46 protein-coding genes (1 of these 46 running past the window's edge) are annotated in these 57,671 nt (G+C 57.3%); 21 read left to right on the top strand and 25 right to left on the bottom strand.

What is annotated here, in order from left to right; genetic code table 11:
* The 4 genes from ACYSMN_RS21665 to ACYSMN_RS21650 all read left to right on the top strand — a co-directional run.
* Positions 1 to 2,577, top strand: the 3' portion of a protein-coding gene (locus tag ACYSMN_RS21665) for a beta strand repeat-containing protein (protein WP_488926011.1). Its footprint begins 1,359 nt before the window's first position; the window shows 2,577 of its 3,936 coding nt (coding positions 1,360–3,936); its start codon lies off the left edge, out of view; it ends in the stop codon at positions 2,575 to 2,577.
* A 224-nt stretch (positions 2,578 to 2,801) separates the two neighbouring features.
* Positions 2,802 to 3,488, top strand: coding sequence for a hypothetical protein (locus tag ACYSMN_RS21660; protein ID WP_488926010.1), 687 nt, complete (start codon positions 2,802 to 2,804; stop codon positions 3,486 to 3,488).
* A 127-nt stretch (positions 3,489 to 3,615) separates the two neighbouring features.
* Entirely contained in the window at positions 3,616 to 4,866 is a 1,251-nt protein-coding gene (dctA, locus tag ACYSMN_RS21655) for a C4-dicarboxylate transporter DctA (protein WP_488926009.1), read from the top strand.
* Between the two features lie 161 nt (positions 4,867 to 5,027).
* Positions 5,028 to 5,582, top strand: a complete 555-nt coding sequence (locus tag ACYSMN_RS21650) for a hypothetical protein (RefSeq protein ID WP_488926008.1) — start codon at positions 5,028 to 5,030, stop codon at positions 5,580 to 5,582.
* A 54-nt stretch (positions 5,583 to 5,636) separates the two neighbouring features.
* On the opposite strand, the gene ACYSMN_RS21645 is transcribed toward ACYSMN_RS21650, so the two are convergent.
* Positions 5,637 to 6,128, bottom strand: a complete 492-nt coding sequence (locus tag ACYSMN_RS21645; RefSeq protein ID WP_488926007.1) for an energy transducer TonB — start codon at positions 6,126 to 6,128, stop codon at positions 5,637 to 5,639.
* 172 nt (positions 6,129 to 6,300) lie between these two features.
* Between ACYSMN_RS21645 and ACYSMN_RS21640 the strand changes: the two genes are divergently transcribed.
* Positions 6,301 to 6,630 (top strand): hypothetical protein, encoded by a 330-nt coding sequence (locus ACYSMN_RS21640; protein ID WP_488926006.1) that lies wholly within the window; start codon positions 6,301 to 6,303, stop codon positions 6,628 to 6,630.
* 229 nt (positions 6,631 to 6,859) lie between these two features.
* Here ACYSMN_RS21640 and ACYSMN_RS21635 read toward each other — a convergent pair whose 3' ends face one another.
* From ACYSMN_RS21635 to paaN, 3 genes are all read right to left on the bottom strand, one after another.
* Positions 6,860 to 7,111 carry a hypothetical protein gene (locus ACYSMN_RS21635; protein WP_488926005.1) on the bottom strand — a complete coding sequence of 84 codons (252 nt, stop codon included), beginning with the start codon at positions 7,109 to 7,111 and terminating at the stop codon, positions 6,860 to 6,862.
* 104 nt (positions 7,112 to 7,215) lie between these two features.
* Positions 7,216 to 7,926, bottom strand: a complete 711-nt coding sequence (locus ACYSMN_RS21630) for a hypothetical protein (RefSeq protein ID WP_488926004.1) — start codon at positions 7,924 to 7,926, stop codon at positions 7,216 to 7,218.
* Between the two features lie 411 nt (positions 7,927 to 8,337).
* Positions 8,338 to 10,005: a phenylacetic acid degradation protein PaaN gene (paaN, locus tag ACYSMN_RS21625; RefSeq protein ID WP_488926003.1), complete on the bottom strand. Its 1,668-nt coding sequence runs from the start codon at positions 10,003 to 10,005 to the stop codon at positions 8,338 to 8,340.
* 206 nt (positions 10,006 to 10,211) lie between these two features.
* Between paaN and ACYSMN_RS21620 the strand changes: the two genes are divergently transcribed.
* Entirely contained in the window at positions 10,212 to 13,067 is a 2,856-nt protein-coding gene (locus tag ACYSMN_RS21620) for a S8 family peptidase (protein WP_488926002.1), read from the top strand.
* Between the two features lie 147 nt (positions 13,068 to 13,214).
* Here the strand turns inward: ACYSMN_RS21620 and ACYSMN_RS21615 are convergent, their stop codons facing one another.
* Positions 13,215 to 15,317 (bottom strand): RICIN domain-containing protein, encoded by a 2,103-nt coding sequence (locus tag ACYSMN_RS21615; RefSeq protein WP_488926001.1) that lies wholly within the window; start codon positions 15,315 to 15,317, stop codon positions 13,215 to 13,217.
* Between the two features lie 428 nt (positions 15,318 to 15,745).
* Between ACYSMN_RS21615 and ACYSMN_RS21610 the strand changes: the two genes are divergently transcribed.
* Positions 15,746 to 15,994 (top strand): hypothetical protein, encoded by a 249-nt coding sequence (locus ACYSMN_RS21610; RefSeq protein WP_488926000.1) that lies wholly within the window; start codon positions 15,746 to 15,748, stop codon positions 15,992 to 15,994.
* Positions 15,995 to 16,229: 235 nt separating this feature from the next.
* On the opposite strand, the gene ACYSMN_RS21605 is transcribed toward ACYSMN_RS21610, so the two are convergent.
* Positions 16,230 to 16,916, bottom strand: coding sequence for a TIGR02117 family protein (locus ACYSMN_RS21605; RefSeq protein WP_488925999.1), 687 nt, complete (start codon positions 16,914 to 16,916; stop codon positions 16,230 to 16,232).
* Positions 16,917 to 17,139: 223 nt separating this feature from the next.
* Between ACYSMN_RS21605 and ACYSMN_RS21600 the strand changes: the two genes are divergently transcribed.
* Entirely contained in the window at positions 17,140 to 17,550 is a 411-nt protein-coding gene (locus tag ACYSMN_RS21600; protein WP_488925998.1) for a hypothetical protein, read from the top strand.
* Here ACYSMN_RS21600 and ACYSMN_RS21595 read toward each other — a convergent pair.
* From ACYSMN_RS21595 to ACYSMN_RS21575, 5 genes are all read right to left on the bottom strand, one after another.
* Positions 17,540 to 20,431, bottom strand: coding sequence for an MSEP-CTERM sorting domain-containing protein (locus tag ACYSMN_RS21595; protein ID WP_488925997.1), 2,892 nt, complete (start codon positions 20,429 to 20,431; stop codon positions 17,540 to 17,542). The genes ACYSMN_RS21600 and ACYSMN_RS21595 overlap by 11 nt on opposite strands.
* Entirely contained in the window at positions 20,415 to 20,942 is a 528-nt protein-coding gene (gene xrtK, locus ACYSMN_RS21590; RefSeq protein ID WP_488925996.1) for an exosortase K, read from the bottom strand. The genes ACYSMN_RS21595 and xrtK overlap by 17 nt, the downstream gene beginning before the upstream one ends.
* A 122-nt stretch (positions 20,943 to 21,064) precedes the next feature.
* Positions 21,065 to 21,586: an AAA family ATPase gene (locus tag ACYSMN_RS21585; protein ID WP_488925995.1), complete on the bottom strand. Its 522-nt coding sequence runs from the start codon at positions 21,584 to 21,586 to the stop codon at positions 21,065 to 21,067.
* Positions 21,587 to 21,903: 317 nt separating this feature from the next.
* Positions 21,904 to 23,907: a TonB-dependent receptor gene (locus ACYSMN_RS21580; RefSeq protein ID WP_488925994.1), complete on the bottom strand. Its 2,004-nt coding sequence runs from the start codon at positions 23,905 to 23,907 to the stop codon at positions 21,904 to 21,906.
* 204 nt (positions 23,908 to 24,111) lie between these two features.
* Positions 24,112 to 24,780 carry a membrane-associated protein gene (locus tag ACYSMN_RS21575; RefSeq protein ID WP_488925993.1) on the bottom strand — a complete coding sequence of 223 codons (669 nt, stop codon included), beginning with the start codon at positions 24,778 to 24,780 and terminating at the stop codon, positions 24,112 to 24,114.
* A 382-nt stretch (positions 24,781 to 25,162) separates the two neighbouring features.
* Between ACYSMN_RS21575 and ACYSMN_RS21570 the strand changes: the two genes are divergently transcribed.
* Positions 25,163 to 25,579 (top strand): cupin domain-containing protein, encoded by a 417-nt coding sequence (locus tag ACYSMN_RS21570; RefSeq protein ID WP_488925992.1) that lies wholly within the window; start codon positions 25,163 to 25,165, stop codon positions 25,577 to 25,579.
* Positions 25,580 to 25,624: 45 nt separating this feature from the next.
* On the opposite strand, the gene ACYSMN_RS21565 is transcribed toward ACYSMN_RS21570, so the two are convergent.
* Together ACYSMN_RS21565 and ACYSMN_RS21560 are read right to left on the bottom strand one after the other, a co-directional pair.
* Entirely contained in the window at positions 25,625 to 26,104 is a 480-nt protein-coding gene (locus ACYSMN_RS21565; protein ID WP_488925991.1) for a hypothetical protein, read from the bottom strand.
* A gap of 138 nt (positions 26,105 to 26,242) precedes the next feature.
* Positions 26,243 to 28,537 (bottom strand): aconitate hydratase, encoded by a 2,295-nt coding sequence (locus ACYSMN_RS21560; RefSeq protein WP_488925990.1) that lies wholly within the window; start codon positions 28,535 to 28,537, stop codon positions 26,243 to 26,245.
* Between the two features lie 267 nt (positions 28,538 to 28,804).
* Between ACYSMN_RS21560 and ACYSMN_RS21555 the strand changes: the two genes are divergently transcribed.
* Positions 28,805 to 30,124: a TlpA disulfide reductase family protein gene (locus tag ACYSMN_RS21555; protein ID WP_488925989.1), complete on the top strand. Its 1,320-nt coding sequence runs from the start codon at positions 28,805 to 28,807 to the stop codon at positions 30,122 to 30,124.
* Positions 30,125 to 30,260: 136 nt separating this feature from the next.
* Here ACYSMN_RS21555 and ACYSMN_RS21550 read toward each other — a convergent pair whose 3' ends face one another.
* Positions 30,261 to 31,682, bottom strand: a complete 1,422-nt coding sequence (locus ACYSMN_RS21550) for a cytochrome P450 (protein WP_488925988.1) — start codon at positions 31,680 to 31,682, stop codon at positions 30,261 to 30,263.
* Positions 31,683 to 31,841: 159 nt separating this feature from the next.
* On the opposite strand from ACYSMN_RS21550, the gene ACYSMN_RS21545 reads away from it, so the two are divergent.
* On the top strand, positions 31,842 to 32,141 hold the full coding sequence (locus ACYSMN_RS21545) for a hypothetical protein (RefSeq protein WP_488925987.1): 300 nt from the start codon (positions 31,842 to 31,844) through the stop codon (positions 32,139 to 32,141).
* Positions 32,142 to 32,301: 160 nt separating this feature from the next.
* Here the strand turns inward: ACYSMN_RS21545 and ACYSMN_RS21540 are convergent, their stop codons facing one another.
* A complete protein-coding gene (locus tag ACYSMN_RS21540) occupies positions 32,302 to 33,282 on the bottom strand; it encodes a polyprenyl synthetase family protein (RefSeq protein WP_488925986.1) in 981 nt (326 codons plus the stop codon).
* A gap of 143 nt (positions 33,283 to 33,425) precedes the next feature.
* Between ACYSMN_RS21540 and ACYSMN_RS21535 the strand changes: the two genes are divergently transcribed.
* Together ACYSMN_RS21535 and folK are read left to right on the top strand one after the other, a co-directional pair.
* Entirely contained in the window at positions 33,426 to 34,292 is an 867-nt protein-coding gene (locus tag ACYSMN_RS21535) for an alpha/beta hydrolase family protein (protein WP_488925985.1), read from the top strand.
* 181 nt (positions 34,293 to 34,473) lie between these two features.
* A complete protein-coding gene (folK, locus tag ACYSMN_RS21530; RefSeq protein WP_488925984.1) occupies positions 34,474 to 34,953 on the top strand; it encodes a 2-amino-4-hydroxy-6-hydroxymethyldihydropteridine diphosphokinase in 480 nt (159 codons plus the stop codon).
* Here folK and ACYSMN_RS21525 read toward each other — a convergent pair.
* From ACYSMN_RS21525 to ACYSMN_RS21515, 3 genes are all read right to left on the bottom strand, one after another.
* Positions 34,950 to 36,038: a hypothetical protein gene (locus ACYSMN_RS21525; RefSeq protein ID WP_488925983.1), complete on the bottom strand. Its 1,089-nt coding sequence runs from the start codon at positions 36,036 to 36,038 to the stop codon at positions 34,950 to 34,952. The two genes, folK and ACYSMN_RS21525, sit on opposite strands and share 4 nt — an antisense overlap.
* Before the next feature lie 126 nt (positions 36,039 to 36,164).
* Positions 36,165 to 37,058 (bottom strand): ACP S-malonyltransferase, encoded by an 894-nt coding sequence (gene fabD, locus ACYSMN_RS21520; RefSeq protein WP_488925982.1) that lies wholly within the window; start codon positions 37,056 to 37,058, stop codon positions 36,165 to 36,167.
* A 113-nt stretch (positions 37,059 to 37,171) separates the two neighbouring features.
* Positions 37,172 to 39,169 carry a T9SS type B sorting domain-containing protein gene (locus ACYSMN_RS21515; RefSeq protein ID WP_488925981.1) on the bottom strand — a complete coding sequence of 666 codons (1,998 nt, stop codon included), beginning with the start codon at positions 39,167 to 39,169 and terminating at the stop codon, positions 37,172 to 37,174.
* 588 nt (positions 39,170 to 39,757) lie between these two features.
* Here ACYSMN_RS21515 and ACYSMN_RS21510 point away from each other — a divergent pair.
* From ACYSMN_RS21510 to ACYSMN_RS21475, 8 genes are all read left to right on the top strand, one after another.
* Complete coding sequence (locus ACYSMN_RS21510) at positions 39,758 to 39,976, top strand: hypothetical protein (protein ID WP_488925980.1); 219 nt, start codon at positions 39,758 to 39,760, stop codon at positions 39,974 to 39,976.
* Positions 39,977 to 40,330: 354 nt separating this feature from the next.
* On the top strand, positions 40,331 to 41,098 hold the full coding sequence (locus ACYSMN_RS21505; RefSeq protein ID WP_488925979.1) for a succinate dehydrogenase cytochrome b subunit: 768 nt from the start codon (positions 40,331 to 40,333) through the stop codon (positions 41,096 to 41,098).
* 26 nt (positions 41,099 to 41,124) lie between these two features.
* Complete coding sequence (locus ACYSMN_RS21500; protein WP_488925978.1) at positions 41,125 to 43,059, top strand: fumarate reductase/succinate dehydrogenase flavoprotein subunit; 1,935 nt, start codon at positions 41,125 to 41,127, stop codon at positions 43,057 to 43,059.
* A 142-nt stretch (positions 43,060 to 43,201) separates the two neighbouring features.
* The gene (locus ACYSMN_RS21495; RefSeq protein ID WP_488926033.1) at positions 43,202 to 43,957 is read left to right on the top strand and encodes a succinate dehydrogenase/fumarate reductase iron-sulfur subunit; all 756 of its coding nucleotides are present in this window, start codon (positions 43,202 to 43,204) and stop codon (positions 43,955 to 43,957) included.
* Between the two features lie 162 nt (positions 43,958 to 44,119).
* Positions 44,120 to 44,647 carry an NADPH-dependent FMN reductase gene (locus tag ACYSMN_RS21490; RefSeq protein WP_488925977.1) on the top strand — a complete coding sequence of 176 codons (528 nt, stop codon included), beginning with the start codon at positions 44,120 to 44,122 and terminating at the stop codon, positions 44,645 to 44,647.
* 265 nt (positions 44,648 to 44,912) lie between these two features.
* The gene (locus ACYSMN_RS21485; RefSeq protein ID WP_488925976.1) at positions 44,913 to 45,692 is read left to right on the top strand and encodes an MbnP family protein; all 780 of its coding nucleotides are present in this window, start codon (positions 44,913 to 44,915) and stop codon (positions 45,690 to 45,692) included.
* 23 nt (positions 45,693 to 45,715) lie between these two features.
* A complete protein-coding gene (locus ACYSMN_RS21480) occupies positions 45,716 to 46,774 on the top strand; it encodes a cytochrome-c peroxidase (protein ID WP_488925975.1) in 1,059 nt (352 codons plus the stop codon).
* Positions 46,775 to 46,879: 105 nt separating this feature from the next.
* Positions 46,880 to 48,046, top strand: a complete 1,167-nt coding sequence (locus ACYSMN_RS21475; protein ID WP_488925974.1) for a cytochrome-c peroxidase — start codon at positions 46,880 to 46,882, stop codon at positions 48,044 to 48,046.
* 318 nt (positions 48,047 to 48,364) lie between these two features.
* Here ACYSMN_RS21475 and ftsZ read toward each other — a convergent pair whose 3' ends face one another.
* The 7 genes from ftsZ to murD all read right to left on the bottom strand — a co-directional run.
* On the bottom strand, positions 48,365 to 49,846 hold the full coding sequence (gene ftsZ / locus ACYSMN_RS21470) for a cell division protein FtsZ (protein WP_488925973.1): 1,482 nt from the start codon (positions 49,844 to 49,846) through the stop codon (positions 48,365 to 48,367).
* Positions 49,847 to 49,927: 81 nt separating this feature from the next.
* Positions 49,928 to 51,307: a cell division protein FtsA gene (ftsA, locus tag ACYSMN_RS21465; RefSeq protein WP_488925972.1), complete on the bottom strand. Its 1,380-nt coding sequence runs from the start codon at positions 51,305 to 51,307 to the stop codon at positions 49,928 to 49,930.
* 97 nt (positions 51,308 to 51,404) lie between these two features.
* Positions 51,405 to 52,169 carry a cell division protein FtsQ/DivIB gene (locus tag ACYSMN_RS21460; RefSeq protein ID WP_488925971.1) on the bottom strand — a complete coding sequence of 255 codons (765 nt, stop codon included), beginning with the start codon at positions 52,167 to 52,169 and terminating at the stop codon, positions 51,405 to 51,407.
* Complete coding sequence (locus ACYSMN_RS21455) at positions 52,153 to 53,691, bottom strand: UDP-N-acetylmuramate--L-alanine ligase (protein WP_488925970.1); 1,539 nt, start codon at positions 53,689 to 53,691, stop codon at positions 52,153 to 52,155. Before ACYSMN_RS21455 ends, ACYSMN_RS21460 begins: the two co-directional genes overlap by 17 nt.
* Positions 53,692 to 53,760: 69 nt before the next feature.
* Complete coding sequence (gene murG / locus ACYSMN_RS21450) at positions 53,761 to 54,855, bottom strand: undecaprenyldiphospho-muramoylpentapeptide beta-N-acetylglucosaminyltransferase (RefSeq protein WP_488925969.1); 1,095 nt, start codon at positions 54,853 to 54,855, stop codon at positions 53,761 to 53,763.
* Between the two features lie 100 nt (positions 54,856 to 54,955).
* Positions 54,956 to 56,149: an FtsW/RodA/SpoVE family cell cycle protein gene (locus ACYSMN_RS21445; protein WP_488925968.1), complete on the bottom strand. Its 1,194-nt coding sequence runs from the start codon at positions 56,147 to 56,149 to the stop codon at positions 54,956 to 54,958.
* An 82-nt stretch (positions 56,150 to 56,231) separates the two neighbouring features.
* The coding region (murD, locus tag ACYSMN_RS21440; RefSeq protein ID WP_488925967.1) for a UDP-N-acetylmuramoyl-L-alanine--D-glutamate ligase at positions 56,232 to 57,671 on the bottom strand (1,440 nt) is incomplete at its 5' end.

The following is a 57,671-nucleotide window of genomic DNA, read 5'->3' as shown; positions in this document are numbered from 1 at the left end:
GTATACTACGGCGAAAACGGCGGCGGTAACACGCTAAGGTTTGAGTACAGCAGCACGGCTGGCGCCGGCATCACGCAGCAGGTTGTACCAAACAGTGCCCTTTGCGCCGGACCAAGCCCCTTGCCGCCCGTGGCCAACAACGTGACCAACTCGCCGGCCATGCCCAACACCAACGCTGCCACTGCCATTCAGGCGCTATCCGGCACCGACCCCAATGCCGGCGGCTCCGTAACGAATTTCGTGGTAGCGACGCTGCCCACGGCGGCCAGCGGCATTTTGTATTTGGATGTGGAGCCCGTAACGGTTGGCCAAGTGCTAACGGCCGCGCAAGCTGCCGCCCTCAGCTTCGACCCCGAACCTACGTTCACGGGCAACGCCACGTTCACCTTCTTCGCGGTAAATAACGCTGGCATCCGATCCAATAACCCAGCCACTTACACCATTCCGGTGGTGGGCCCGGTGGCCGACGTAACGACGAGCATAAGCGGCCCAACGACCTTGAACGTAGGTCAGTCGTCGGGTACGTTCACGGTAACGTTTACCAATAATGGTCCGCAGGCCGCTACGCAGGTAACCCAGACCATTCGCCTCCCCAATGGTGCCACCATGACGATGGCCCAGCAGGCGGCGTTGCCTGCCACGGCTTCTTATAATGCGGGCACCAACACCATCAACTTCGGTACGGTACCGGTGCTCAATAGCGGCACTACGAACACTTACACGTTCAGCTTCACTTCGCCCAACACGCAGGGGGCAAACTCGCTAGTGAGCACCGTAGGCACGAACGTCAGCCAAGGCGCCAACGCGGCTCCTGACCAGTTTACCTTCAACGTGAACGTGGCGGCGGGTAACTTCTTCGTCACCAACGACGACAGCAACGAGGTACCAGGCAACTCCACTAAGTCGGGCAACATCATCCTCAACGATGCCAACCCCGCCAACCTGCCCAACAGCGGCTTTTCAGTGCAACTCGTGTCTGCTCCCACTAGAGGCGTTGTCACGCTCAATGCCGATGGTAGCTACAGCTACACCCCCAATAGCGGCTATCTCGGCCCCGACGCCTTCACTTACCGGGTACGAGTACCAGGTGCTTCCCCAGAATTCTCGAACGTGTCGACGGTATCGCTGAATGTGTACAATGCCGCGCAGGTTTGTACCATTGGCACGGGCACCAACCTGCTGGCTAACCCGAGCTTCACGAGCGGCAATACGGGCTTTACCTCCACGTATGGCTATGTTACCGATGACCCCAGTACCATCCAGGAGTTGGTACCAGAAGGACTCTACGCTGTAGGAGTCGATGCTGCCAACTATCACCCACAATTTGCGGGCTTTGGGCGCACTGGAGCCGGCGACCCTTTCATGATGGTGAACGGCGACCAGGACCTTTCCGTGGTATATCAGCAAACGGTAACGGTACGGCCCGACACCTACTACAGCTTCTCAGCCTTCGCCAACAGCATCAACCCCGGCAGCCCGGCCCAGCTTGGCTTCGTTATCAACGGTAAATCCACCTCTACGGTGACCACCCTTGATGGCACAACCAACTACGTGCAGATTTCGGACCTGTGGTTCTCAGGCAGCACCACTTCGGCAGTTATTGAAATTCGCGACGTGAACAAGGCGGAGGGTGGCAACGACTTTGGGCTTGATGACTTGTACTTCGGCACCTGCGCCGTGGGTTTGGTAGCCAACAACGTAATGTCTCCAGGCCTGAGCAACTCGGCGCCTTCAACCAGCATTCCGCCCCTGAGCGCCACCGTAACGGCCGGCCCGGCGGTTGCTTCCTTCACGGTGCGGACTCTGCCCAACGCGGCGAATGGTATTCTCTACCTGAACAACAACCCGGTTATTCCGGGCCAGGTGATTCCACTCTCGCAAGCCAACCAGTTGTTCTTCGACCCGGTTGCGGGCTTCGTGGGTACGGCTACGTTCACGTACACGGCTACCGACGAAAGCGGTGCGGGCAGCAACAATACGGCTACTTATTCTCTGCCCGTCGACAACCGGCCGCTGCCAGTGGAACTTGTTAGCTTCGAGGTGAAGGCTGTGCGTAGCATAGACGCTGAACTGAACTGGCGTACGGCTAGTGAGTTGAACAACGACCACTTCGAAGTACAGCGCAGCCTCACGGGTCGCCAGTTCGAAACGATTGCTCGGGTAGCTGGCCAAGGCACTAGCAACCGTGCCACTTCCTACACGCACACCGACGCTCGTATCGGCAACAGAACCACTGGGCTGGTATACTACCGCCTGCGCCAGGTAGACCGCGACGGCACCACTAGCTACTCGCAGGTGCAGACGGTAAGCTTCGGCAAAGCAGCTGTTCAGAACTCTGGTATAGCCCTGTATCCTAACCCGGCTACCGCTACTACCACACTCGACCTGAGCACACTCTCGGCCGGTTCCTACCAGGTACGCGTGCTCGATAACGTGGGCCGGTTAGTGCTGACCACTACCAGCGAAGGCGGGAGCACCCCGCCACTTGATCTGCGAGCCATGCCTAATGGCACCTACATCGTGTTGGTGCGTGACGCCAACGGCAAGCAGTACACTAAGCGTCTGGTGAAGGAATAACATCAGCGCCGAGTGGCTCGAACGCCAGGCTTTTCCTACTGCGGGAAAAGCCTGGCGTTCTGCTTTAGAAGCGGAGCAGTTTGCAGGCTTGCACACACCTTTGGGAGAAGTGAATCCGTATCTGGCAAATGTTGCCCGGTAGGTAGTCTAGCTCTACTCCTTTGAAAGCAATGAAGACGATGAAGCCGGCGTTGTAATTCGCGCCACCGTCTACTTTACTTGCCATGCTTGCATTGCCTGTTTCAGCTTCTCTGCTTCCGCCCCGGCGCCATCGGCGGCCCCTGCCGTTGCCGTATGGATTAGTGGCATTGGGCTTCTTACTGCTGCTCGGCTGCCGCGTCATCGTCACCGACCCACGGCTTCAGCGGTACAGTGTAATGCAGCTGACTATGCCGGTGGCCTGTGACAAAACCAATAAGTTTGAATACAGCTCATGCGTGCTGACGAAGAAGATAATCCAGCGCTACACCTGGCAGACTAGCCGCTTCAATGGTCAAACTCGTGCCGATAGCCTTAGCTGGCTTCGGATAAAGCAGCGGCTGGATATACTACGTCGGCATCCTACGGCTAATAGCGGTGTAGCCATCCAATTCCTCGCTCATGCCCGCTACGCCAACTTGATTCAGACTCTCGACTACGTAAACGTACTCGACATCAAGAAATACTTTCTCCACATTCATTCGCCGGTCACCACGCTATACGTTCTGCCTAGCATGCAATCTGAAGCAGTATTGCATGACTACCAACCCGAAGAGGTGGCAGAACCAGTTCCTACTTCGGCGCTGGAACGCTGGCTCAATCATATTAGCGGACACATGGCGGGCCTTTCCTGGCGCAATGGCTTACTAGGTGGGCTGCTGGCTATTGTGGTTGCTTTGCTGCTGGCCTGGCTGAAGTTGTGGGAAGAGTGAGAAGGTGCAGCTATGTTGTGAGCTTGGCCCGCTTGGCTCAAATGCTGACGTGGTTGCTGCTGGAGTCTTTACCAAGCATTAGGCTGTGGATGCGCGGCGCCAACCTTTCAGCCTATCTTGCCGGCGCATGAAGAAACTCTCCCGCAACCTCACCTTCCAGGTGCTCACGGCTATTGTGCTGGGCGTGGTGGTTGGTGCTTTGTTTCCGGCCGTTGGCTCGGCGCTGAAGCCACTGGGCCAGGTGTTCATCAACCTCATCAAGATGCTCATCGGGCCCATCATCTTCCTGACGGTGGTGCTGGGCATTGGCAGCATCGGCGACCTGAAAAAAGTGGGCCGCGTGGGCGGCAAGGCGCTGCTGTACTTTGAAATCGTGACCTCGCTGGCGCTGCTTATTGGTGTGGCGGCGGCCAACCTCACGCAGCCCGGCGCGGGCATCGACACGCGCGGCGTGGCCGCCAAGGCTGCCGAAACGCAGCAGTACGCCACCCAGGCCGCTCAACTCGATTGGGTGGCTTTCTTCACCCACATCGTGCCCGAAAGCTTCGTGGGCGCCTTCGCGGCCGGCGACGTACTGCAAGTGCTGCTGGTAGCCGTATTGTTCGGGCTGGCTCTTACGCGCGTGGGTTCTACCGTGAGTGCGCCGCTCATTACCACGCTGGAACGCCTAAGCAAGGTGTTTTTTGGGGTGCTGAGCATGGTGATGAAGCTCGCGCCACTGGGGGCCTTCGGGGGCATGGCTTACACCATCGGCACCTACGGCCTCGACACGCTGCTACCACTAGCTAAGCTCATGGGCACAGTGTACTTAACCATGCTGCTCTTCATTTTTGGAGTGCTGGGCGGCATTGCGCGCTACTACAAGTTCAGTTTGTGGCGGCTGCTGGGCTTCATCAAGGAGGAATTGCTGATTGTGCTGGGTACTTCGTCGTCGGAGTCGGCGCTGCCGCGGCTCATGGACAAGCTCGAAGCCTTTGGGTGCGCACGGCCGGTGGTGGGACTGGTGGTGCCTACGGGCTACTCCTTCAACCTCGACGGTACCACTATCTACCTTTCCATGGCCAGTATTTTCCTGGCGCAGGCGTTTCACGTGCCGCTCACGCTGGGCCAGCAGCTTACCATCATCGGTATTCTGATGATAACGAGCAAGGGTGCGGCGGGCGTTACGGGGTCGGGTTTCGTAGTGCTGGCTTCTACGCTGGCCGCCACCAAGGTAATTCCGGTGGAAGGCCTGGCCCTGCTGCTGGGCGTTGATAGGTTTATGTCGGAGGCTCGCGCCCTCACCAATATCATCGGCAATGCCGTTGCCACGGTGGTTATTGCCAAGAGCGAAGGCGAGTTTGACGAGGCTAAACACCAAGCAGCGCTAGAGCTATAAGTTTTTGGTTGTTGGTTTTTCGTTGTTGGTCTTTGGCACCTTGTTATTCTATTTCAGCAACTAGATCGAGTGGTTTGATGGTGTACTAGTTTCTCGCTGTAGATCCCCACAACCCACAGCACGAACAACGAAAAACCAACAACCAATAACGAAAAACCAAAATGCCCGCCCTCTCTCCTGACCTTCGCAAGGCGCTGCTGGCCCTGCCGCAGAAGGAAAAAGACCAGCTGCTGACGCGCCTCGTCGCGCAGGATGCCGTGCTGACTGAGCAACTCAGCTACCGCCTACTGGAAGGCGATGAGGCGCTGGAAACCCGCCGCCAACGTCTGCGAACCCAGGTAGATGACCCCGTGCGCGGCTACCATCAAACGCCCAACGACCTGCTCCACATAGTACGGCAGCTTCAGGCCCGGCTCAGCTACCACGCCAAAATCACGGGCGACACGCTAGGCGAAATTGAGCTGACCATCCGCTTGCTGACCAACATTTTCCGGCATCAGCCCGAGGCTGTAGCGCGCCTACACGGCCCCACGCAGCCGCTACTCCAACACTTGGCCCGCCGCACCGCCGATGTGCTCAAGCAAGTCGATAAGCTTCATCCCGACTACCTCATCGAATTAGAATTCGTCTTAAACGAGCTGCTAACCTTACTCTACGCCTCCGCCGCTGCCCCTTTAGCCAGGGAGCTGGGAATTCAGGTGAGAATTGGTGAATGAAGAATGCGCTACGCGACCTCCTACTGACCGGGTTGCTTCAATGCCTCATTAAACCTACTCCAACGCGCGGAAGACGATGGGCAACGTGTAGGCGACTCGGACGGGTTGGCCGCCGGTGCGGCCGGGCGTCCACCAGGGCATGATGCGCACGAGGCGCAGGGCTTCCTCGTCGAGGCCGGAACCGAGGCCGCGGACGACTTTGGGTTCGAGGATGCGGCCTTGCTCGTCGATGATGAAGCTGACGTGTACTTTGCCCGAAACGCCTTTGCGCAACGCTTCTTCGGGGTAATTGAGCTTGTCGCGCAGGAATTTCTGGAATGCGGCGGGGCCGCCGGTGAAGGCCGGCATCTCTTCGGCAATGTTGTACACTACCGGTTCCACGGGGGCCTCACTTACCGTACTGGTTCCGGCGGCGTTGTGCGAGCCAGTAGTGCTAGAGCTGGAGTCGTTGTAGGTGAGGGCAGCGGCCGTGTGGGTCGTTTGGGCCACTAGCGGCCGGGCCGTTAGCAGCACAAGTAGCAAAAACAACGTAAGGGTACGGAGCATGGCAACAGGGGCTTGACGGATTGGTCAACGAAGGTACAGCCACCAGAAAGCGCGGCCGTCACCGTAACGTTACCCTTATGTTGCGCTTATGTTGGTAACATTACCCGTATCCTTTAGCGGCCAAAACCTGTATCTTAAAGCAGCACTACCCGCTCACCTTACTCCTACCGCTATGTCGAACCTGCCTTCTCCCGAACACGTGCGCCCACCCCAGAACCTTTCCGATGCCGCGCTACGCCAGGCCCTGAACGAGTTAGAGGGCAAAATCCGAACCTTGCACAACCGTGCCCACGCCACCACGGCCGGGTCCCCGCACACCTACCTCGAACACGCGGCCATGCTGGAAGCCAAGCGCAACAAGCTGCTACAGCGCCTCGGCCCCGATCCTAACGCCGCCATTGCCACCGACCCCAAAGCGGCCGATACGGCAAACCGCAGTACCTGGGACGAAATCTGGCAAGGCATCGAAAACCTCCGCAACGACCTGCGAAACATTATCTGAATCGCAGGTTATGCGGATTTCAGGAAGTTTAGCAACGGCTTTCAGGATCACAAACCCCAAAGAGGCTTCCTTAACAGCAAGCCTCTTTGGGGTTTGTGCTTTTGCTGTTTCGATGATGCGGCTGAGATGACGCATCTGGAACAAGCCTTCGCATCAGAATTGCGGCCTCACCGACCACGCAAGCGGCTCAGGGTTTCCTGGACAATGCCGAGGTAGGAGGCAATCTGGTTCAGGGGTACGTGGCGAAGTATGGGTACTCGGGGGGAGCAGTAACCCAAAATGGCGCGCCTGGGGGCTTGGGCAGGTGCGTCGGCTGGGGTGGCTGGCGGCTGAGCGTGGGGCAGGGCTGCACGCCGGGCGGCAGCACCAACGGCGCCGGTGTACAGGGCGGCGTGGGGGCCGCGCCAACTGTGGTCAGCAACAGTCCGGTCGCGAGCAGCCAGCCGGGGCGGGAAGTTTTCCAAAGTAGGGGGCGGAACATAAGCAGGAAAACAGGGATGCCCGTTTACCCACGGGCTTCCTTTTGTTACAACCGTGCGGCCAAGCCGAAGCGGATGCGAATCAGGTGGACATGACCACTCAAGCTTACTGGACTTGCACGGTATGGGGCCGGGCCTGGTAGCGGGCTATGCGCGAGCCGCCCGCGCTGGAACCTTGCTGCAAAGGCAGGATCTGGGTGCGGTTCATGAATATCTGCGCCGCGCCGCTCAGCACCTGGTTTATTTTGTTGGCTTCCAGAATGATGCTGGTGCTACCGGGGGCTGTGGTCTGGAAGTATTGAATAGGGTCGCTCTGGCCGGGGCCGTCGAGTATTACGTCCAGCACTTCGGGCGTGCGCAGCGGCTGGCCGTCCCAGGCTAGGGTGAAGGCATTGGTTTTGCTCAGCGCCGTGAGGGAGGCCGGAAACTCCGCCGGCAGCAGGTCGCTCACGGTATTGACGTAGGTTTTGCCGTCCACGTCCTTGAACGTGAACGTGGCCTGAACGCGCTGGCCGGCGTACTGCTTTTCGTAGTAATTGAGCAGCGGCACGAAGGTCATGGCGTCGCCGTCTACGGTTACCACGGAAGGCTCCTTCAGGGTGAGGGCCGTGCCGGTAGCGTTGCCGAACTTGAAGGCGGCGCGGGCGTACGTTTTATCCTCGGCTTTATCGTAGACGAGCGAGTAGTCGGTGTAAATCCGGTCTTGGCTGACCGCGTCGGAGCTTTCGGTTTCGCAGCTAGTGAGGGACAGCGCCAGGCCAAACCAGAGGACCAGGCCAGTGACTAAACGGTTGAGCAGATGCGGGGTCGTTTTCATGTAGAGAAATTAAGTGGAGAATGGAGCCTGGCTAGCCAAACTTAGTGCCACATCCAGCAAACACCTTTTGACTTACATCAAAAACGTCTGCCCAGCGCACCGCCATCCCGAAGGGTGAGAGCCCTCGCACTGGTGCAAAGCGCTTCTTCCCTCAGTCAGAAGGCATCTGCACTAGTGCGAAGCCATTACAACCGAGGGAAGAACGTATCCGCACCAGTGCGAAGCCAGTTCAACCGAGGGCAGAACGTATCCGCACTAGTGCGAAGCCATTTCGACCGAGGGAAGAACGTATCCGCACGGGTGCAAAGCGCTTCTTCCCTCGGTCAGAAGGCATCCGCACCAGTGCGAAGCCATTCCAACCAGAGGAAGAAGGTACTTGCACCCGTGGCAGTGGCTCAATACCCTCACTTCTTAGGCCACCGGCTCGCGGAAACCAACCCACGTAAAGCGTTTCACCACAAACTCTGGGTTGGTGAAGGAGGCATTGCCGGCGGGGTTGCCGCCCGTCACGTGAAAGTCGGAGAAGCCGGCGGCTTGATTCACGTAGATGCCGCCGGTCAGGTTGAAGCTCACGGGCGTGCCGGCCAAACTCATTTCGTCCATGATTTGCTCCTTCACCTCGTCATTGGTGGTGTAGGCGCCGCAGCTGATGGCGCCGTATTCCTTGGCTAGGTGCGCCGCCAGATGGATGCTCTCCTGGGTGTCCTGGGTTTTGATGACCAGCATAATGGGCCCGAACAATTCCCGGCTGAATTGTTCCACTTGGCCCGCGTCGAGTTCGTAGATGGTGGGCGAGCAGGTGCGGGCGTTTTTGAACGTGGGATGGTCGATGGCGCCGTGGGCCAGAATGCTCCGGCCGCCATCGAAGGCCAGCTGCTGCACCCGCTCGTGCGTAGCAGCGCTCTGAATAGCCCCAAACACGTGCGGCGCGGCTTTAGGGTTTTGTGCCAGACTGGTGATGGCCGCGGCCAGCTTCTGCACTACTTCGTCGTAGGGTACTTGCTGGCCCGCTACTTCCACGCCCTGGGCCGGCACGAAGAAATTTTGCGGCGTGGTGCACATCTGGCCCGAGTACAGACTCACCGAAAAAGCTAGGTTCTGGGCCACTTTATCGAGGTCGTCGCAGGAGTCGAGGATGACGCTGTTGACGCCGGTTTTTTCGGTGAACACCGTTTTGCCCTTCAGACTTTCCAGATACTCCCCAAACTGCGAGCTGCCGGTGTAGTCGATAAGCTTGATGGCGGGATTTTCGGCCAGGTCCTTGGCAATAAGCCGGTCGTTGGCATCGACGGCCAGCTGGCAGATGTTGGGGTTAAGGTCGTAGTGGGCCAGCACTTTCTGCACTTCGGCCACCACAATGGCAATGGGCAGCACGGCCTTCGGATGAGGTTTCACGAGGACGGGGTTGCCGGTGACGAGGCTGGCGAACATGCCGGGCACGGTGTTCCAGGTTGGGAAGGTGGAGCACCCGATAACCAACGCCACGCCTTTGGGCACAGCCCGCCAGGTTTTTTGCAGCGTGATGTTGTACTTGCCCATGGGCTTCTCCCAGCGGGTTTCTTCCGGGAAGCGGGTTTGCTCCTCGTAGCCGGCCGCAATGGCTTCCAGGGCCCGGTCGGCGGCATGCGGCCCGCTGGCCTGAAACGACATGATGTAGGACTGCCCGGTGGTGTGCATGGTGGCGTAGGCAATCTCAAAAAAGCGGTCCTTGATGCCGTCCAGCGCCTCCGTGAGCAGGGCCGCCCGTTGCGCCGGCTTCAGCTTGCGCCACTGCCCGAAGCTGGCTTCGGCGCGGGCCACCAGGGTTTCGGGCGAGAAAAACGGGTACGTAATGCCTAGCGCCTGCTGTTCGTACGGCGACTCTTCCTGGCCCACCCACTGCGCCGGCTCGCCCTGCCGCAATTCCCGGAACGGCTGGTGGCGCAGCTGGGCGAACTTTTCGCGGCCGTTGGCATCGGCATCCGCACCATATATCTCCGGCGAAGGATTTTCGGGAAAGGCGGCGAAAAACGTGCGGCCGTGCAGGGCCTGCACGGCCGCGTCGAGCGTGGGTTGATGCTTGCGGGTAGCTTCGGTCATAACCGGTTGGGAATGAAAAGAAATGGAATTGGCGGAGGATTTTCGGAGGTTGATCGAAAAGGCAACAGTAGCTGGCTCCGATGCCTTTTGAGAATGGCTAGATTTACGAATCCAGCGCTCTTACGTTTGTCCTTCTTTCCAAGACATCCAACCTCCGCTGTTGTTCGTTTGTCTTGGCTCTGCACGGCCTCTTCTTACTGCTTTCTATGCTCCCACTCCTACGCTCTCGTTTGTTGCTGCCGTTGCTGCTAATGGGCCTGGTGGCTGGCGCACCAGTCAATAGCGCTGCGCAACGGGTGCCTGGCCTGGCCGGCTCCGGCACCCCCATCACTACCCTGGGCACGTTGGTCTTCAAGCTCAAGCCCGAATACCGAGACCAGGCCAAACCGAATGAGATAACGCAGCCTACCCTAGCCGCTACCCTGCGCCGTCTGGGCGCAACCCAGCTGCGGCAGAAGTTTCCGCACGCCCAGGCTCCCAATCCTAAAAAAGCAGAGACCGTAGACTTGCGCTTGGTGTACCAGGTGTGGTTTAGAGAGGATGTTTCTTTGGCGAAAGCCAGCTTGGCGCTCCGCCAAACCGGCACGCTCAGTTACGTAGAGCCACTGTATTACCGCGCCCCACTCTACCAGCCCAACGACCCGCTCGCTGACTCTACCAACGTGGCGGGTGGTTTGTATCACCTCAAAAGCATCCGGGCCTACAAGGCTTGGGACGTGACCAAGGGCGACACCTCCGTGCTCATCGGTATCACGGATACCGGCTTCCGGCTTTCGCACGAGGACCTGAACGGGCAGTGGCAGCGCAACTACCAGGACCCACCCGATGGCGTCGACAACGACAACGACGGTTTCGTGGACAACTTTCGCGGCTGGGACTTCGCCGACAACGACAACAACCCCGCCTCCGACGCTTTCTCGCAGCCCCGGCACGGCGTGCTCACCAGCGGAGCCGCCGCCGCCCGCCCCGACAATGGTCGCGGCCTGGCGGGTGTGGGTTTCAACTGCCGGTTCTTGCCCCTGAAAATTTACCCTAGCACGGCAGCTGGCAGCTTTGCGGGCTATGAGGCTATTGTGTATGCGGCTGACCACGGCTGCAAAGTCATCAACATGTCGTGGGGCGGCGCGGGGGGCCGCTCGCAGTTCGAGCAGGACGTTATCACCTACGCCGCCATAAACCGTGACGTGGTGGTGGTGGCGGCCGGCGGGAACACCAACGCCGAGTTGGACTTCTACCCTGCTTCCTACGACCATGTATTGTCGGTGGGGGCAACGAGGGCCGGGGATGTGAAAGCCGGTTTTGCCACCTACAGCCGCCGTCTCGATTTGGTGGCGCCCGGTAATGACGTCGTAACTGTGTTAGGCGACACCGACTCCGATTACCTTGCCGTCAGCGGCTCGTCGTTTTCGGCGCCGCTGGTAGCGGGGGCGGCGGCGTTAGTACGCACACGGTTTCCGCAGCTGAATGCCGCCCAAGTGCGGGCCCAACTGCGCCGCACCACCGACAACGTGGACACTTTACTCGGCAACGCCGCTTACGCGGGCAAGCTGGGCACGGGCCGTTTGAACGTGTACCGGGCGGTGCGCGCCAACGACCAACGCGCCGTCCGCATCACGCAACGCACGTTCAGCCCTAATAAGGCGGCCTACCAACCCGGCGAAACCATAGCGCTGGCGGTGGGAGTGGAAAACCTGCTCCAGCCAGTGCAGAACCTGACGCTCACGCTTTCCTCGCCGTCGCCTTACCTCACGGTGCAGCAGGCCACGTTTGGCGTGGGCCCGTTGGCTACCTTGGCCCGAACCTCGAACACGGGTACGCCGTTTCGGCTGGCCGTGGCGGCGAGTGTACCGCTTAATACGCGCGCGCTACTTCGCTATCATTTCTCTGACCCTGCCACCGGCTACGAGGAAGATTACTACACGAACCTGCTGCTCAACCCCGACTACGTGGTGCTAAATGCCGGCGACCTGTCTCTCACGCTCACCAGCCGCGGCAATATTGGCTACGACGGCCTGGGTTCCGATTTGGGCGAAGGCGTGAGCTACCGGGGTGGCCCGCCTCTGCTTTACGAAGGCGGCCTGCTGCTGGCCGCCGGTGATGCGCGCGTATCGAGCCGCTTGCGCAACGACCGGAACGGTATTGATTCGGATTTCTTCAGCCTGACGCAGGCCGCCCTCCGCCGCCAGTCGCTCCGGGCCGACCAGGAAGCTGTGGGGGTATTGCAGGATTCGCTGCCCTCGGCCACCCGCAACCGCACGGTGGGCGTGCAGGTGCGCCAGCGCGGCTACGCCTGGGCCCAAGCCCCGCACCGCGACTACGTGATTTTGGAGTATCGACTTAAGAACGTGACGCCCGACACACTGAAGCCACTGTACGCGGGCTTGTTCATGGACTGGGACGTGCTGCCCGAATACGCCCGCAACGTGGTGGCTTGGGACTCGGTGCGCCACCTGAGCTACGCTTACGATAAAGGCGATTCTTCCACGTACGTGGGCCTGAAATGGCTGAACGGCGGCACGGCTACTTGCTATGCCATCAACGTAAATGCGCCGGCGGGTAGCCCAGTACAGCTATCCAACGGTTTCAGCCGCGCCGAAAAACACCTGACGCTCAGCACCGGCACCCGCCAGCGCACCACCGGCCAGCCCACCGGCACCGACATTGCGCACGTGCTCGGCGCCACCCTCCCCCGCCTTGCCCCCGCCGACTCAGCCGTGGTGGCTTTTGCCGTGCTGGCCGCTCCTTCTCTGTCCCAACTCCAAGCCGCCGCCGATGCCGCCCAGACTCGCTACAGCCAAGTACTGCCCGTACGCCTCAGTCTTCCCGCCAGCGCCTGGCAGCTTTACCCAAACCCAGCTTCCGGCAAAGTTCGGGTGGAAGTGCCCGCCAGTTTTGGTGGACAGGAAGTCCGGCTGCTGAACCCACTGGGCCAACTGCTGCGTCGAGCGGTGCTGACTGGCAACGCGGCGGCGCTTGATGTGAGCGGCCTCCCAGCTGGCGTATATGTAGTGCGTGTGCACGGCGCGGCCGGTGAATTGGTGCGTCGCATTGTGGTGCAGTAGCGCAGGCTGCGGCCGGTAAGCGTCACCCAACATTTACCTACGTAAATAAGCCGCACTACCTTGGTAGTGCGGCTTATTTACTTTTCTTTACGCCATGCTAAATGCTTGTCACGTAGCGTAGGCGTCTGAGTCAGGATACTCCAATAGTCACCGCGCTACAACGACGCGGCGCGTGAGCAAACCGGCGGGCGTCGTGACGCGCAATAGGTAGATGCCCTGGCGCACATTGCCCACTGGTACGCTCAGTCGGTTCAAGCCCGCCTTCACTGGCATCTCCGTCTTGGGCACCACCGTGCGGCCCGTCATATCTACCAGCTGCACGTGTAGGGCCTGCGCCTTCACGGCCGTGTACTCAAGCTTGAGTTCTTGGTCCACCGTGGTGGGGTACACTTGCAAGCGCAGTTCCTCGGCCGGTGAGACGGTAGTTAAGGCGCTGCGACCATTTGTACCGTTGGGTCCTAAATCAGTGAAATACCATTTTTGGTTGGGAAATCCTCCGTAGCCCCATTGCTGCACTTTCTCGCCATCAATATCGGATTGGCCGTTGGTTTCCAGGGCTTTTCTACTATAGGAGTTGAGCACTTTGTATTCTCCATTCCCGAGGCTCTCCACCCGCCACTTCTGGTTAGCATAGCCTTCGTAGTTCCATTGCTGGACTTTCTCGCCGTCTATATCAGACTCTCCATTTGTTTCTAAAGCTTTGCCGCTGTAGAAGTTAGTTATCTTGTAGACGTTGCCCGAAGTGATACTTCCACTGCCCCCGCCGCTACTGCCGCCACTTTGCGTGCCGCTCCATTTGAAGGTAGCTACGGCGCCCGCGGGCAGCGTGTAGTCGAAGGCCTGGCTGCCCCATTTCACTTTAAAAGTGTTCTGCGAAGAGCCATTGTTGACGGCAATCAGCACTTTAGAGCCATCGGGGTTCTTGAAGGCCACGTTTTCAATGCCCCCGCTGTAGGAGTTGGACGAAATGCGTACGGCTCCTTGGCGCACAAACTTGCTGGCGTGGCCGAAGCTGTAATATTCCACGTTGCGCGTTACGTTGCCATTGTTGCTGTCGATGGTGAACATGCCGCGGCAGTTGCTACAGCCGCCGTTGGTGGGACCATAGTTCTGGTCGAGGGCCAGGTTCCACATCAACACGCCCTTGGCCCAGTTGCGCGTCGAGCCAATAATGAGATTGGAAAGGTGCCACCGTAAGTCCCCGCCAAAGTCGGAAGGCTCAGTACCAGAGCACTCCGTGAACCAAATATCCTTATCGGGATACGCGTCGTGGGTGGTGCTTTGGTTGCCCACCGAGCCGTTGTAGCAGTGGAAGGCCGAACCGGCCGCGTACCGACGGGCAGCCGCGTCGCTGTACACCTCGTTGGGGTAGTTGGGGTTGTTCCAGTTGTGGTCGTAAACGATGAGCTTGGTATTGATGCCCGCATTGGCGAAGGCCGGCCCGATGTTGTCCTTCAGAAAGCTGGCCTGGCTGGCCGGGTTCATGCTCATCGACGGATAACTGCCGGTGGCAAACTCGGGCTCGTTCTGCAACGTTACCGCGTAAATGGGCAAGCCTTCCGCTTCGAAAGCCTGGATATACTTGACAAAGTAATTGGCGTACACGCCGTGTTTGTCAAGCTCCAAGTAGCTACCGTTGAAGGTGTACTGGTTCTTCATCCAGGCTGGAACCGTCCAGGGCGTGCCCATAATGCGCAGGTTGGAGTTCTTGCTTCGGGCGGCTTGCAGCACCGGAATCAAGTCGGCCCGGTCGGGGTCAATGGAGAAATTATTAAGGCCGAAGTCCGTTTGCCCCTGGGGCACGTCGTTGTAGGTATAGGAATAGGTAGAGAAGTCCGAGGCGCCAATGGTGTGGCGCACTAAGTCCATGTTCAGCCCGCCAGAACCAAACATGTCCGCGAGCAGCGCGTCGCGCTGGCTGGCGTTCATCCGCTGATTGATGAGGTAGGCCGACGAGCCGGTCATGGCCGCGCCAAAGCCATCCATGCTCTGGTAGGTCGTGTTTTCGTCCACCGTAATGATCGTGGGGTTGCTGCCGCTGTCGGGGCCGAAGGAGGGACTGGTCGACTGCTGTTCGAGCAGTTTGCTCCGGTTGCCGTAGGTGAGCCACACGCTCACCGTTTCATTGGCCTGTGTGCCGAAGGCCAGGGCCGTCGGCGCGGGCGGGGTTGCCGGCCGGAAGGCGCTGAGCCCGCAAAGCGTGAGGCTGCCGGCCAAGAGGCCGAGCAGCGGACGAAAATAGTTTTTCATAGGGTTGGTGGAGGTTGGTAGAACAAAAGCTCCAGATGGAGCGGAAAGTCACTTCAGATGAGCTTTTGCAAACACGCCCGCACGTACCGTCCAGCGGCCCCGCTTTGCCAAGCTTCGAGCCTGTTGACCACTATTGCCGTGCAATAGCTCACAAGCAGGTGCGAGGCTACGCGGCTAAGCGTATTCGCGAAACGGCCTGCGTAATAGCGAATGCCTGCCCGCTGGTGTCACAACGTAGTACCTGGCATTATGAACTAATTTTTTTAGCAAAACCTTGTGACATTCTTTGTTACCACTGTGAAACTACTTTCTATATACATGCTATATATCTTCATTAAAAACTCATTAAAACCGCTATATGGCCATTCATAGGTCAAAATTCTATCACTAATATTTTTGGAAAACAGGAAATATCCTTATCTTTGGATATGTCGAAAGTAAAGCTCCCCGTTCCGCCTCCCGTGCAGCAATATGCCCGCTGCGTAGACGCTTCGCGCCGCCCCGCCGACCACGTGGGCGACTGGCCCGAAGCCGGCCGTGTGTATCCCGTTCAGCTACGCCGCAACGCCCGTACCGGCGAGCCCCAGGTGCACGTCTTAGGCTTCTATGCTGAGCGTCCGTACGGGGCCTTCGCCCGCCACCGCTTCGAGACGGTGGCCGAGGTGTGGCTCAATTAGGCTGTTTTCCTCCACCGTTCTTCCCGGCTGTTTCTGTCGCGCCACGCAGAAGCAGCCGGGCTTCTTTTTGCTGGCTGCAAGCCAGTTGAAGCTACTCGCTCTACTGCGCTCCTGCCCTTCTTGCCTACCTCCTCTGCCCGCGCTTCGTCGTCTTAGCTAGAGTTGATGGGCGTTTTTGATGACAGTGTCTGAGCGCAAGTTTGTGCAGGCTCTATGCAGCACAAGGTTTGCTGCTCTATTTGTAATGCCAGAAAATACCCGCGTCGAAAGGCGTCCAGAAAGCGGCTCGTTGGCCGGCGGCTTTCAGTCCTTCGTTGGCCCAGCTGTTGCAGGTGTAGAATAAGTTATAGGTGCGCTTGGCCTCGTAAAACGCGTCATATTGCCCGTAACTGTGGCCCTGAATGTGCAGCACGCGGCTCTGTGCATCGTAGTCGAAACTGTCGCGGATGAAATCAGTCAATAAGCTGTACTGGGCCGGCGACAAGTAGATACGGACGCAGTTGGCGCTTTCGGTGGGCCGGTGGTGGAAGGTGACGTGCATGGCCGACTCGCCCAACCAAAACATAGCCCGAAACGCGGTACTGGCCTTTAGCTCGGCCCAGGTAGGCGTATCGAGGTAAAAGCCTTTGTCGCCCCAGCCAAAACCCACAAACTGCATCGACGAGTCGGCGGCGGGCGTATCGGCGTAGCGAATCTGTTGAGTCCAATCTATTTGCGCGTTGCGCACGGGCACTACCAGGTCGGTGTGAACGCCGTTGGAAAGCACGTATACTTCCACTGCATCAGCGGTGGGTTGGCCGCGCTTGCCCACCGGCACCACCGATAAGCCGACGGCCACCACCATATACAGCGCCACCGCGCCCACAATGCTGCCACCTACGTAAGCGGCTCCTTTAGCTATTTTCTTGATGGTTTTGGGCATGAATGAAGAAGGCCACAGCTGAGTTTTGGCCATAATACGGATACTCGCGCAAAAAGCCGCTTACGGCAGTTCCTACTTGGAAAAATGGGTGTCAGTCTGAGTGAGGCGAGAAGTCTGGGTTCCGCTTAGGTGAGCCCGCCAGATTTCTCGCTCCATTCGGAATGACACTCGCGCGAACCTGAAAACTGCTCTAGGTTCTATATTTGAGCAACTCGCCTTTGTTATGTCTCAGCCCAACGACTCCACGTACAGCATTCCGGCCCCCTACCGGCGGATGGAAAACATGCACATCCTTTTCTGGCTGCTCAAGGATGTTGGTTGGTGCATGATTTGGCGCCCGCTGGGAGTGAGCATGATTTTCCCCACGCTCATCATCGCCATTATCATTACCTGGCGCACCCGCGACATCAAGGCCGAGTTGGCGCACAACTTGGCCATTGTGTTCTGGATTTCGGCCAACTCGTACTGGATGATTAGCGAGTTCTTCGGCTTCGATACGGCGCGAATTTGGGGTAGCCTTACCGGCAAGCATTTGGCTCTAATTCCCTTCTTGACCGGCCTCTTGATTCTGCTTTATTATTACCTCGTGCAGAAGCCCCGCGAGAGCCAAGCTGAGCAAGCTGCTACAGCGTAAGTTCTTCCTGTCGGTTATTTCGCTGCCGTAGCCGCCGAATTCCTAGCGCGGCGCCGGCAGCCAGCAGTAGCACCCAGTCCCTGGGCTCCGACATGCGCCGCTCATCTTCGCCCGCGTCCAGAGCAGTATGGCCATGTAGCATCTGCTCTTGCTTACGGCGCAAAGCGGCCTTCTGGGCCTCGTTTTCGAGCGCTAAATACGCTGTGAGTGGGGTAAGAATGGCGGAGCGGAAGCTGTAGTGAACAAGGCTTCGTTCCACGGAGTCGGTGGTTTCGGGGTGGTGCAGCCGGGCGCGCCATAAGCCCTGTAGCAGCAAGCCAGATTGCCAGTCGCGCTGCCGAATGGCTGCTTCAGCCACAGCCGGGCGCGCAGCGGTCAGCACGAGGTCGGGTTGGCCGTTGGCAGGCAGATAGGCAACGGGCCGCTGCGCGTTAGGCCAAGCCACGACGGAGGCCGCCGTTACGGGCGTCGTCAAGGCGGGTCCAGTGCTAGACGCGGGGTTGGTTTTCAGCGAGTGCGGCACCAACTGTCCGCCTTCGGCTAGCTCATAAAATGTGTCACTTTCGGGATAGGCGTGGCGTAAGTCGGCAAAATTGTCGGGTAGAATGGCCTGCTGAAAATCAGAAGATACAACTACGATAACGGGATACCGGTTCTGGGGCTTCTCAGCGGCTTGCACAAGAATTTGCCGAATGACGCGGTCCAGGTAGAAGCCGCCTTCGTAGCGACTAGCGGCCGGATGGGCCTCGCTTTCCCGGCTGATAGCAGGCAGTGTAGTAACGTAAGTGCCCGCCAAGCTCACCCGAATATCGTCCCCCGATAACCTTAGACGAGTTATCAGCGCATCCATCTGACGCTTGTAACGGATCTGGTGCTGAGCTTTCCCTGCCGACATATCTAGTACAAAGTGATAATAGGGCCGGCGATGCACCACGGGCAACGTGGCTTTTTCGGCGGCGGTCAGGTATCTCACGCCGTTGTCAGACAACGTAGTTGACACTGCCACTGCTGCGGTTGGTGTGGTAGTCTGGCCCAGCGCCACGGTCTGGCTGTCGATGCTGAAGCGCAACGGCTCTTTGTGCAGCAGTTGGATGCCGGTGCGTCGTACTTCACCGGCCGTAAACGGAAACACGCGCAACGCCACTCGGTTGCCGCTTTGGTACTGGAGCAAGCCAGGGTCACGTCTTTCGTTGCGAATCTGTGCGTACACCCAAGCCGCTGCTCTTTTCTCAGCTAGGATGCCCGGCTCCCGGCGGCCGTTGATGTCGAGATAATAGTCGCTGATAAAACAGCCGGCTGGAAGTTCAAAGGAGGTGGCATATTCCGCGGGACTACTGCCAGAATTGCAATTGGTGTTTGTGATGGTAAGATCCAGCCAGCTTACCCAGGCCCGTTGGCGCGCATCGTAGCGGCTGCGAGCAGCCAGCTGCGTGAGTTTGAGTTGGTTGTTGGCTGGCTCGGCAAGAAAGTCGCTTGGTGTGTCGGTAGCGGAGCGGGACGGTGCGGAACCCAGAAACACCTGCTCCAACATTGCTATTTTCCCTTCCGATAAGGTAAGATTGTCGAGTACCAGCCAGTTGAAGTAAGACGACAAATAGGGTGTATGGGCGCCCATAAACGAAGCCCCCTGTCTCTCTTTATGCTGGCGGATTACAGCCAATGTGTGAGCAAGCACCTCGGCATCAAGCGGGCGGTAAGAACGAGCATAATCAGGGGCGTATACGTAGTCGAGGGCGCTGTGCAGCACCGCACGATGGCGGTAATAATCCACTGTAATGCCGAGTGGTAGGATGGCCGCAGCGGCAGCTAACCCTAGGCCCAGCACCCGGCCCGAAAAAACCTCGCGTAGCGCGGCATAATCCTGGGCCAGCTCGCGAACATGCACAATGAACAGCACCAGCGGGGTCAAGAGCAGAAAACCCACGCCTATGGCTGCCACGGCCACTACGGAAATTGGTAGAAACGGTAGAAATACGAGGAAAAAGTACAGGGTATACGAGAGCGTGATGCCACGCCCAAAGTACAGTGCCAACCGCACCAGAGGCTTTGCTGGCGTTGGCAGACACAGCAGCACTGCATTCAGTACGGCCAGCCCGTACCACCACGGCCCATTGAAGTCGCCGAAAACATTACCTGTGCCTAGTCTCCATAAATCGAGACTGCTGCGTGATTCTTCATTATTGATAGCTAGGCCCAGAAGCGGTAACACACCCGCAATCAACAGTTTCCAGGCCCATTGATACCGTACCCACGCCCCTGCCCGCCGTGAGGCCAGAATGTAAACTCCACGGGCCAGAAAAAATAGAAATACCAGCGTACCAGCAATAATCACCACGACCAGCACGTGCCCTCCCACTTTGCTGTTGCCAATTTGCCATAGTGGCATCAGGAGTTGCGAAAATACGTACCAAGCCACCGGCACCGACAGCGCAGCGCCAAGACTAGACAGTGGGCTGTGTTCCTTTTCTTCGGGCGTAAGGCACAAGACTAGCACCGCAGTGGCGTGGGCCAGCGTGGGCATGAGAAAGGTGCCAACGTAAAGAGGCAAGTCGTCTGCCAGCATCCACTGAGGGACGTTGAATGGCAACAGGTCGGGCAGAAAACAGCCGTAGACATACAGAAACGTAATGTATGCCAGCAGCGTCAGCACGGCATACCCTGCTGGAAGCGTGGCCCGGCGACGCCATTGCCAGGTAGCATAGCCGGCGTGCACGCCTCCTAGCACCACTAGCACTCCACCAAACCATTGCCAGAGCTCCTGGCTTTCAGCGGACAGCAGAGTATGGATGACGTTATAAGCAGCGCTGAGCAACGCCAGTAGTATCAGCAGCGGCAGCGTATTCAGTAGCCACAGCCATTTCGGATTAAGCAGAGTGCGCACGGATGATGGAATTTTTGGCGAGAAAAAACAACAACACGAAGTGGCTGGCAACCAGAAAAAACAGATACATCAATGCCCCCTGCGCCTCGTGCAGCCACCCCGGCTGCGGCACACCCATTGGCAGTGCTCGGCTTAGCGTCACTGCTCCCATTATGCGTGAGGCATTGACCACCAATGTGAGCCCAAAGCTGATGACTACCAAGGCCAACGCCGCCAGCACCGGTTGCTGGCCGTGCTTGTGCAAGTAGGTTGCAGTAAGGAGTAGCCAACTCAGCAGCCAGAAGGTCCCTCCGGCGCACGATTTATCAATGACAATGCCCAGACCGGGGTGCACGTAGCCGCGGGCTGGATCGAAGACGGAAGTGGAACTAAGCATGAGCTCCACCAATGCATTAGTTGGCGCCAGCAGGAACCGCACATCGGCGGTAGCCGCTTGGGCATAAAGTAGTTTGGCCGCCATAAAGGCCGCTATTGCCATAGCATAATGCAGCCAGCGAGAAGTGGAAATCATGGGATGAGCCAGGCATGTGCTCTGGTACAGCAAACTTATACCAAAGTACTTTGTGTTTTAAAGTATAAGGGAAATAAAGTTTTGATACCTGCTTTATCAGTTTATGAATCAATTATAATCCGTTACCCTAGCTGCTCAACCAAGCCTACAGCCTGCTCAAAACGATGCGCCCAGGAACCGCTTATCTCGATGAAGGCAACGTTGAATTGCCTCAGTGTCTGGCGGTGCGAATGGTCCAGCTGCTGGCGCTCCGAAACGGGCATCCGGGTGCCGTCCTGCACGAAGGGTACATCAGCGGCGAGGTAGAGATACAAGTCCGCTTGATTTAGAGTGTATATCTCAGCAGGCAACGTCAGCAGCTCGCCCCAGGCAAACTGCGCGTACGATTGCGTGATGTGCACATCGGTATCGATGAACAGCAGCGGCCCGGCGCTTTCCAACGCCCGTGCAATACGGCGGGCGTGTTCCGTGGCCACGGCCAACAGATCGGCGCGACTGAAATCAGTGGAATCGGCTATCAAGTCACGGCCGGCTTCCAGTACGTACGGCGCCCGGAAGTGCGCGGCGAGCTGCTGCGTCAGGGTAGTTTTACCCGTCGATTCAGTACCGAGCAAGACGACTTTGCGAGTAGAGAAAGATGTCATAAGGCTACGGCAAAGCATATGTGGCGCGGACTTCAGTCCGCAGCCGATACCGGCTCCACAACTCGGCTTACGGAGCTGTTTTCGGGTTGGTCTACTAGCTGCCGGCTCTCGTGCCAAAACGAGGTAGGCAGAACGAGGCCACAGCAACAGCAGCATGCTTCGACTAGGCGGGCGGCGGAATCAAGCCTGTTCAGACTGTAACTGTACACCACACAGGTAAGCGCGGTAAGAGTCGTTTCCACTGAACCCAGAACAAACATGATCTGGCTTTGCATCTGGCGCCGGTGTAGGGCCTGCGGGCTGAAGTCCGCGCCACGTTAGAAACTGTATTGCACGTCGAGGTAGGTGTTGAGCGGGGCCTGGGCGAAGTATTTGCGGGTGCCATCGGCTTCCACGTACCCGTGGTTGAAATACTTGGTGTTGCCGAGGTTGTTGCCGAACAGCGAAATCTGCCAGCCGCGGTAGGCGTACTGTACACGCGCATTCAGCAGCGCGTACTTGCCCACGGTGGCCGAGTTGGCAAAATCGATAAAAGAGCGGCTTTGGTAGCGCCCAACTACGGCCAACAGCCAGCGGCCAGCTTGGTAAGCAACCTCTTGGTTGAGGATCAGCGCCGGCGTGAGGATGGGTTTAAACTCTTCCTGCTGTTCCCGAATGCGGCTATAATTGAAAGCGGAATTGTTGGTGAGCGAGAGCCGCGAAGAAAGCTCATACCGCACAGACGCCTCCAACCCGGCACGCAGGCTGCTTTCCACCTTGTTGGTCAGCGCCAGCCCATTTGGCCCGAAATTGCCGTCCAACACAATTTCGTTTTTGAAATCCATGTAGTACGCGTTCAGGTCGAGTTGCAGGCGCTCAGCCTGGTGGCGTATACCCAGCTCCTGGTCCACTACCGACTCGGGTGTTTGGCTGGCTAACAGCGGCTGGCCTTGGTCGTTGGGCAGCAGGTCGTCATTGCCGCCAAATAGGTCGTTGCGAGTAGGTTCGCGGCTGGTCTTCCCGATGCTGTAGTAGAGCGTCGTGTTGTTGGTAGCGGCGAAGCTCAGGCCGGCTTTGGGGTTGAAAAACTGCCAGTTGATGGCGCTGAACGGTACGCTGCCTTCGTAGTCGAACGTGGTGGTGCGCAGCTGGGCATCGGCAAATAGCGTGAGGCGGCGCAGTTGGTATTCCAGCTTGCTGAAGGCGCTGGCGTCTTGCTTGCGGCCGGTGTTGCGGTACAGCTCGCCCAAGGCTTTTTCGCTGCCGAGGTGGCGCCGGTAGTAGGTGCTGGCTTGCGCACCGCTGGTCCAGGTAAGGCGCTGGGTGCGGCGCGTGTAGGTGCTATACGCGCCCAAGTAGCCGGACCGAAAGTCGTAACGGTACAGCTCCGGCGTTGAGGGCAAGCCAAGGAAGTTGTTGAGGTCAAAATCGTAGCCGCCGCGCAGAAAAGAGCCGTACACGCTGGTACTGATTGTCGATTGGGCGCTAGGCTGCCAGGTGTTTTGCAGTTGCACCAAACCTTGCGTGAACTTGTCGTTTTCGGGCCCGTTGGCATTGGCCCGGCGGTTTTCGGCCAGCACGGAGTCGGGCACCCCGAGCCAGGCCAACTCGTTGCGCTGCTGCCCAGCCAGTACGTTCAGCTTCCAGCTGGTTTTATCGTGTAGCAGCCCGCCACTCACAAACACGGAGCGCGAGGTATTGGCCGAGCGGTTCTTGTATCCATCAGAATGCAGCTGCGAGGCCCGCACGTAGAGCGACTTCCCAGCCTGCACGCCGCTAGCATACTCGCCAAACAACCGGTAACTGTTAAATGACCCATACCCGCCGCCAACGGTGGTGCGAGCCGAATCCAGCAGTGAGGGCGAAAACAGCTGCACGCTGCCGCCGTAGCTAGCCGTGCCGTTCTGGCTGGTGCCCACCCCGCGCTGCACCTGCACGCGGCTAACGGAATTGAACAAGTCGGGGTAGTTGGAGAAATACGCGCCTTGGTCTTCGGGCTCATTCAGCGGCATGCCATCCAGCGTGATATTGATGCGGGTTTGGTCGATACCACGCAGCCGGAAATAGGCGTAGCCTTGCGTAGAGCCAGCATCGGAGTAGGCCGTAACGGCGGGCGTCAGCTCCGTTAGCAGAAACGATGGCTCCTGGCCTACACTGCGAGCTTGAAGGGCCGCGCCGTTGAGGTTCTGAAACGTAACGGGCGTCAGTCTTTCAGCTTGATAGGTTATCAGCACTTCGGGCAAGGCGCGACGCGTAGTATCGGGCGAAGGCGCAGCTGTTTGCGCTTGCGCAATGGCCGCGGGGAATAAAAGCGCCGTTGCGCCCCAAGCTCTTGAGTTCATTGAATTGACTACCTATTGCCGTGAAGCACGGCAGCGCGAAGGTAAGTTATTGAAGAGCTTCGAACAGGCTTTAGCAACCACGATTCAGGCTATCAACCTAGAATAGTACTTGCGGGGAGAGTAGATGTCAACTGGCTTCGCGCTAATTCGTTTCTATTTCCTCCCTGGCGGTGCCTCGTTGGCTGGCCCTTCATGGCGCGAAGACTACGCCAATGTTAGCTTCTCTGCTGCGGGCTGTGGCGCGGTCTTGCTCCATTTACGCAGCAGCAGGTGCGTCGGGATGTAGGCTACGATCAGCAATGTCAACATCCAGACCACGAGGTAGATGGGGCCGGGCATCCAGGTTTGCGGCTTGGCATCATCAAAGCCAAACACGTAGTTGATGTTCACGGGAATCTTGGGGTCGGGCATCACGGCACCGGCGGGCGGCAGCAGGAAGTACGCTATCAGGCACAGACCCCAGGCCACGCCAGTCCAGGCCCACAAGGCGCGGCGGTCGTAGCCGAGGCGCTTCACCAGAAACACGAGGAGGAAAGGCAGCCAGCCGTGGAAAAACGATAGTCCGCGCAGGAAGAGCGAGCGGTTGGCATCGAACATGTACGAGGTCATGCCCACGAGGCGGACACCGAGCAATTCGCCCACGAAATCGGCGCACCACAGCAGTTGCGGAAGCAGAATACCCACTGCGGCCATTGACGCGGGTAAAGCGCGCTCTGTCCAAAGGCTGATGAGGCAGAGTAGCAGCGAGATGTCACAGAAATAGAGGAAGTTACTGGGTCCGTAGTTGTACCAGTAGACGGGCACCATCACGGCAAGAAAAGCAGTGAATAGAATTTTCAACCCAAGTGGCAGGAGCGGACGGGAGCTAATCATGCGTATGATAAGTAAGGAAAAGAGAAAGTCGGACGACCGAGCTGGCGTACTCGTCAGCAAGTATAGCACTCTCACGCCGGCTCCCCCAGCGAAAAGAGTAACTCAAGGACTTTCTATAAAAAGATAAAATATGCCTTAAACCCTTAAATAAGGGGTTTTCTAAACTTGTAATTAGACTTTATGACTTTGATTTTAAAGACTAGAATTCTGCAATTTTCATCTTTAAGTGCTCCTCGATACACGCCCTAATGACTGCTCCGCGTCACGCACCGCTCTCCGTTCAGGTGGCATCGGTACTTCCATCAACAAAGAGCCGGCCGTTGAGAAACGGCCGGTACTCATTCCTGGATAAGTTGTTACTACGGTCAATATTTAAAGCAAATTGCTTTACTTACGTAGCAACTACGCCTACTTCCTCAACCCCATACCCATGACACCCGCCCCCATCAAACTGTCCGAGAAGTTTGCTTTGTTCGATGACTATTGGAACCCGCGTATCATCGGGGAAATGAACGGGCAGCATATCAAAATCGCCAAAATCAATGGGGAGTTTGTATGGCACAGCCACGCCGACGAAGACGAGTTGTTCGTGGTGGTGCAGGGCCGGTTACTGATGGATTTTCGGGACCGAACCGTAACGGTGGAGCCGGGTGAGTTGCTGCTCGTACCGCGCGGCACCGAGCACCGCCCCCACACCGAAGCAGAAACTTGGATTATGATGATAGAGCCCACCTCCACCCTCAACACCGGCAACGCTGCCGAGAGTGAGCGGACGCGCCGGGAGTTGGAGGTATTATAAGTAGCAACCGTGCCAGGGAATGTGGCCGGTGCTTTTGCGCACTTTCTATTGCCAGTTCTTCACCTCAATTTCCACTTTCACATCCTCACTTGGCGCCAGCTTGGGCACTAGGGCGTGGTAAGTGACATTGGGCGCTTCGGCAGTGGCATTTTGCTGGAACACGACTCGCAGCGAGGACTGCTTGGTTTGGCAGTCTCGCTGCAAAGTGTACGTGATACCCGAATTTCCACTGGGCAGCCCCTTTTTCCCAATTAATAGGTCGTAGGTGGTGAAGTCGATCTGCGGTTGGCAATTGCCAGTCACCAGCCTATTGAAATCTGCTTGGGACCGAATGATAGTATGAGTTTCTGAGAGCCTAATATCAAGCTGACGCCTGGTGTCGGGGCAACCGTATTCACCTTCTAGGCTTTTGACGAGCAACGCAGGCTCCACGCAAGGATCTTCCGAATCAATGCACGTGGTGACACAACCGCTCATCAGATTCATTATTACCACTGAGCCGGCAAAAGTGAAGAGCTTTTTCATAGGGAAGAAAGTAGAGAGGAGTCTTCAATATCTACCAGAGCCTGCAGAGCATTGCCGGGTTGCATTTGCGACCTTAACTCCATAAAAAAGCCGCTTCCTGGTTAGGAAGCGGCTTTCTTAGGTCTGAATGATACTGAATTATCTCTGCGAAAGCTGAGCCTCACCGGACTCTTTCAACCGAATCAGGTTTAGGGCCGAGCCGGCTTTGAACCACTCGATCTGGCCTTCGTTGTACGTGTGGTTTACGGTGATGAGGTCCGTGTCGCCGTCGGCGTGGTGCAGGCGCACTTGCAGCGGTTTGCCGGGCGCAAACTCCGTGAGGCCGAGGATGTCGATGGTATCATCTTCCTCAATCAAGTCGTAGTCGGCCTTGTTGGCGAAGGTGAGAGCCAGCATGCCTTGCTTCTTGAGGTTGGTTTCGTGGATACGAGCGAAGCTCTTCACCAAGATGGCGCGCACGCCCAAATGGCGGGGCTCCATAGCCGCGTGCTCGCGCGAAGAACCTTCGCCGTAGTTTTCATCGCCTACCACCACCGAGCCTACGCCCTGCGCTTTGTAGTTGCGGGCCACGGCGGGCACTGGCGAGTACGGCGTGCCTTGCGTGAGGGCATCCTTCACCGAGTTGGCCTCGCCATTGAAGGCATTGGTGGCCCCGATGAGCATGTTGTTGGAGATATTGTCGAGGTGGCCACGGTACTTCAGCCACGGGCCGGCCATCGAAATATGGTCGGTGGTGCACTTGCCCTGGGCCTTGATGAGCAGCCGCAAGCCTTTCAGATCTACGCCTTCCCACGGCCGGAATGGGTCGAGCAGTTGCAGACGGTCGGAGGCGGGGTCCACTAGTACTTGCACGCCCGAGCCTTCGGCGGCGGGAGCTTGGTAGCCGGCATCTTCTACGGCGTAGCCCTGCGGCGGCGTTTCGAGGCCGTGCGGCTCATCGAGCTTCACTTGCTGGCCGTTTTTGGTGGTCAGCGTGTCGGTGAGCGGGTTGAAGGTTAGGTCACCAGCAATGGCGAAGGCCGTCACGATTTCGGGCGAGGCCACGAAGGCGTGCGTGTTCGGGTTGCCGTCGTTGCGCTTGGCGAAGTTGCGGTTGAAGCTCGTGATGATGGAGTTCTTGCGCTTGGGGTCGTCGGTGTGGCGGGCCCACTGTCCGATGCACGGCCCGCAGGCGTTGGCCAGCACCACGCCGCCCATCTGGGCAAACGTGTCGAGCAAACCGTCGCGCTCCACAGTGTAGCGCACCAGCTCCGAGCCGGGCGTCACGGTGAATTCGGCATTCACGGTCAGGCCCTTCTGTACAGCCTGCTCGGCAATGGATGCAGCGCGGGTAATGTCCTCGTAGCTGGAGTTGGTGCAGGAGCCAATTAAGCCTACTTCCAGCTTCTCGGGCCAGCCATGCTCGCGCACGGCGGCGGCAAACTGCGAAATCGGCCAGGCCGCGTCCGGCGTGAAGGGGCCGTTTACGTGCGGCTCCAGCTCCGAAAGGTTGATTTCGATAAGCTGGTCGTAGAATGCCTCGGGGTCAGCGTACACTTCCTCGTCGGCGCGCAGGTATTGACGGACGCCATCGGCTAGGTTAGCTATTTCGGCCCGCTCGGTACCGCGTAGGTACTCACCCATCTTGTCGTCGTAGCTGAACACCGACGTGGTAGCGCCAATTTCGGCGCCCATGTTGCAAATCGTGGCCTTACCGGTGCACGAGAGGCTTTCAGCACCTTCGCCGAAGTATTCCACGATGGCGCCGGTGCCGCCTTTCACGGTCAGGATGCCAGCTACTTTCAGAATTACGTCTTTGGGTGCCGTCCAGCCAGAAAGCTTGCCGGTCAGCTTCACGCCAATGACTTTCGGGAACTTCAGTTCCCAGGCCATGCCCGACATTACGTCCACGGCGTCGGCACCGCCCACGCCAATGGCAATCATACCCAACCCGCCCGCATTGGGAGTATGGGAGTCGGTGCCAATCATCATGCCGCCGGGGAAGGCATAGTTTTCGAGCACCACTTGGTGAATGATACCGGCGCCGGGCTTCCAGAAGCCGATGCCGTATTTATTGGAAACCGAAGCTAGGAAGTCGTACACTTCCTTGTTTTCGGAGTTAGCAATGGCCAAATCCTGGTCGGCGCCTTCTTTAGCTTGAATAAGGTGGTCGCAGTGCACGGTGCTGGGTACGGCTACCTTGGCTTTGCCAGCCTGCATAAACTGGAGCAACGCCATCTGAGCTGTGGCATCTTGCATAGCCACACGGTCGGGCGCGAAGTCGACGTAGGAAACGCCCCGCTCAAATGCCCGCGAAACAGAGCCGCCGTACAGGTGAGCGTACAGGATTTTTTCCGTCAGGGTGAGCGGGCGGCCAACGGCGGTACGGGCGGCTTCAATGCGAGAGCCCATGCCAGCGTACACGGCCTTGATCATTTCTAAGTCAAACGCCATAATGCGAAAGGGAAAAAGTGGAGAGAACGTGCCTATGGAAGACAGGTACGCAAATATAGGTAGCGGGTGGGGCCCTACCCAAAATTTGTGCGGATGTGGCGCGAGGCTAGCGTACGGGCTCTTTTAAACCACAACCATTGTTTTGCGCACCCTGAAGTACGGCCTATACGGGAAGCAGAAGCTGTGCGCTACCTTCGCAGCCTTAGTTATCAAACCAACTCGCTCGGTCCGTAGTTTAGGGCCGACTCAACTTCTAACTTTTTTTCTATGCCCGCTGCCTTCTCGTTTCGCAAGGTCATAGCCGGAGCCGGACTCGCGCTGGCCGCGGTAGCCTGCCAGTCCAATTCCACTTCTTCTGAAACCAGCAGCCGCGACCTACTACCCGAAGCCGATGCCAGCGGCCTGCCGCCCGGCCTCAAGCCCGGCCCCTGGCATGGCGTGCTCTCGGCCCAAGGCCAGGAAATCCCGTTTCTGTTCGACGTAAGCACCGCTGACAATAATCAAAAGCCTACCGTCACGTTGCGCAATGGCGAGGAACGCCTCACGCTCGACGAAATCACGTCGGCCGGCGACTCTACCACCATCCGCCTGGGCGTGTTTGATGCCGCGTTGGTAGTGCGGGCCAATGGCGCCAACAAGATGAAAGGTGCCTGGGTGAAGTATGATGGCAAGGAGCCGTACCGGGTGCCGTTTACGGCCACCCGGGGAGAGAAGACGCTGTTTCCTGTTTCCTCCGCCTCTAATCCTCTCTCGTTCAACGGCACGTGGAGCGTCACGTTCAAGGGCGACGATGGCAAACCATACCCGGCCGTGGGCATCTTCAAACAAACCGGCCACGACGTTACGGGCACTTTCCTAACATCTACCGGCGACTACCGCTACTTGGCTGGGCAGGTGAATGGCAACACGCTCAAGTTGTCGACTTTCGATGGGAGCCACGGCTTCCTGTTCACGGCTACTCGCGCCACCGACACAAATTCCGTCACCCTCAACGGCGACTTCTACAGTGGCAAAAGCGGCCACGAAACCTGGACGGGCAAGCCCGACCCGAACGCCAAACTGCCCGATGCCAACGCCCTCACCGGAATGAAGCCCGGCCAGAAACGCCTCGACTTCAAGTTCCCGAGCATCTACGAAGGCGGCAGCATTTCCCCCTCCGACCCCAAGTACAAGGGCAAAATAGTGGTGGTACAGATACTCGGCTCGTGGTGCCCCAATTGCATGGACGAAACCAACTTTCTGGTGCCTTGGTACGAGAAGAACAAGTTGCGTGGCGTCGAAATCATTGGGCTAGGCTACGAGCGTACATCTGACCAAAAGCTGGCCGCGCAGAAGCTGCTCAAGATGAAGCAGCGCATGAACATAACCTACGACCTGGCCGTGGCAGGCGTAGCCAACAAGGATTCGGCCAGCAAATCGTTGCCGCAGCTGGCGCAGGTGTTGGCCTTCCCCACCACCATCTTCCTCGACCGAAAAGGCGAAGTGCGTAAGATTCATACCGGCTACTCCGGCCCCGGCACGGGCAAGTATTATCAGCAAGAAGTAGCCGAATTCAACCAAACTATAAACCAGCTGCTGAAAGAGTAATCTTGACCACAGTTGGCCCAACAAAAGCGGCTCCTCATTTCAGATGAGGAGCCGCTTTTGTTGGTTTCGCTCGGTGCAAGGCATTTTGTTGATGAAGATCGGTTTATGCCTTGACTTCTGGGCTTTACTGTACACTCTAGCGCAGACGCAAACGGAGTTGAAAGTCGCCTTTCGGGCGTAGGGTGATGAGCGGCTGCGTGGGCACTGGCGGCTGTCCGACTACCAGTTCCACCTCGAAGTGGCGTAGTAGTTCCAGCGTAACGAGCTGCATTTCGGTGAGGGCAAACTGCATCCCGATGCACAGACGCGGCCCCCCGCCAAACGGGACGTAGGCGGCTGGCGTCCGGGGTCCATTTCCGGGTGCGAAACGCGTCGGCAGGAATTCGTGAGGCTTTTCCCAATGGTTGGGGGTGCGGTGCAAACCGTAAATATAGAGCGAAAACAACGTGCCTTTCGGGATGGGTAATCCATCATATTCATCGTCGGCGAGGGCTACTCGGTCCATCATCCAGGCCGGTGGATAGAGGCGCATGGCTTCTTGCACAGCTTGCAGCGCGTGGCCCAGGCGTGGTAGTTCCTCGAAAGCAAAGGACGCTCCAAGGCTTGGATCAGCTTGGCGGGCGGCTAGCACCGCGGCGGTTTCAGCCCGAATAGCCGCGGCTTCCGCTGGGTGCTGGGCCAGTAGGTATAGCAGCCAGGTGAGGGCATTGGCGCTGGTTTCGTGGCCGGCAATGAGCAGAATCAGCGCTTCGTCGAGCACCCGTTCGGTGGTCATGGGCTCGCCGGTGTCTTCGTAGCGCACGTCGAGCAGCATTTGCAGCAGGTCATCGGGTGGCGCGGGGGCTCCGGGAGTTTCGTTTGCGCGGCGGCGCTCGGCAATGTAGGTGCCCAAGAGCGTGCGCAACTCGGCCGTGAGGTGGTCGTGGTAGCGGAACTGCCCTCGGAGGCGGAACCACGGGGTCAAGTACGGCTGGCGAATAGTGCGCACGTAAAACGCCTGGATCTCGGTTATCAACGCTGCCACGCGGTCTAGCTCGGCCGTCGCAAACGCGGTGCTAAACACCGACCGCGCAATGATGCGAAACGTGAGCTGGGTCATTAGCTCATGGATAGCTATCGTGACAACGCCTCCGTTAGCGGCGGCTTGCGCCGTTAGAGGAGCTAACGTTTCGGTTATGATTTCCTGCATCAGCCCGGTGAGGCCTGCCACCCGTTGCCGGTGAAAACCGGGCTGAATGAGCCGCCGCTGCCGCAGCCAATCGGCGCCTTCGTTGGTGAGCAGGCCCCGGCCTATGTAGCGCGCAAAGTCCTGAGTGAACTTCGATTTGGCGTAGTTGCGGTGATTCTTTTGCAGAATGTGCTGAATTAGGCCTGGGTCCTGCGTGAGAATGGACTTCTGCACGCCCCCCACATACAGCTGCACCGTGTCGCCGAAACGGGCCAACGTGGTGTCGAGAACGGGCAGCGGGTCCTGGGCCAACGCCACGGAGCGGAGCACCGATTGCCAGCGCGGCACCTGGGGCAAACGCGTGGGTGCGGAGACGGAAGAATCAGCCATGAAAAAGAATGTATTGGTACTACTGTGCCTAAAAGTAAGCTCCACTCTCACACGCTGTAGCGCGGCTGGACTCATCTTTTTCGAGAGGTCCTCGTAAACCTAGCAAGGCTCACGCCCTTATCTACGCTCTTCCTTTCTCCAAAACCAAACCCAAATCTTATGTGGATTCAGCAGAAAGACTCGCCTGCCCCGCTCGACGAACTTCAGGGCCGCACGGTCGGCCTCAAGTTTGAGTGCAACCACTGCCATACCGAAGTATTCACTGACCTGATCGGCGTACCTGCTCCCGACCATTTAGCCAACTCGCTCGAAGATGATGGCCAGTTCGAGAAAGAGGAAATCAAGTGCCCCGGCTGCGAAATGATCCACGAAATCACGGTCAAAAGCACTTTCAACGGCGTGCAGTTCGACGTCTCGGAAGTCACGCCCCATAGCGTAGCCTACCAAGTGACTCACTGATTGACACGGATTTTAACGGATTTCACGGATTTTGTGGACGATTACAAAACAGCAGCACTTGCCAGTTGGCAAGTGCTGCTGTTTTGCTGGAGCAGGCCAGATGATGTCCGCGCCAGCTACAAAATCCGTGAAATCGTTAAAATCCGTGTCAATCAGTGAGTCACTTTTCTCGCTCTATTGTGTAGTTAATCAACTGCTCTAGCGAAGTACGTGAAGGCGAAGTCGGGAAGGTGTAAAGCACGGCTAACGCCTCGTCGCGGTAGCGCTCCATCACGCGAATGGCGTATTCGAGGCCACCCGACTGCTTCACGAATTCGATGACTGCCTGCACCCGGTCTTTGCGCCCGTCGTTGTTTTTGACGTTGTAAATGACGCGGCGCTTGGTGAGCCAATCGGCTTGTTGTAGGGCGTGAATGAGCGGCAGCGTCATCTTTTTCTCTTTGATGTCGATACCCACCGGCTTGCCGATTTCAGCGGTACCAAAGTCGAACAGGTCGTCTTTGATTTGAAAGGCCATACCCACTTTTTCGCCAAAAAGCCGGGCCCGTTCTATGGTTTCTTTGTCGGCGCCGGCGGAAGCGGCTCCTACGGCGCAGCAAGACGCAATAAGGGAGGCCGTTTTCTGGCGAATGATATCGAAGTACACGTCCTCGGTGATGTCGAGGCGGCGGGCTTTTTCGATTTGCAGCAACTCGCCTTCGCTCAACTCCTTCACCGCGTTGCTCACGATTTTGAGCAGCTCGTAATCGTCGTTTTCGAGGCTCAGCAGCAAGCCTTTACTTAGCAGATAGTCGCCGACGAGCACCGCAATCTTGTTTTTCCAGAGCGCGTTGATGGAAAAGAAACCCCGCCGATAATTGGATTCGTCTACCACATCGTCGTGTACGAGCGTGGCGGTGTGCAGCAGTTCGATAAGAGCCGCGCCCCGGAAAGAGGCTTCCGGCAGTGGGTCGCCGCCGCTGATTTTAGCCGTGAAGAACACAAACATGGGCCGGATTTGCTTGCCCTTGCGCTTCACGATATAGCCCATAATCTTGTCGAGCAGCAGCTGCCGCGTTTGCATGGACGCACGGAACTTCTGCTCGAATTCCGCCATTTCGGTGGCAATGGGCGCTTGTATCTGGTCCAGCGTAACGGTCATGCGGGTATTTTGGGCGCTGCAATGATACGGGGCCAGACGGGGGTTTCCTAACGGAGCAGTCGAGCTAAAGCCGTGAAGAGTTGCTGCGCGCCGCGTACTTTCGCCAAGAGCCGGCCCGGCGTGCTTCTCTTTTCCGTTTTCATATGGCTACCGAACCCATTCGCCTCGATTTTCCGCTGACCTGTGCCCGCCACAGCCGGCCTTTCTCCGCCGATGCACGTTATGTTCCTACCGGGCAGCCTAAACCAGTGATGGTGTTCGTGCATGGCTTCAAGGGCTTCAAAGACTGGGGCCATTTCAACTTGCTAGCCGATTGGTTTGCGCGGCAGGGCTTTGTGTTCGTGAAGCTGAATCTGTCGCACAATGGCCTCGTGGAAGGTGGCACCGGCGACTTGGAAGACCTCGAAGCTTTCGGCCAAAACAACTTCAGTTTGGAACTGGACGACATCGGCGCACTCCTCGACTGCCTGTTTCAAAGCCAATCGGGAATGCCAACCAACGAGTTGGAACTGACGCAACTGGCCCTCATTGGCCACAGCCGCGGTGGCGGGCTAGTGCTGCTGAAAACCGCCAAAGACCCGCGCGTAAGAGCCGTAGTAACGTGGGCAGCCATCAGCGACGTTAATCCCGGCTGGACGGATGAGCTGATGCAAAACTGGCAGCAGCAAGGCGTATACCACGTCGAGAATTCGCGCACCAAGCAGCAGTTGCCACTCTACTACCAGATAGTAGAAGACTACCACCGGAACCGCCTGCGTCTCGACATCCGTCATAATCTGCGCCGTAAACTGACTCAGCCGCTGCTCATCGTGCACGGCGACGAAGACGAGACGGTGCCGGTAGCGCGTGCTCAGCAGTTAAAGGAGTGGAAGCCTGAAGCGGAGTTGCTGATTTTGCCCAACGTGACGCACAATTTCGGTGGCGCGCACCCCTGGTCTTCAACTGAACTCCCCGTCGAAGCGCAGCAGGCAGCCGAAGCCACCGCCGATTTCTTACGCCGTGTCCTGTAGCCAAAGACTGTAGCTCGGATTTCGTTCTATTCCTTCTTAGTGCCCCGTTCAGTACTTTTTTGGCTGGTGGCTTTCGGCCAACTAACGCCACAAAAGTTGGCCGACAACAAACGTCCTTACTAGGAGAGTTTAACTTCTTACTTCTCACGTCTAAGCTCTCTACCTACTAAGCCCTGACTACATGCCTACTGCCTATCTCCTGCTCGGTTCCAACCTCGGCGACCGGACGGCCACGCTCCAGGCCGCCGTACAGCATCTCGGCGCAATTGCTGGTAGTATCGAAGCCGTTTCCAGCCTCTACGAAACCGCCGCTTGGGGGCTCGAAGACCAACCCGCTTTCCTGAACCAAGCAGTGCGCCTGCGCACCTCTCTCCTACCCGAGCCTCTGCTTGATGTGTGCCTCGCCACCGAGCAACGCGCGGGCCGGGAGCGGCGCACTCGCTGGGGAGCCCGCACGCTGGACGTAGACATTCTACTCTACGATGCGTTAGTGCTCGACACGCCGCGCCTCACGGTGCCCCACCCGCGCTTGCCCGAACGCCGCTTCGCGCTGGTGCCGCTGGCTGAAATTGCCGCGGATGTAGTACACCCAGTGCTGAGCCGCACGGTGGCCGAATTACTGGCCCTCTGCCCCGATTTATTGCCAGTGCAGCTTGCCTAATGAGGCTTTTGCAAAGGTTTGAGTGAGATGCTAATGGATACTGGCGGACGGTTGTGTAGGTATGCCGCGTTGCGTACGATGCGCGCCGCCGGGTATAGAAGCCAACATATTCCACACAACCACATGATTCGGTGCCACTTAGCCGTATTTCGGGAGGGTAGCAGCCGCTGTATTTGGGCCAGCAGCAACAGAAAGAACGGCGCGTACACAATGGCGGTATAGCGGTCCGCATCCGTTAGGCCCGTACCACTTAGTTTAAGCCAAGCCAAGGGAACCAATGGCAGCAACGTCGAGGCCAGCACAATACCAAGCAGCCGCAGGAAGCGCGGACCAGGAGTTAGTAGCGCCACGATGTTGATCAGCAGAAAAATGGCGGCATAGATTCCGTAAGCCTGCTCCGCGTGAGTGGTAAGAGGTGTCAGCCAACGCCCCATCGCGTGGCCAAAATCACCGGCGGCGTGCAACCACACTATCCAGTCGGTTTTCTCTAGATTCCGGGGATTTGCAGCTACCAATGAATAGTACTGCCATAAGCTCCCGGCTGACATCACCACCAAGCCATGCGCCAATAGCACCCACCGCTGCCGCCACGCCCGCGCCGGATACAGCAGCACCATGGCCAACCCCACGCCAGCTAGTACGAAGAAGCCCGAAACGCGCTGCAACGGCAGCAACACACCGCACACCGTAGCGAGCAGTAGCGGCGAGAATCGACCTTCCGTTCCGTAACGATAGAGAGCGTAAACGTAGCCGGAGAAGAGCAGTAGAAATATCGGCTCCGACCACAGAAAACCGGCGCACATCAGCCACGGTGTGGAGAAAGCCAAGGCCAACACATACAACCGGGCTAGCACTTTGTGCGTCAAAAACTGCTGGCCCAGACGCCCCCACAGCATCAAACTACCCACGATGCTGCCAGCTTGTAGCCACTTCCAACTAAGCGTCGTAACGCTTCCCCAACTTGATAGCAGCACCGGAAATAGAGGCGGCCATACAGTATACCGCGTGCCGTTGGGGCCTCGCAATTCACCGTCGGCCGCGAAGCTGCGGGCCGCTTCCAGATAATGCCAGGAGTCAGACGTCATAGCTACCCCATGATAGGTAGCATAAGTAAATAAACTAACCCAGATGAACGCGCCTAGTAGCAGCCACCCCCACTCCGCGCGGGACGTTTGGCGAGAGTGACTGCGCTCAAGCATCAGCTGTACTGCTTAAGCCTGCACGGCAACCGACTGCGCGCTTACTTCTGGCGCAATCTTCTTCACCAGGCCTTGCAACACTTTACCAGGGCCGCACTCCAAAAACTCGGTTGCCCCATCCTGCACCATACGCTGCACGCTCTGCGTCCAGCGGACGGGCGCGGTGAGTTGGCGTACTAGGTTTTCGCGGATTTCATCGGGGTTGGTATGGGGAGCAGCGTCTACATTCTGATACACGGGACAAATACCAACGGAGAAGGCAGTTTGCGCAATAGCTTCAGCCAACGCCGCTTCCGCCGACTGCATTAGGGGCGAGTGAAAGGCCCCGCCTACTGGCAGTGGCAAGGCGCGCTTGGCGCCAGCAGCTTTCAGCTGCTCACAAGCCAACTCAACGCCGCGCACTGAACCCGATATCACCAGCTGGCCAGGACAGTTATAATTAGCCGCTACCACTATAGTACCAGCTTCCGTAATTTCCTGGCAGATGCGGGCAGTGGTATCATCATCGAGGCCGAGAATGGCGGCCATGGTACCGGGCTGCTCCTGGCAGGCGGCCTGCATGGCCTGGGCCCGCTGCGCTACGAGGCGTAATGCATCTTCAAACTTGAGTACTCGCGCCGCTACCAGCGCCGAAAACTCACCTAACGAGTGGCCAGCCACCATCGCCGGCTTTAAATCCGGCAACACGGCAGCCAGCGCTACGGAATGCAGGAAGATGGCCGGCTGCGTGACGTCAGTACGGCGCAGGTCTTCGTCGGAACCGGTGAACATGACGTCGGTGAGCGAGAAGCCGAGGATGTCGTTGGCCTGATCCATGAGGCGCTTGGCCTCCGGATATTGCTCATACAAGTCTCGGCCCATGCCGCTGAACTGGCTGCCCTGACCAGGGAAAATAACTGCTTTCATGAGAGAGTATTGAGAAGAAGCAAAGGATGGGCCGGCAAGATAACAGGAATAAAAAAGCCCGCTGCCGGGTGGCAGCGGGCTTTTTAGATATAAGAGAGTGCAAACGAAACCGTCTAACGGGTTATTTCCACCCAGCCTTTGTAGGTACGTTTCGTGTTTTTGACATCACCAAACTCTACTTCGGCTTGGTAGTAATACACGCCTTCTACTACGCGGGAGCCGGAGCTGCCTTCGCCGCGAGTACCACCGTCCCACTTAATGAGCGGCTCTTTATCACTCTCGTAAATTTTCACGCCCCAGCGGTTGAATACCAGGAAACGCGTGCGACGGATGGGAGTAAATACCTTCGGCCGGAAGACATCATTGACACCGTCGCCGTTGGGAGTGAAGATGTTGGGTAGCAAGAAAAGTTGGCAATCTTCCTTGCACTCCACGTTGCTCCGGGCACTGCGAGTACCATTCCCATCCACAGACTCCACAGCGTAGCAACCCGCTTCCGAAGTCAGGTTACGATGCTGATACGTGGTCTGCGTACCCGGCACCGAGGCCAAGAATCGCAGAGAATCCGTTGTGTTAGTCGAGTAGTAGATGTTGTAAGAAACGATATTCCGGTTGCAGTCCGGTGGCGTGCTGCTCAGTGTCCAACTCAGGTTGTTCGTGTAAACTGGTCCTGAAACAGGCGTAACCGGCAAATCAAACAAGCGGCTGGCCAAGCTGTCGCAGTTTGGACGTTTCAGGCTCAGCACCGGCGGGCACGGAATTTCCTGCAAAGCAATGCACTGCTGCTGACTTAAGTTGATGAGCGGGTCGGGTAGCTTTGGATTGCCGTATGTACCATTGGTCGACACGTAATAGCAGTATGTCTGCCCTTTCACCAAAGGCTGCCCCGTAGTTCCCTGATCCACATACGTACCTCCCGTCGTGGTACCCGTTACGGTAGCAATCTGCACAAAGGCGGTGGCACCCGGATTTCTCCTGTAAATAGTAGTAGGCCGTAGACTGTTGTTCCAAGGTACATTATAAGTCCACCGCAGCGAAATCCGGTTGTTCACCGGATCAGCCGTGCCATCTAAGCGCACGCTCGAAGCGGGAGTAGCGGTTTCTACCAACGTAGCGGAACCTGGCTGCGCCGTAGCATTACGGATGAACTCCAGTTTGTAGATGTAAGAGCGGTTCTGCGTGTCCAGGGCGTTGTCCACGTAGATAGTGTCATTAGGGCGGTCCGTTACCCGGCTTACTTCGGTAAAGGTAGCCGTGCTGCTCTGACCAGTGGCGCGCAGCAAGCGGTACACCAGCGGCGGGTTAAAGGTGTCAACAGGTCCGGGTTTGGTCCACTTCACCGTGATGCGGCCAGTGGTGGTCGAGGTTTCATCAACCGTCACGTTAGTGAACACCGCGGGCCGGCCAGGGAATTCAACACAAGCTTCCTGCGAAGCGATGCTCTGGCCACCAGCTGGCAACGGGAAGTCAACAAATATCCGGTAGCAGTACGTTTTTCCGCGCTCCAAGCCCTGGCCGCCTCCATTATCAACGAAGGAAAGCAGGTCGGTCGTGCCCAGCGGGTTGGGATAGACCAACGTACCAATCTGAGTGTAACCTGCCTCCGGTGGAATACCCGTCTGACACGGACCAGGCATGAAGCCAGATCGATTCTCTTTGCGGAAAATCAGAATCCGGGCTCCCGGCTTGCGGCATATGTAGCTGTTCCAGGTCAGGATTACGTTGTTGCCTGCCGATGGAATGGCCGTCAGGTTCTGCGGGGGTGGTCCTATCACGGTAATGTTCCACGTGCGCACGTCTACCAACGGAATGGGGTTGGTACCAGTGGGCTGATCCCGGGCTGTAAACGTGACTGTAGTCGGAAGCTGTGCAATGTTAGAGCAGTCGGGAGTCCAGCGGAAAGTTCCGGTTGCCGTAGGAGGCCCTACGGAAGACTGGGTAAACGTAGCGGGAGGAATAATTCCGCTGTTTGCTTCTATGGTCACCGGGTTGTTGTCGGGGTCGGTAGCTGTTACGTTGCCCGTTACAGGCGTACCGGCAACAACGCATAGATCGGGCGGGATAGTCAGTATAGGACGCCGGTTGGTGGTGGCGCGCACATTAATCTGCAAGTCGCGGATAGTTTCACTGATCCTAGTCCGGATCCGACGGGTTCCTACTGTAGAGCGCCGCCATTCCTCCACTATAAACGCGACGTTGTATTCTCCCACCGTACCCGGAGAATTCCAAATGATGGTACCCGTACGCGGGTTCTGCTGGAAGATAGAAGGAGCTCCAGGAATACCATCTGGGTTACCGCTTGCTGGGTCGCTGTAAGCTACCTGTACTCCATTGCCACCACTTATAAGATTATTAGGGTATACGAAGCCAGTAGTGGAAACAGGGGTTACGACAAAACAAGGAGCGATTGGTCCATTAATACCACCGATTACCTGCTGACTGTTCAAAGGTCTGTAAGCTAGAGAATCTCCGTCAGCATCAAAGGCTCCAGGATTATGAAGAAAAACTTGGCCTACTGTGGCGTTATCAATAGCAGGCTTGGTTAGAAGCGGTGAACTGTTTTGCCCTAAACCGGGATTGATAGTGACGGTGGTTGAAATGTAGAACGACTGATTAACAGAGCCGCTAATATTAAGCACACCTTCATTGCGATTCTCTCCTATATAACTTACTGTATATGTCTCTGGCGCATTGTAGGTATGCTCAAAAAGGTAAACGTTCTGGTTGGTCTCACTGTTGATAACCGTCAGGGAAGTACGGTTGAACTTCTGTGGGGAAGTACAATCCCCAAAAAATATGGTAACCTCACTCTCATCTGGAATTTGTCCTACTGGTGTTCTTTGATAGAGCACCATCCTGAAAAAGACTCGCCGGGGATTCGCGGCATCAATCCTGGCCTGAATGTCGCCGGCGCGTAGGTGGGTGGCTTGTACCTGGGAAGCCAAGCCCAACAAGGTCAGTAGGAGGAAGCCAAGCGGCGCTCTGCGAAACAGCCAGGATAGTAAGGGAAGCAGCATATGAAAAGTTGATTGGGAAGGAGAAAAGAACTCCAGACAAAAAAGCAAACAACACCGTTGGCTACCAACAAAAATCCTGCCTGAGAGGTTACTTCTGTGTAGCCGGTCCGCTGGTTCGTCTAACGGTATCGACGGCGGATTGATTCATGGAAGATAACGCACCAACCTCACACTTTATTTGGATTGTTTCCTAGTGGGTCGGCCCGTACCTTTGGCCGATTCCCCGAACCCCACCAAAAACTCTCATTTGCTCTCATGAGTTGGATTACCAAAACCTTCTCCAGTAGCATTGGCCGCAAGATTATCATGGCCACGACTGGTCTGTTTCTCTGTTCGTTCCTGCTGGTCCACCTTCTCATTAATCTGCAGATGCTACGCCACGATGGCGGTGCTTCTTTCAACTTCTGGGCCGAGTTCATGGGTACCAATCCCGTTATCCGGTTCATGGAAATAGTGTTGATGCTCGGCTTCGCCATCCATATATATCAAGGCTTAGCCTTGGCGGTAAAAAACAAAAAAGCCCGCGGTGCCCAAGGGTATGTGGTAAGCCACCCGGAGCAGAATTCGCATTGGTCGTCCCGGAATATGGCTTTGCTGGGCACGTTGCTCCTTGTTTTCCTCATCGTGCACCTCATGAACTTCTGGATTCGCTCCCGCTTCGACGCGATGGGCGGCCTAGCCGAAGTAAGAGTCCCCAACCTCGACCACCCAGTAGGTGATTTATACTCCGTAGCAGCAGCTTCTTTCAAGATTCCGTGGTATGTAGTGCTCTATGCCCTAGCACAAATTGCCCTCGGCTATCACTTATGGCACGGCTTCCGGAGCGGCTTCCAGACTCTTGGCCTACACCACCGTAAGTATACACCGGCCATTTACATGACGGGCTATGCCTTCTCGGTCATTGTCTCCGTCTTGTTTGCTGTCATTCCGGTGGTCATGTTTTTTAGCCCCGACTACCAGCCCCGCCCCGCCACGGGCAATACTGTTGAACAGTCGTTGACCACGGAGCCCGCGCTCCGCTAGCCTTCCCACCTTTTACTTCTCTACTCATGATACTGGACTCCAAAATCCCCGAAGGCCCCTTAGCCGAAAAGTGGGAGAAGCACAAGTTCAACGTCAAGCTCGTTAATCCCGCCAACAAGCGGAAATACGACATAATCGTAGTTGGTACTGGCTTGGCGGGCGCTTCGGCGGCTGCTTCGCTCGCCGAGCTTGGCTACAACGTACAGGCTTTCTCCTTCCACGATTCGCCCCGGCGGGCGCACTCCATTGCGGCGCAGGGAGGCATCAACGCGGCCAAAAACTACCAGAATGACGGCGATTCTATCTTCCGTCTGTTCTACGATACCATCAAGGGTGGTGACTACCGTGCCCGTGAAGCCAATGTGTACCGGTTGGCGCAGGTATCGGTTAATATCATCGACCAGTGCGTAGCGCAAGGCGTTCCTTTCGCTCGTGAATATGGTGGTCTACTCGCTAACCGTTCATTTGGTGGCGCCCAAGTAAGCCGTACTTTTTACGCTCGTGGTCAAACCGGACAGCAATTGCTGCTTGGCGCTTATTCGGCCTTGATGCGGCAGATTGCCTACGGGAAGGTGAAAATGTACACCCGCACCGAAATGCTGGACCTAGTCATCGTTGACGGGCAAGCACGAGGCATCATCACTCGCAACCTCATTACGGGCGAGATTCAGCAGCACGCGGCTCATGCTGTCGTGCTAGCTACCGGCGGCTACGGCAACGTGTTTTACCTAAGCACCAACGCCAAATATTCTAATGCTACGGCCGCTTGGCGTGCGCACAAGAAGGGCGCCTTTTTTGCCAACCCCTGCTTCACGCAGATTCACCCTACTTGTATTCCGGTTTCCGGCGACTACCAGTCGAAACTGACGCTTATGTCGGAGTCGTTGCGTAACGATGGCCGGGTGTGGGTGCCGAGTACGGTGGAAATGGCCGAGCGAGTACGCAAAGGCGAAGTGAAAGCTTCCGACGTTGCCGAAGAAGATCGGGACTACTTCCTGGAGCGTAAGTACCCCGCTTTCGGTAACCTGGTACCGCGCGACGTTGCCTCACGCAACGCCAAACATATGTGCGACGAAGGCCGCGGCGTTGGGACTACCGGCTTGGCCGTATACCTCGACTTTGCCGACGCTATTAAGCGTAATGGCGCTGACTGGGTTAGCTCGAAATATGGTAACCTTTTCGCCATGTACGAAAAGATTACCGGCGAAGACCCCTACAAGCAACCCATGCGCATCTACCCAGCCGTGCACTATACCATGGGCGGCCTGTGGGTGGACTACAATCTGCAAACCACCATTCCTGGTTTGTATGCTACCGGTGAGTGCAACTTCTCCGACCACGGCGCCAACCGTCTTGGTGCTTCGGCTCTGATGCAGGGCTTGGCCGACGGCTACTTTGTAATTCCTTACACCATCGGCGATTACTTGGCGCAGACGGCTCCTAAACCCGTGAGCACTGAGCATCCAGCTTTCAAAGAAGCGGAAGCCACCGTGCGCACTCAGATTCAGAAGCTGCTCAGCATCAATGGCACCCGCAGCCCCGGCGAATTCCACAAGGCTCTGGGCCACATTATGTGGGAATACTGCGGCATGGCCCGTAGCGCCGAAGGACTGAAGCACGCGAAAGCGGAAATTCAGAAGCTACGCCGTGAATTCTGGAGCGACCTGAAGCTAACTGGCACTGGCCAAGAACTCAACCAGATGCTGGAAAGCGCCGGTCGCGTAGCTGACTTCATTGAGCTTGGCGAACTGATGGTAGACGACGCTCTGCACCGCAACGAGAGCTGCGGTGGCCACTTCCGCGAAGAATACCAGACGCCGGAAGGTGAAGCCCTGCGCGACGACGACAACTTTGCCTACGTAGCCGCTTGGGAATACGCAGGCGAAAACCAGCCGGAGATTCTAAACAAGGAAGACCTGCAATTCGAGAACGTGAAGCTCACCCAGCGGAGCTACAAATAATGGATGAGGAATGAGGAATGAAGCAGGCGGAATACGTGTTATTCTCATGCTTCATTCCTGATTCTGAGTGGATTTCCTCATTCTTCATTCATCAATTCCCACTACACAAACCATGGCCGGAAGTAACCCCAACGCCAAACCAATGAATCTCACGCTGAAAGTGTGGCGGCAGAAAAACCGCAACACCGAAGGCCGAATCGTGGATTACCAGGTAAAAGACATTTCGCCCGAGATGTCCTTCCTGGAAATGCTGGACGTACTCAACGAAGACCTGCTGCGCAAAGGCGACGAGCCGGTAGCCTTCGACCACGACTGCCGCGAAGGTATCTGCGGCTCCTGCAACCTGTTCATCAACGGCCGCGCGCATGGACCGGAGTCTGGTACTACTACGTGCCAGCTGCACATGCGCAAGTTTTCGGACGGCGACACCATTACGATTGAGCCGTGGCGCGCCAACGCCTTCCCAGTCAACAAAGACCTGAGCGTGGACCGCTCGGCCTTCGACCGGATTATTCAGGCGGGTGGTTACATCAGCGTGAACACCGGCGGTGTTCCTGATGCTAACGAAATTCCAGTTCCGAAGGACATTGCCGACCGAGCTTTTGAGGCGGCTACCTGCATCGGTTGCGGGGCTTGCGTGGCTTCGTGCAAAAATGCTTCGGCTATGCTGTTCGTTTCGGCGAAAGTAAGCCAGTTGGCGCTGCTGCCCCAGGGCCACGTAGAGCGCAAAACCCGCGTTGAAAACATGGTGGCCCAGATGGACAAAGAGGGTTTTGGTGCTTGCACCAACATTGGCTCCTGCGCCGCCGAGTGCCCCGTGGGCATTTCGCTGGAAAACATTGCCATTCTAAACCATGAATTCCTGGTAGCCAAAGCCACGTCTAATAACCTCGCGTAAGCAGTGCGGTTGTTGAAATGAAGATTAAAAAGCGAAACGGCCTGCCGTTTCGCTTTTTTAGTGCTCATACTTAGAGAGGCGAAAAGCAAGATGGCTATCTAGCAGTTTCACAACTTCTAGGCATCAAGCGGGCTTTTGTCTCTCAACTTCTTACTTGATCTGATGATAACCATACTTGCAGGCACCAACCGCCCCAATTCTCGCGCCCGGCGCGTAGCCAATCTGTATGCTCGCCTTTTTGACGAGTTGCAAGCCGAGCATCAGATTCTAGACCTCGTAGACTTACCCGCCGACGTCAGCGTATCGGCCTTGTACGGCAACACGGGCCGCCACGACGGTTTCAATGAGCTAGCCGCTATGGTGGAAGCCGCCGATAAGCTGGTACTAGTAGTGCCGGAATACAACTGCTCGTATCCCGGCGTACTCAAAACCTTTATCGATGGCCTCCCCTATTCTGGCGGCATTCGCGGAAAAAAAGCCGCGCTGGTTGGGCTAGGCACGGGTGCACAAGGAGGTATACTCGCATTAAGCCATCTCACCGACGTGCTGATGTACCTGAACACCGCCGTGCTGCCGGCGCGCGTGCGCCTGCCCTTTATCGACCAGCACCTCACGGCCGAAGGCGAGTTAACCAACGAGTTTTACCAACAGTTGCTGCGCGAACAGGCCATGCAACTCGTTGCTTTTTAGATTAAAGCAACGGCAAAAGCCTTGCGTAGCTGATATCGGTTTGCATTAGTCACGTTGCTAGGTGCTTTACTGCTGATACTGAAGGACAAATTAGCGCCAGTTGCCTCATTGCCATGTACTTTTATAGCGCTAGTGAGCGTTTCTAGGTATTCCGAACAGGACGTACATGCAATGGGTGTTTTAAACCCAAACTTGGTTGTCGAGTTTTTGTGTGCAGTTACTTTGGTCGTGTTGCTGGTTGTATTCTTCTAAAATCTTTTGAAAGATGAAGTTCCCGAAATACGCTTCGCTCTGCTTGGTACTATTCGCTACGACCTTGCTGTCCTCCTGCAAGGAAGACGAAGACTCTCGCTTTCCCGGCAACCAAGAAACCGCAGTAGGCCAGCTGGACTTAGCCTTCAACCATGTAGTGGGCGATTCGCCTCTGCAACTGAGCAGCACCACTCCTTACCGCACGCTGGCTGGCGACGATTTTACGGTCACAACCTTCCGCTACTATATTTCCAATATCAAGCTTAGAAGAGCAGACGGCACAGAATTCGTCCAGCCTGAAAGCTACTATCTAATCGACGAGGGGCTGCCCCAATCCAAAGTTTTTACTATTCCAGACATACCCGTTGGCACTTACACTGGCATCACATTCACGATAGGTGTTGACAAAGAGCGTAACACTGCGGGCGCGCAAACTGGGGCCTTGGCTATCAGCGACATGTTCTGGGTTTGGAACACGGGCTACATCTTTACCAAGCTCGAAGGACGTTCTTCTCAGTCTCCTACCGGCGCCATTATTTTCCATATTGGCGGGTCTGCAGAACCCAATAATTCAGTTCGGACTGTCTCACCGGTGTTGAGTAGCGCCGTTCAGGTTCGGAGTTCCCGCACGCAGAGAGTACAGATTAAAGCTGATGTGCTGAAGATGTTCACGGGTCCCAATACCATCCGGTTCGCAACCATCAATAACGTAATGGGTGAAGCGCCGTCCGTATTAGTGGCCAATAACCAAGCGGCGGGCATGTTTACAGTAGACCAAATCACGGACAGATAACTGCCGCTCTAGCAGCACATTTGATGAAAAGACTATTTTCATCTATTCATTTCTGGCTGCTGTCGGGCTTATTCATAGCTGCTGGCTGCCAACAGGAAGCGGAGGTAGCTGCTTCAAAAGAAATACCGGGCGCGGTGATGCCTAGCAACTTTCCGGCACCCGTATATCGGCCCGATCAAAACCCACCAAGCCGTGCTGCCTTCGAGCTCGGGCGCACTTTATTTTATGATGCGCGTCTATCGCGCACCGGCGACGTATCGTGCGGGACTTGCCACCAACAGCGCAAAGCCTTCTCCGACGCTGGCCAGCGGTTGAGTCGCGGAGTAAATCAGCAGTTTGGCGCTCGTAATACGCCAGGCTTGCAAAACCTACGCTGGAAGCCTACCTTTTTCTGGGACGGTGGCCCGAAGCACATCGAGACTATGCCCCTCGCTCCAATCACCAATCCGCTGGAGATGGACGAGAAGCTACCTAATGTGCTTCGAAAGCTCAACGCCGATACCAGCTACCAGCGTCGTTTCGCGCAAATATTCGGCGGCAACGGCCCTATCGACTCCTACCAGTTGCTGCGGGCACTGGCCCAGTTCACGGCCGCCTTCACGTCAGCCAATTCCCGCTACGACTTGTATGTTCGCCACGCAGCAGGCGGCAGCCTCAACGCGAAGGAGCTACGCGGTTTAACCGTACTGCGCCAAAAGTGCGGCAGTTGCCACGCTGGGGAGTTGTTCACGGATGAGTCGTTTCGCAATAATGGTTTAAACCGCCGGTTTCCGCTGGATTCTGGCCGGGCGCACATCACGGACCTTCGCACCGATGCTGGCCGGTTCAAAGTGCCTAGCCTGCGCAATGTGGCCCTCACCAGCCCCTACATGCACGATGGCCGGTTCTCGACATTAGAGCAAGTCCTCGACCACTACGACCACGGCATGGTAGAATCGGCGACGCTGGATGAGCAGTTCAAGCGCCCTGGTCGTAAGCCCGGCATTACGCTTACCTCTACAGAACGAGACGAATTGCTGGCATTTCTCAACACACTTACCGACGAAGATTTTATACGCAACCCAGAACTAGCTAAACAGTAGACGCGCGCCTACCGCAGCTTAGCTGTTCATCCAGAAACCAAACCTCTCCCTGAGCGCGTTGCGGCCGAGAATCAGTATCTTCAACCATTCCTTCAAAACCTCCGCATGTTCTTAAGTACTACCCGCTTGCGCTCCTGGTTTTTGACGTCGGCAGCCGCATTGCTCACGGTTGTGGCCTGTCGGAAGGATGATCCGCAACCACCCGAGCCGCCTTTGCCACCGGCTGTAGAAGGACCAGCCACGCCCTATATACTGGTATTACCTACGCAGCTGCCACAAAACGTGGTGATACCAGCCAATAATCCGCTCACGGTAGAGGGAATTGACCTGGGCCGACGCCTCTTCTACGAAACTCGCTTGTCCAGCAACAATGCCATGTCGTGCGGGAGTTGCCACCAGCAGAGCAAGGCTTTCACCGATGGGCGTGCGCGCGCGGTTGGGGTCGATGGCGTCGCGCATCCGCGCAATGCTATGTCGTTGGTGAATCTGCTTTGGGAGCCCGATCTGAATTGGGATGGCTCGGCTACTAGCCTCGAAACGCAGGCCCGCACTCCCATTGAGAATCCTATTGAGCTGCATCAATCACTGGCGGCGGGTGTAATCAAGCTGCAACAAACGAGCACCTACCCCACCTTGTTTGCCAAGGCTTTCGGCTCCAGCACCATCACTGAAGAAAATGTTCTGAAAGCTCTAGCGCAGTTTGAGCGGACGCTTATTTCGTCGAACACGCGCTATGAAAAGTCGCTCCTAGGTCAAGTTAGGCTAACGGAAGATGAGCGGGCGGGCAAGGTGCTTTTCTTCAATCACCCGGGTGAGGGCGGCAACGTAACGGCCCGCGGCGGCTCCTGCGACCATTGTCATAACGGCAACAACTTCCTGTTCACCTCCACCCGGTTTACCACGGCTGGCGGCACCACTCAGTTTTTCAACAACGGCCTGGACATGAGTTTCGCAGACCCCGGCCGATTTGGCGTCACGGGCCAGAACCCTGATCGGGGCCGGTTCCGGGTACCCACGCTCCGCAATATCGCCCTCACGGCCCCGTACATGCACGATGGCCGATTCCAGACCTTGGAGGAAGTGATAGACCATTACAACGAGCACATCCTTAGCAACAGTCCCAATGTCGACCCTATTTTGCTGCTCTCCAACACAGACGGCGGCACTAAGCTCGATCTGACAAGCACCGAAAAGCGACAATTGGTGGCTTTCCTAAAGACGCTTACTGACTCGACGTTCATTCAAGATCCGCGCTTCTCCAATCCATTCTGAGCCATTTCTAGGCATAGATAACATACCATGCAACAGAGACCTGCTACTTACTCGTCCTTCTGGCAGGTTGTGTCCTGTATTGTGGTGATTTGCACGGTGCTATCGGCAGCTGCCTGCTCCTCAGTTTCCTCCACTCATCAGCTCAGCCCCGACCAGGAAACTGGCTCTCCGCGTCGCGTACCAGTGGCTGATACCGCCGTTCGTCTGTCTGACTCTACTATAGCTGTTCCGCGCTGAAAACAGCCGCCTGGTCGGCCAGACAATAAAAAAGGGTGCGGAGGAATCCTCCGCACCCTTTTGCACCTTTAAAGTAGTGCCTTAGTCTACGTTGTCGTGTAGAAAACGGTTGTCGCCCAACAGTTCGTTGTCGTCGGAAAGGTTGAAACGGCTAATGTTGCGCTCCGACGAAGGTGTCACGTTTTCCAGTTTCACTTGCCGGCGCAAGTAAGCCGGCGTTTCCAGCTGGTCCTTGATGGCATCGTTGGTGAGGCCGTTGCTCAGCTCTTGCAGGCGGCGGCGGCGCTCCTCGGCCCGGGCATCCAGGGCCGGGCGGCCGGGCAGCGGAGCGGCAGGTTGAGCAGCTTGGTACATCACCGGGTCGGGAGCTGGCGTAGAAGGCGCGGCTACGGGCGGTACTTGCCCAGTGTAGGGCGAAGTTTCGAGGTCGAATTTTACCGGCTGCGGCTCCGGTACGGGCTGTGGTGCACTCGTGAAAGAAGGCACTACGGGCGCCGTCGTTACATCGAGCGGTTCCTTATTGAATACGTTAAGCTGCACTTCGGGCTGTGGCAGGGACGGCTCTTCCTCGCGGGTCGGAGTGGTAATGGTGTGGGCCTCGCGGGCGAAACCCGTGGCAATAACCGTTACGCGGATGCTCTGGCCCAGCGTGGCATCGATGCCGTGGCCGAAAATTACTTCCGCGTTCTGGCCGGCTTTGTCCTGGATGCACTCCGTGATTTCGGTAAGCTCGTCCATCTCCAGCTCGGCTTGGTCGCCAGACATGATGCTGAGCAGAATGCGTTGCGCACCGTGAATGTCCGTGTTGTTGAGCAGTGGCGAAGCCAAAGCCTCTTCAGCGGCCCGACGGGCGCGGTTTTCACCTTCCGTGATGCTGCTGCCCATTACGGCGGCGCCGGAGTCCTTCATCACCGTTTTCACGTCTTCAAAGTCCACGTTCACGTCGGCCGTCACCGTAATGATTTCGGCGATGGACTTGGCGGCGGTGCTGAGCACGTTATCGGCTTTGGCGAAGGCCGAGCGAATAGGCAGGTTACCGTAAATCTCGCGGAGCTTGTCGTTGAGAATCACCAGCACCGTGTCGCAGTTTTCGCTGAGCTCCTTGATGCCGTGCTCGGCCTGCTGGCGCTTTTTCTTGCCTTCGAACATGAACGGTGCCGTCACGATGCCAACCGTGAGGATACCTAGCTCCTTAGCAACTTTGGCAATAACTGGTGCGGCTCCGGTACCGGTACCGCCACCCATGCCCGCCGTGATAAACACCATTTTAGTGCCCTGGCTCAGCAGTTCCCGGATTTGCTCCCGGCTTTCGATGGCGGCTTGCTTGCCACGCTCCGGGTTGGCGCCGGCTCCGAGGCCCTCCGTGAGGTCGAGGCCAATTTGCAGCCGGTTGGGCACCGTGGAAGAAGCCAACGCCTGCTTGTCGGTGTTGCAGATGACGAATTCCACGTCCTTGATGCCCTGGCTGAACATGTGGTTCACGGCATTGGAGCCGCCCCCACCCACGCCAATCACCTTAATGATGGACTTGGATTGCGCCGGAATGTCGAATTTATAATTCATGAGGTGAATGGCTAAATGGCTGTGTGGTTAAATTGTTGGTCGTTCAACGACAACCATTTAGCAATTCAACCATTTAACAACTTAATACTGCTTGTCGTCAAAATCGTCAATCAGCAACCCTTTTGTGCGGCTGATGATGTCGCTCAGGAATTTGCTGGCTCCCGAAGGTTTTTTTGGTTCGGCAGGCTTCTGGGCTTCCGGCTTAGGCGTGGGAGCTGGCGTTGCTAGCGGGGCCGGGGCGGCTTGGTAGTACGAAGCCGCGGGTTTCTGCTCTTCGTACTGCTCGTAGCCACGGTTCATCCGCTCATCGAGCGAGCGGTAGCCGGCCAGTACGAGGCCCACCGTAGTGGCGTACATCGGCGACTTCACCGCTTCGATTTTGCTCTTGCCCAGGTGCTCGTTGGGATAGCCGATGCGCGTATCGAGGCCCGTAACGTACTCTGTGAGTTGTACCAGGTTTTGAAGCTGCGAGCCGCCACCCGTCAGTACAATGCCGGCCGCTAGTTTATCAGCGTGGCCCGTGCGCTGGATTTCAGCGTACACCAGCTCAATGATTTCCTCCAGACGAGCCTCAATGATGTAGGCCAGGTTCTTGAGCGAAATCTCCTTGGGCGCCCGGTCGCGCAGGCCAGGGATGCTCACGATTTCGTAGTCGGAAGCTTCCTCGGCAATGGCTTTACCGAACTTCACCTTGAGCTGCTCCGCCTGGTTCTGCATCACCTGGCACCCTAGCTTGATGTCGCTGGTTACGATGTTGCCGCCGAAAGGCAGCACCGCCGCGTGCCGAATGATGCCGTCCTTGAAGATAGCCAGATCGGTAGTGCCGCCGCCGATGTCAATCAGGGCCACCCCCGCCTCTTTCTCCTCATCCGACAGCACCGACATGCTCGAAGCCAGCGGCTCCAGAATCAGGTTGTCGATTTCGAGGCCGGCTTTGGTGACGCACTTGTTGATGTTGTTGATGGCCGTGCTTTGGGCCGTGATGATGTGGAAATTGCCTTCCAGCCGCACGCCCGACATGCCCACGGGGTCCATGATGCCTTCCTCGTAATCCACCTTGTAGTCCTGGGGCATTACGTGGATGATCTGGGAGCCGGGCGGTGTCACGAGGCGGTACATGTCGCCGGTGAGGCGCTCCACGTCTTCCTGCGTGATTTCGTTTTCGGCCGAGGCGCGCGTGATGCTGCCGTTGTGTTGCAGGCTCTTGATGTGCTGGCCGGCAATGCCCACATTCACAACACCAATGTTGATGCCCGACTGCTCTTCCGCCTGCCGGATGGCGCGCTTGATAGCGTCCACGGTTTTGTCGATGTTCGACACGATACCCCGCACAACACCCTCCGACACGGCTTTGCCCATGCCCAGAATTTCGAGCTTGCCAAACTCGTTTTTGCGACCCACAAGGGCGCAGATTTTGGTAGTTCCGATGTCGAGGCCGACTACAATCTTATCGTGTTGCATGGGGAAGAGGTCGGGGTAAAGCTGGCGGGTAAGAGCGGTGTGGAGAGGTACTAAGGGAGCAAAAATAGCCTTTTCAGGCCAATGGAGCGAGAAAATCTCACTCGCAAATTATTTGGTCTTTGAATTCAACGTTGACGCGGTGATACGTGTCCCAGCCCAAGGCTGGTGGAATCTGTCGGTAAAATACCATCAGTTTCGCAAATTTTTCTGAAATATTCTCAGGAAAGCCAAATTCTACTTGCTGATCTCCTATTTGTTGAGTGAAAGAGACCTTGCCATTTGCACTAATAAATACCTCCGCAACCTGGGCGCGCCAGAACGGATGTTCATCAATGTAACGGAGCAATTCGAGGTAGCGGTGCCCAGTGGAATCCTGAAAATAACCGGCGTTCAACGGCTGTCCAGCAGCCCGGGAAACGGGCACCACCCGCGCCGTAAACAACGACGAAAGCGGCAGCTTGTGGCCATCGGCATCGAGGTAGCAGTCCTGGCGGGTGTCGGTGTGTACGAGGCGGGCAATAGGGCGGTTTTGGCGCACGTCGGCGTGCAGATTGCCCGCCAGATCACGGTACACTTGCGCGTCTTTCACGAAGCTGTGGGCTTTGAGGCGAGCTTCCAGAGCGGGCAAGTTCAGTTCGGCGGGCGTGCTGCCTTCGAGGCGCTGCTGGCCGCCACGCGTGAGCAGGCTGCTGACTTCCCGCTCACTGATGAAATAATTGTTGAATTCGTTGCCAATAGTGACGATAACCTGCCCTACCGGACGGCTGGCTTGGCGCACGCCGGCAAACACGGCCAAGCCACCGAGCAGCAAGAGGCAGCCAGTGGCAAAAAGCACGTTATTTACCTTACGCTTGATTTCCATGCCACCGAAGATGTAAAATATTCTTTAAACGCGGAACAAGTTGGTCAATATCGCCAGCGCCAACGGTGGCTAATACGTCAAAATCCGTTTGGGTTTCGGCATTAGCAAGAATTTCTTCCCGGCTTTGTAACGATTTTCTGGGGGAAGTTATTTGGGACAAAATTAATTCGGACGTCACTCCTTCCAACGGTAGCTCACGGGCCGGATAAACATCCATCAGCACCACCTCGTCGGCAAGGCTCAGACTTTCCGCAAAACCGGGCGCGAAGTCGCGGGTGCGGGTGAACAAGTGCGGCTGAAACACGACGCGCAACCGCCGACCCGGATACAATGCTCGCAGGGAACGAAGGAAGGCGTCGATTTCGCGTGGATGGTGGGCATAATCATCCACGTAAACTTTGGGCTCCACTGGTGTGCCAGCCATTACGATGAACTCGAAGCGCCGCTTCACGCCCCGGTAGGCTTGCACGGCGGCTTGCAGTTTTGGCGCCGATACGCCTTCCAGTTGCGCCACGCAGGCGGCCGCCAGCATGTTTTCTACGTTGTGGTAGCCCGGCACCGCCAATGCTAGACCTTCTACCGTGCCGTGCGGCCCGTGCAGATCGAAGCGGAATTCGTGGCCTTGCGCTGTGATAGTGGCGGCGTACAGCTCGGGGCCTTGCTCGGGCGAAAGTCCGTAGCGAATAACCTGCACGCCGGCTGGAGCCGCGGCTGCCACGCTGGCATCGGCGGTGTGGTTGATGATGAGCGTGCCGCCGGGCTGAATCTGGCCCACGAACTGCCGAAACGACTCCACCAGCGCCTCTTTGTTGCCGTAGATGTCGAGGTGGTCGGCGTCGGTGCTGGTGACGATGGCGATATTGGGGTGCAGGGTGAGAAAGCTTCGGTCGTATTCATCGGCTTCCACTACAATGGGAGCGTTGCTCCGGTCCGCTGGCTTTTCGCCAGCCGACCGGTCGCCGTTGGGGGCATTTGGCCTAGCTTGGTTAGACGGCTCAGGTTCTGCTGGCGCGGACGGCGACCGGTCAGCCGGCGAAAAGCCGGCAGACCGGGGAGGGAGCAGCAGGTTCGAGCCTAGGTTCACGGAAATGCCACCCAAAAAGGCGGCGCACGGTATGCCGGCGTGGTGCAGCAAGTGGGCCACCATGCTGCTGGTCGTGGTTTTACCGTGGGTACCGGCTACGGCGATGGTGCGGTGGCCTTCTGTGAGGATGCCGAGCACCTGGCTGCGCTTGCGGATGTCGTAGCCCTGCTCGCGGAGCCAGGCCCACTCGCGGTGGTCTTTCGGAATGGCCGGCGTCAGGACGACGAGTGTTTGGTCGCGGTTTTCGCGTACGGCAGCGGGAATGCTTTCCACGGCATCGTCGAAATGCACGGCAATGCCTTCGGCCTCCAACGCATCGGTCAGGGGCGTGCGGGTTTTGTCGTAGCCCGACACTTGGTGGCCGTTGGCTTGAAACCAGCGGGCCAGCGCCGACATACCGATGCCGCCAATGCCGAGGAAGTAAACGAGCTGTTTCAAGGGAGGAGTTAGGAGTTGGGAGCTAGAAGCTAGGAGTTAAGAAGAAAGATTGGTAATGAGCAGAAGCTGTCAAGTCCGGCTACTTATCAGCTCCAGCAGCTCATCGACGATGGTGGCGGTAGCGGCGGGGCGAGCTAGTTGGCGCACGTTGGTGGCGAGTTGCTGCTGACGTGGCTGGTTCTGGAGCAGCGCTAAGGCTTCATCGTAGAGACGCTTGGGCGCTTCGACATCCGAGACGAGCAAGGCGGCGTCGCGCTTCATTAGAGCCATAGCGTTTTTAGTTTGGTGGTCTTCGGCAACGTTGGGCGAGGGAACCAGAATGCTCGGCTTGCCGGTGAGGCACAGCTCCGACACCGACAACGCCCCGGCGCGACTGACGACTACATCGGCGGCGGCATAAGCTAAGTCCATGCGTTGCACAAATTCCAGCGCGTGCAGGCCAGCGGCTACGAAAGGCGCGGCCTCTTGCTGCGCCGTGGCATAGTAGACTTTGCCGGTTTGCCAGAGCAGCTGCACGCCAGCTGCTTGCAGGCGCGGCAGCGCGGCGGCCGTGGCTTGGTTGAGCGTGCGGGCGCCCAGGCTCCCCCCAATTACGAGCAGCACTGGTTTTGCAGCATCGAGGCCAAAAAATGCCATTGCCTCGGCGCGGTTGCCGGTGGCTATTTCGGTACGCACGGGGTTGCCAGTCAGCACCAGCTTTTCCGCGGGGAAGAACTTACTCATGCCCTCGTAGGCTACGCATATTTTACTCACTCGCCGCGCCAAGAGCTTATTGACAAGGCCCGCGTAGGAATTTTGCTCCTGAATAAGTGAAGGAATGCCGCGCGAAGTGGCCGCCAGCAGCACCGGCGCCGACGCGTAGCCGCCCACTCCTACTACTACATCGGGGCGGAATTTTTCGATGAGCTTGCCGGCTTTGCGCACGGCACGCATCACCTGAATTGGAAACACGAGATTCTGCGGCGTGAGGCGGCGCTGCAACCCACTGATGTCGAGCCCCACGATGTCGTAGCCCGCCTCGGGTACGCGCGTCATCTCCATGCGGCCGTTGGCGCCCACGAACAGAATTTCCGCATCGGGTTGACGGCGGCGCAGTTCGTTGGCAATAGCCACCGCCGGGAAGATGTGCCCGCCCGTACCGCCGCCGCTGATGATGATTTTCATACTTCTTGCTTCGTTTCTCGGGGTTTGTTTTTCGTTGTTCGGCGCAGAATCAACAAGCTGTTCGGCCACGAAAAACGAACAACGAGCAACTAAAAACGAATTAAGCGTAAGCCGTTTTTCGCGGAATACGGGCGGTGTCTTCTGGCTCGCCGGTCATGGGCCGTATTTCCCGCTCGCCACGACTTACGGCTAGGATAATGCCTACGCTAATGCCGGTGAAGATGAGCGAGGTGCCACCCATGCTCAGCATCGGCAGCGGCAGGCCCGTAATGGGGCCCAATCCTACGGCTACGCCCATGTTCACCATTGCTTGCAAGACCAGACTGAAGCTCAGCCCCGCCGACAGCAAGCCCCCAAACGCGCCGTGGCTGTTCACTACGGTCTGCAACCCTCGGTAGAGAAACGCCAGGTAGAGAAACAGCACGAAGACGCCGCCCGCCATGCCATACTCTTCGATGATGACGGCGTAGATGAAGTCGGAGTAAGGGTGAGGCAGGATGTTGCGCTCGGTGCTGTTGCCGGGGCCTTTGCCCGTGACGCCGCCCGTGGCAATGGCAATGTAGGAGTGCTCCAACTGGAACGGCACCGGCTTGCTCTTGTCAAAGAAGCTTTCCATGCGCGATATCACCGTTTTGTAGCGTTGCCCGGAAGCCAGCCCCACGCCACCCACTACCACGCCAATAGCCACCATAACCGCCATTTGCTTAAGCGGCACGCGGCCGATGAACATCAGCAGCAGGCAGGTCGCAAACAGCAGCAGCGCCGTAGAGGCGTTACTCATGATGATGATGCCGCAAATCAAGCCTACCCACAGCATTACGGGCAGCAGCGTGGTGCGGAAATCCTGCACGTGCTGCTGGCGGCGGCTGAGCATGGAAGCTAGATGCGAAATGAGGGCCAGCTTGGCTAAGTCGGAGGGCTGGAAGGTTTGGTTGATGACCGGAATAGTGAGCCAGCGCGAAGCGTCGTTGAACGTGGTGCCGCCCATGAAGAACGTGAACAGCAGCAGCGGCACCGACAGCAGCAGCGCGTACAGCGACAGACGCGAGTAGTAGCGGTAGTCGATGCGGTGGGCCAGCCACATCAGCGCCAACCCCACGAAAATGAGGCTAGTGTGCTTGAATAGAATCATTTCGGTGGAGCCGGCCCGCCCCCGCAGCTCGTTCTTGTAAGCCAGCGTGCCCGTAGCCGAGTACACCACGGCCATGCTGATGAGCGAAAACAGAATCACGATGCCCCACAGCACCGGGTCGCCCTTGAGATTCTGCCGCAGCCAGTTTTTGATGATGTCCATGTTTTTAGAGCTTAGATGAGAGAGCCTAGAGCTTAGTTTTGTTCTGGTGCGAGTAATTAAGCAAAGACTAAGCTCTGAGTTATTAATTCTCAGTTCTCAATTCTGCCACCGCTGCCGCGAATTGGCGGCCTCGGTCTTCGTAGTTTTTGAATAGGTCGAAGCTGGCGCAGGCGGGCGAGAGCAGCACCACGTCGCCGGGCTGGGCTAGCGCGGCGGCGCGGCGTACGGCTTCGCGCACGTTTTGGGTTTCTTCCAGCTGGGGCACCACGTCGCGGAAGCTGGCGCGCAACTTTTCATTGTCGACGCCGAGGCAGATGAGGGCTTTTACGCGCTCCTGCGCCAGGGGCAGCAAGGTGCTGTAGTCGTTGCCCTTGTCGGTGCCGCCCGCAATCCAGATGATGGGCTGCCGCACGCCGTCGAGGGCGTACCAGGCGGCTTCCACGTTGGTGGCTTTGGAATCGTTGATGAAGCGGACCCCGTTGCTTTCCCCCACGAGTTGCAGGCGGTGGTCGGCGTTGCGGAAAGTACCTAGCCCGGTTTCGATCTGCTCAATCGAAAGACCAGCGATACGGGCGCAGAGCACGGCGGCTAGGGTATTCTGACGGTTGTGCTGCCCGATGAGCGGCGAGGCGGCCGTGCTGATTTCCTCGGTTTCGTTGTAGTAGCCCGGCTGCAAATCAATGCACAACTGGCTTTCTTCGGTGTAGTAACCAGCAAGATGATAGTCGGGCCGCTTGTGCAGGCTGAAAGGCAGCTGCTGCACCGGGCGCAACGCCGCCTGGAAGTAGCGTTGAATATTCTCGTCGTCGGCGTTGTAGATGAAGTAGCCCGAGCTGTCCTGATTGCGCATGATACGCAGCTTGGCCAACGCGTATTTCTCCATTGAGTAGTCGTAACGGTCGAGGTGGTCGGGGGTGATGTTGAGCAGCACCGACACCCAGGGCTGGAAATCGTACGTGTCGTCGAGCTGGAAGCTGCTCAGCTCCACCACGTAATACGCGTGTTGGTCTTCAATCACCTGTTCAGCCAGCGAGAAGCCCACGTTGCCGGCGAGGCCCACGTTGAGGCCAGCTTCTTTCAGCAGGTGGTAGGTGAGCAGCGTGGTGGTGGTTTTGCCGTTGGTGCCCGTGATGCAAATGCACTTGGCCTTGGTGTAGCGACCCGCTAGCTCGATTTCCGAAATGATGGGCGTGCCTTTCTCGCGCAGAGCCTGAATAACGGGCGCTTTTTCCGGGATTCCGGGGCTTTTGACGACTTCATCGGCCCGCAACACTTCCGCCAGCGTGTGCTGGTTTTCCTCGAACGGAATGCCTGCTGCTTGCAGCTTCTGCTTGTACTGCGGCTGAATCGGGCTCTTATCCGACACGAACACGGAGTGGCCCTTAGCCTGCGCCAGCAGCGCGGCCCCTACTCCACTTTCGGCAGCTCCTAGTATTACAATGTGCATAGTTGTTCTGCTGTTTTTAGCCCGCAGAGGGCGCAGAGGAGTACGCAGAAGTCGCAGAACGTTCTGCGACTTCTG

Source organism: Hymenobacter sp. M1-2, from assembly GCF_057808495.1.
Note: the sequence above shows the minus strand (reverse complement) of the source record. Positions and strands in the feature narration are given on the sequence as shown.

Bases quoted from the DNA above. Each gene is read 5' to 3' on its own strand.
- ACYSMN_RS21660 (WP_488926010.1), top strand. From the start codon at position 2,802: ATGCTTGCATTGCCTGTTTCAGCTTCTCTGCTTCCGCCCCGGCGCCAT.
- dctA (WP_488926009.1), top strand. From the start codon at position 3,616: ATGAAGAAACTCTCCCGCAACCTCACCTTCCAGGTGCTCACGGCTATT.
- ACYSMN_RS21650 (WP_488926008.1), top strand. From the start codon at position 5,028: ATGCCCGCCCTCTCTCCTGACCTTCGCAAGGCGCTGCTGGCCCTGCCG.
- ACYSMN_RS21645 (WP_488926007.1), bottom strand. From the start codon at position 6,128: ATGCTCCGTACCCTTACGTTGTTTTTGCTACTTGTGCTGCTAACGGCC.
- ACYSMN_RS21640 (WP_488926006.1), top strand. From the start codon at position 6,301: ATGTCGAACCTGCCTTCTCCCGAACACGTGCGCCCACCCCAGAACCTT.
- ACYSMN_RS21635 (WP_488926005.1), bottom strand. From the start codon at position 7,111: ATGTTCCGCCCCCTACTTTGGAAAACTTCCCGCCCCGGCTGGCTGCTC.
- ACYSMN_RS21630 (WP_488926004.1), bottom strand. From the start codon at position 7,926: ATGAAAACGACCCCGCATCTGCTCAACCGTTTAGTCACTGGCCTGGTC.
- paaN (WP_488926003.1), bottom strand. From the start codon at position 10,005: ATGACCGAAGCTACCCGCAAGCATCAACCCACGCTCGACGCGGCCGTG.
- ACYSMN_RS21620 (WP_488926002.1), top strand. From the start codon at position 10,212: ATGCTCCCACTCCTACGCTCTCGTTTGTTGCTGCCGTTGCTGCTAATG.
- ACYSMN_RS21615 (WP_488926001.1), bottom strand. From the start codon at position 15,317: ATGAAAAACTATTTTCGTCCGCTGCTCGGCCTCTTGGCCGGCAGCCTC.
- ACYSMN_RS21610 (WP_488926000.1), top strand. From the start codon at position 15,746: ATGTCGAAAGTAAAGCTCCCCGTTCCGCCTCCCGTGCAGCAATATGCC.
- ACYSMN_RS21605 (WP_488925999.1), bottom strand. From the start codon at position 16,916: ATGCCCAAAACCATCAAGAAAATAGCTAAAGGAGCCGCTTACGTAGGT.
- ACYSMN_RS21600 (WP_488925998.1), top strand. From the start codon at position 17,140: ATGTCTCAGCCCAACGACTCCACGTACAGCATTCCGGCCCCCTACCGG.
- xrtK (WP_488925996.1), bottom strand. From the start codon at position 20,942: ATGATTTCCACTTCTCGCTGGCTGCATTATGCTATGGCAATAGCGGCC.
- ACYSMN_RS21585 (WP_488925995.1), bottom strand. From the start codon at position 21,586: ATGACATCTTTCTCTACTCGCAAAGTCGTCTTGCTCGGTACTGAATCG.
- ACYSMN_RS21580 (WP_488925994.1), bottom strand. From the start codon at position 23,907: ATGAACTCAAGAGCTTGGGGCGCAACGGCGCTTTTATTCCCCGCGGCC.
- ACYSMN_RS21575 (WP_488925993.1), bottom strand. From the start codon at position 24,780: ATGATTAGCTCCCGTCCGCTCCTGCCACTTGGGTTGAAAATTCTATTC.
- ACYSMN_RS21565 (WP_488925991.1), bottom strand. From the start codon at position 26,104: ATGAAAAAGCTCTTCACTTTTGCCGGCTCAGTGGTAATAATGAATCTG.
- ACYSMN_RS21560 (WP_488925990.1), bottom strand. From the start codon at position 28,537: ATGGCGTTTGACTTAGAAATGATCAAGGCCGTGTACGCTGGCATGGGC.
- ACYSMN_RS21555 (WP_488925989.1), top strand. From the start codon at position 28,805: ATGCCCGCTGCCTTCTCGTTTCGCAAGGTCATAGCCGGAGCCGGACTC.
- ACYSMN_RS21550 (WP_488925988.1), bottom strand. From the start codon at position 31,682: ATGGCTGATTCTTCCGTCTCCGCACCCACGCGTTTGCCCCAGGTGCCG.
- ACYSMN_RS21545 (WP_488925987.1), top strand. From the start codon at position 31,842: ATGTGGATTCAGCAGAAAGACTCGCCTGCCCCGCTCGACGAACTTCAG.
- ACYSMN_RS21540 (WP_488925986.1), bottom strand. From the start codon at position 33,282: ATGACCGTTACGCTGGACCAGATACAAGCGCCCATTGCCACCGAAATG.
- ACYSMN_RS21535 (WP_488925985.1), top strand. From the start codon at position 33,426: ATGGCTACCGAACCCATTCGCCTCGATTTTCCGCTGACCTGTGCCCGC.
- folK (WP_488925984.1), top strand. From the start codon at position 34,474: ATGCCTACTGCCTATCTCCTGCTCGGTTCCAACCTCGGCGACCGGACG.
- ACYSMN_RS21525 (WP_488925983.1), bottom strand. From the start codon at position 36,038: ATGACGTCTGACTCCTGGCATTATCTGGAAGCGGCCCGCAGCTTCGCG.
- fabD (WP_488925982.1), bottom strand. From the start codon at position 37,058: ATGAAAGCAGTTATTTTCCCTGGTCAGGGCAGCCAGTTCAGCGGCATG.
- ACYSMN_RS21510 (WP_488925980.1), top strand. From the start codon at position 39,758: ATGCTCAAAAAGGTAAACGTTCTGGTTGGTCTCACTGTTGATAACCGT.
- ACYSMN_RS21505 (WP_488925979.1), top strand. From the start codon at position 40,331: ATGAGTTGGATTACCAAAACCTTCTCCAGTAGCATTGGCCGCAAGATT.
- ACYSMN_RS21500 (WP_488925978.1), top strand. From the start codon at position 41,125: ATGATACTGGACTCCAAAATCCCCGAAGGCCCCTTAGCCGAAAAGTGG.
- ACYSMN_RS21495 (WP_488926033.1), top strand. From the start codon at position 43,202: ATGAATCTCACGCTGAAAGTGTGGCGGCAGAAAAACCGCAACACCGAA.
- ACYSMN_RS21490 (WP_488925977.1), top strand. From the start codon at position 44,120: ATGATAACCATACTTGCAGGCACCAACCGCCCCAATTCTCGCGCCCGG.
- ACYSMN_RS21485 (WP_488925976.1), top strand. From the start codon at position 44,913: ATGAAGTTCCCGAAATACGCTTCGCTCTGCTTGGTACTATTCGCTACG.
- ACYSMN_RS21480 (WP_488925975.1), top strand. From the start codon at position 45,716: ATGAAAAGACTATTTTCATCTATTCATTTCTGGCTGCTGTCGGGCTTA.
- ACYSMN_RS21475 (WP_488925974.1), top strand. From the start codon at position 46,880: ATGTTCTTAAGTACTACCCGCTTGCGCTCCTGGTTTTTGACGTCGGCA.
- ftsZ (WP_488925973.1), bottom strand. From the start codon at position 49,846: ATGAATTATAAATTCGACATTCCGGCGCAATCCAAGTCCATCATTAAG.
- ftsA (WP_488925972.1), bottom strand. From the start codon at position 51,307: ATGCAACACGATAAGATTGTAGTCGGCCTCGACATCGGAACTACCAAA.
- ACYSMN_RS21460 (WP_488925971.1), bottom strand. From the start codon at position 52,169: ATGGAAATCAAGCGTAAGGTAAATAACGTGCTTTTTGCCACTGGCTGC.
- murG (WP_488925969.1), bottom strand. From the start codon at position 54,855: ATGAAAATCATCATCAGCGGCGGCGGTACGGGCGGGCACATCTTCCCG.
- ACYSMN_RS21445 (WP_488925968.1), bottom strand. From the start codon at position 56,149: ATGGACATCATCAAAAACTGGCTGCGGCAGAATCTCAAGGGCGACCCG.